The 57671-nt window shown below is 43.9% G+C and carries 51 protein-coding genes, 1 tRNA gene and 1 riboswitch (1 of these 53 running past the window's edge); of the genes, 12 read left to right on the forward strand and 40 right to left on the reverse strand.

Annotated elements, in window-relative coordinates; genetic code table 11:
* Nucleotides 1–311: 311 nt before the first annotated feature.
* Nucleotides 312–1622 carry a nucleobase:cation symporter-2 family protein gene (locus tag AB1K83_RS00005; protein WP_413056099.1) on the reverse strand — a complete coding sequence of 437 codons (1311 nt, stop codon included), beginning with the start codon at nt 1620–1622 and terminating at the stop codon, nt 312–314.
* Entirely contained in the window at nt 1619–2206 is a 588-nt protein-coding gene (locus AB1K83_RS00010; RefSeq protein ID WP_413056100.1) for a xanthine phosphoribosyltransferase, read from the reverse strand. Before AB1K83_RS00010 ends, AB1K83_RS00005 begins: the two co-directional genes overlap by 4 nt.
* Before the next feature lie 333 nt (nt 2207–2539).
* Nucleotides 2540–2641, reverse strand: a riboswitch (purine riboswitch).
* Between the two features lie 231 nt (nt 2642–2872).
* Here AB1K83_RS00010 and AB1K83_RS00015 point away from each other — a divergent pair.
* Entirely contained in the window at nt 2873–4045 is a 1173-nt protein-coding gene (locus tag AB1K83_RS00015; protein ID WP_413056589.1) for a CynX/NimT family MFS transporter, read from the forward strand.
* A 45-nt stretch (nt 4046–4090) separates the two neighbouring features.
* On the opposite strand, the gene AB1K83_RS00020 is transcribed toward AB1K83_RS00015, so the two are convergent.
* The 6 genes from AB1K83_RS00020 to AB1K83_RS00045 all read right to left on the reverse strand — a co-directional run bounded on the left by AB1K83_RS00020 (nt 4091) and on the right by AB1K83_RS00045 (nt 11481).
* On the reverse strand, nt 4091–4861 hold the full coding sequence (locus AB1K83_RS00020) for an exodeoxyribonuclease III (RefSeq protein WP_413056101.1): 771 nt from the start codon (nt 4859–4861) through the stop codon (nt 4091–4093).
* 96 nt (nt 4862–4957) lie between these two features.
* Nucleotides 4958–6082, reverse strand: coding sequence for an NAD(P)/FAD-dependent oxidoreductase (locus AB1K83_RS00025; RefSeq protein ID WP_413056102.1), 1125 nt, complete (start codon nt 6080–6082; stop codon nt 4958–4960).
* A 16-nt stretch (nt 6083–6098) separates the two neighbouring features.
* Nucleotides 6099–8228, reverse strand: a complete 2130-nt coding sequence (locus AB1K83_RS00030; protein ID WP_413056103.1) for an EAL domain-containing protein — start codon at nt 8226–8228, stop codon at nt 6099–6101.
* A 374-nt stretch (nt 8229–8602) separates the two neighbouring features.
* The gene (locus AB1K83_RS00035; protein ID WP_413056104.1) at nt 8603–9400 is read right to left on the reverse strand and encodes an ABC transporter ATP-binding protein; all 798 of its coding nucleotides are present in this window, start codon (nt 9398–9400) and stop codon (nt 8603–8605) included.
* A complete protein-coding gene (locus AB1K83_RS00040) occupies nt 9375–10427 on the reverse strand; it encodes an ABC transporter permease (protein WP_413056105.1) in 1053 nt (350 codons plus the stop codon). The genes AB1K83_RS00035 and AB1K83_RS00040 overlap by 26 nt, the downstream gene beginning before the upstream one ends.
* Nucleotides 10428–10449: 22 nt before the next feature.
* Complete coding sequence (locus AB1K83_RS00045; protein WP_413056106.1) at nt 10450–11481, reverse strand: ABC transporter substrate-binding protein; 1032 nt, start codon at nt 11479–11481, stop codon at nt 10450–10452.
* 392 nt (nt 11482–11873) lie between these two features.
* Between AB1K83_RS00045 and AB1K83_RS00050 the strand changes: the two genes are divergently transcribed.
* A complete protein-coding gene (locus AB1K83_RS00050) occupies nt 11874–12968 on the forward strand; it encodes a branched-chain amino acid aminotransferase (protein WP_413056107.1) in 1095 nt (364 codons plus the stop codon).
* Nucleotides 12969–13126: 158 nt separating this feature from the next.
* Here the strand turns inward: AB1K83_RS00050 and AB1K83_RS00055 are convergent, their stop codons facing one another.
* The 4 genes from AB1K83_RS00055 to AB1K83_RS00070 form a co-directional block, all read right to left on the reverse strand.
* The gene (locus tag AB1K83_RS00055) at nt 13127–13270 is read right to left on the reverse strand and encodes an aspartyl-phosphate phosphatase Spo0E family protein (RefSeq protein ID WP_413056590.1); all 144 of its coding nucleotides are present in this window, start codon (nt 13268–13270) and stop codon (nt 13127–13129) included.
* A 229-nt stretch (nt 13271–13499) separates the two neighbouring features.
* On the reverse strand, nt 13500–14027 hold the full coding sequence (locus AB1K83_RS00060; RefSeq protein WP_413056108.1) for a YhcN/YlaJ family sporulation lipoprotein: 528 nt from the start codon (nt 14025–14027) through the stop codon (nt 13500–13502).
* Between the two features lie 302 nt (nt 14028–14329).
* Complete coding sequence (locus tag AB1K83_RS00065; protein WP_413056109.1) at nt 14330–15010, reverse strand: RluA family pseudouridine synthase; 681 nt, start codon at nt 15008–15010, stop codon at nt 14330–14332.
* 147 nt (nt 15011–15157) lie between these two features.
* Nucleotides 15158–15625 carry an S-ribosylhomocysteine lyase gene (locus AB1K83_RS00070; protein ID WP_413056110.1) on the reverse strand — a complete coding sequence of 156 codons (468 nt, stop codon included), beginning with the start codon at nt 15623–15625 and terminating at the stop codon, nt 15158–15160.
* Nucleotides 15626–15769: 144 nt separating this feature from the next.
* Here AB1K83_RS00070 and AB1K83_RS00075 point away from each other — a divergent pair.
* A tRNA-Ser gene (locus AB1K83_RS00075) sits at nt 15770–15860 on the forward strand.
* 51 nt (nt 15861–15911) lie between these two features.
* Here AB1K83_RS00075 and AB1K83_RS00080 read toward each other — a convergent pair.
* On the reverse strand, nt 15912–16451 hold the full coding sequence (locus AB1K83_RS00080) for a hydrolase (protein ID WP_413056111.1): 540 nt from the start codon (nt 16449–16451) through the stop codon (nt 15912–15914).
* A gap of 22 nt (nt 16452–16473) precedes the next feature.
* Nucleotides 16474–17940, reverse strand: coding sequence for a D-alanyl-D-alanine carboxypeptidase/D-alanyl-D-alanine-endopeptidase (gene dacB, locus AB1K83_RS00085; RefSeq protein ID WP_413056112.1), 1467 nt, complete (start codon nt 17938–17940; stop codon nt 16474–16476).
* A 137-nt stretch (nt 17941–18077) separates the two neighbouring features.
* Here dacB and AB1K83_RS00090 point away from each other — a divergent pair, with 137 nt between their 5' ends.
* Nucleotides 18078–19034, forward strand: coding sequence for a ketopantoate reductase family protein (locus tag AB1K83_RS00090; RefSeq protein ID WP_413056113.1), 957 nt, complete (start codon nt 18078–18080; stop codon nt 19032–19034).
* A gap of 62 nt (nt 19035–19096) precedes the next feature.
* On the opposite strand, the gene AB1K83_RS00095 is transcribed toward AB1K83_RS00090, so the two are convergent.
* Together AB1K83_RS00095 and AB1K83_RS00100 are read right to left on the reverse strand one after the other, a co-directional pair.
* Entirely contained in the window at nt 19097–20635 is a 1539-nt protein-coding gene (locus tag AB1K83_RS00095) for a class I adenylate-forming enzyme family protein (RefSeq protein WP_413056114.1), read from the reverse strand.
* Nucleotides 20636–20731: 96 nt separating this feature from the next.
* Complete coding sequence (locus tag AB1K83_RS00100; protein WP_413056115.1) at nt 20732–21178, reverse strand: YusW family protein; 447 nt, start codon at nt 21176–21178, stop codon at nt 20732–20734.
* 151 nt (nt 21179–21329) lie between these two features.
* Between AB1K83_RS00100 and AB1K83_RS00105 the strand changes: the two genes are divergently transcribed.
* Nucleotides 21330–22094, forward strand: a complete 765-nt coding sequence (locus AB1K83_RS00105; RefSeq protein ID WP_413056116.1) for an NRDE family protein — start codon at nt 21330–21332, stop codon at nt 22092–22094.
* Nucleotides 22095–22135: 41 nt separating this feature from the next.
* On the opposite strand, the gene glpK is transcribed toward AB1K83_RS00105, so the two are convergent.
* The 5 genes from glpK to AB1K83_RS00130 form a co-directional block, all read right to left on the reverse strand.
* Nucleotides 22136–23626, reverse strand: a complete 1491-nt coding sequence (gene glpK, locus AB1K83_RS00110; protein WP_413056117.1) for a glycerol kinase GlpK — start codon at nt 23624–23626, stop codon at nt 22136–22138.
* Nucleotides 23627–23647: 21 nt separating this feature from the next.
* On the reverse strand, nt 23648–24832 hold the full coding sequence (locus tag AB1K83_RS00115; RefSeq protein WP_413056118.1) for a CaiB/BaiF CoA transferase family protein: 1185 nt from the start codon (nt 24830–24832) through the stop codon (nt 23648–23650).
* Between the two features lie 142 nt (nt 24833–24974).
* Nucleotides 24975–26063: a class III poly(R)-hydroxyalkanoic acid synthase subunit PhaC gene (gene phaC, locus AB1K83_RS00120; RefSeq protein ID WP_413056119.1), complete on the reverse strand. Its 1089-nt coding sequence runs from the start codon at nt 26061–26063 to the stop codon at nt 24975–24977.
* 78 nt (nt 26064–26141) lie between these two features.
* Nucleotides 26142–26924 (reverse strand): 3-oxoacyl-[acyl-carrier-protein] reductase, encoded by a 783-nt coding sequence (fabG, locus tag AB1K83_RS00125; RefSeq protein ID WP_413056120.1) that lies wholly within the window; start codon nt 26922–26924, stop codon nt 26142–26144.
* 73 nt (nt 26925–26997) lie between these two features.
* Nucleotides 26998–27453 (reverse strand): polyhydroxyalkanoate biosynthesis repressor PhaR, encoded by a 456-nt coding sequence (locus tag AB1K83_RS00130; protein ID WP_413056121.1) that lies wholly within the window; start codon nt 27451–27453, stop codon nt 26998–27000.
* 670 nt (nt 27454–28123) lie between these two features.
* Here AB1K83_RS00130 and phaQ point away from each other — a divergent pair.
* The 3 genes from phaQ (at nt 28124) to AB1K83_RS00145 (ending at nt 29588) form a co-directional block, all read left to right on the forward strand.
* Complete coding sequence (gene phaQ / locus AB1K83_RS00135) at nt 28124–28537, forward strand: poly-beta-hydroxybutyrate-responsive repressor (RefSeq protein WP_413056122.1); 414 nt, start codon at nt 28124–28126, stop codon at nt 28535–28537.
* A 76-nt stretch (nt 28538–28613) separates the two neighbouring features.
* On the forward strand, nt 28614–29120 hold the full coding sequence (locus AB1K83_RS00140; RefSeq protein ID WP_413056123.1) for a hypothetical protein: 507 nt from the start codon (nt 28614–28616) through the stop codon (nt 29118–29120).
* Nucleotides 29121–29183: 63 nt separating this feature from the next.
* The gene (locus tag AB1K83_RS00145) at nt 29184–29588 is read left to right on the forward strand and encodes a MaoC family dehydratase (RefSeq protein ID WP_413056124.1); all 405 of its coding nucleotides are present in this window, start codon (nt 29184–29186) and stop codon (nt 29586–29588) included.
* Between the two features lie 259 nt (nt 29589–29847).
* On the opposite strand, the gene asd is transcribed toward AB1K83_RS00145, so the two are convergent.
* Complete coding sequence (gene asd / locus AB1K83_RS00150) at nt 29848–30627, reverse strand: archaetidylserine decarboxylase (protein WP_413056125.1); 780 nt, start codon at nt 30625–30627, stop codon at nt 29848–29850.
* 51 nt (nt 30628–30678) lie between these two features.
* Here asd and pssA point away from each other — a divergent pair, with 51 nt between their 5' ends.
* Nucleotides 30679–31218, forward strand: a complete 540-nt coding sequence (pssA, locus tag AB1K83_RS00155) for a CDP-diacylglycerol--serine O-phosphatidyltransferase (RefSeq protein WP_413056126.1) — start codon at nt 30679–30681, stop codon at nt 31216–31218.
* Between the two features lie 249 nt (nt 31219–31467).
* Here pssA and AB1K83_RS00160 read toward each other — a convergent pair whose 3' ends face one another.
* The 13 genes from AB1K83_RS00160 to AB1K83_RS00220 all read right to left on the reverse strand — a co-directional run bounded on the left by AB1K83_RS00160 (nt 31468) and on the right by AB1K83_RS00220 (nt 48078).
* Nucleotides 31468–32445, reverse strand: a complete 978-nt coding sequence (locus AB1K83_RS00160) for an electron transfer flavoprotein subunit alpha/FixB family protein (protein WP_413056127.1) — start codon at nt 32443–32445, stop codon at nt 31468–31470.
* A gap of 71 nt (nt 32446–32516) precedes the next feature.
* Nucleotides 32517–33290 (reverse strand): electron transfer flavoprotein subunit beta/FixA family protein, encoded by a 774-nt coding sequence (locus tag AB1K83_RS00165; RefSeq protein WP_413056128.1) that lies wholly within the window; start codon nt 33288–33290, stop codon nt 32517–32519.
* A 69-nt stretch (nt 33291–33359) separates the two neighbouring features.
* Nucleotides 33360–34553, reverse strand: coding sequence for a thiolase family protein (locus AB1K83_RS00170; RefSeq protein WP_413056129.1), 1194 nt, complete (start codon nt 34551–34553; stop codon nt 33360–33362).
* 137 nt (nt 34554–34690) lie between these two features.
* Nucleotides 34691–35533: a 3-hydroxyacyl-CoA dehydrogenase NAD-binding domain-containing protein gene (locus tag AB1K83_RS00175; RefSeq protein ID WP_413056130.1), complete on the reverse strand. Its 843-nt coding sequence runs from the start codon at nt 35531–35533 to the stop codon at nt 34691–34693.
* Complete coding sequence (locus AB1K83_RS00180; RefSeq protein WP_413056131.1) at nt 35533–37656, reverse strand: acetate--CoA ligase family protein; 2124 nt, start codon at nt 37654–37656, stop codon at nt 35533–35535. The genes AB1K83_RS00175 and AB1K83_RS00180 overlap by 1 nt, the downstream gene beginning before the upstream one ends.
* A complete protein-coding gene (locus AB1K83_RS00185; RefSeq protein ID WP_413056132.1) occupies nt 37622–38824 on the reverse strand; it encodes an acyl-CoA dehydrogenase family protein in 1203 nt (400 codons plus the stop codon). The genes AB1K83_RS00180 and AB1K83_RS00185 overlap by 35 nt, the downstream gene beginning before the upstream one ends.
* 367 nt (nt 38825–39191) lie before the next feature.
* Complete coding sequence (locus AB1K83_RS00190; protein WP_413056133.1) at nt 39192–40553, reverse strand: MmgE/PrpD family protein; 1362 nt, start codon at nt 40551–40553, stop codon at nt 39192–39194.
* A gap of 15 nt (nt 40554–40568) precedes the next feature.
* Nucleotides 40569–41711, reverse strand: a complete 1143-nt coding sequence (locus AB1K83_RS00195; protein WP_413056134.1) for an MFS transporter — start codon at nt 41709–41711, stop codon at nt 40569–40571.
* A 109-nt stretch (nt 41712–41820) separates the two neighbouring features.
* Entirely contained in the window at nt 41821–43749 is a 1929-nt protein-coding gene (locus AB1K83_RS00200; protein WP_413056135.1) for a TRAP transporter permease, read from the reverse strand.
* A gap of 46 nt (nt 43750–43795) precedes the next feature.
* Nucleotides 43796–44770, reverse strand: a complete 975-nt coding sequence (locus AB1K83_RS00205) for a TAXI family TRAP transporter solute-binding subunit (RefSeq protein ID WP_413056136.1) — start codon at nt 44768–44770, stop codon at nt 43796–43798.
* Nucleotides 44771–44825: 55 nt separating this feature from the next.
* The gene (locus tag AB1K83_RS00210) at nt 44826–45569 is read right to left on the reverse strand and encodes an enoyl-CoA hydratase/isomerase family protein (RefSeq protein ID WP_413056137.1); all 744 of its coding nucleotides are present in this window, start codon (nt 45567–45569) and stop codon (nt 44826–44828) included.
* Between the two features lie 169 nt (nt 45570–45738).
* Nucleotides 45739–46131, reverse strand: a complete 393-nt coding sequence (locus AB1K83_RS00215) for a PaaI family thioesterase (protein WP_413056138.1) — start codon at nt 46129–46131, stop codon at nt 45739–45741.
* Nucleotides 46132–46188: 57 nt separating this feature from the next.
* Complete coding sequence (locus tag AB1K83_RS00220; RefSeq protein ID WP_413056139.1) at nt 46189–48078, reverse strand: sigma 54-interacting transcriptional regulator; 1890 nt, start codon at nt 48076–48078, stop codon at nt 46189–46191.
* 528 nt (nt 48079–48606) lie between these two features.
* Between AB1K83_RS00220 and rpoN the strand changes: the two genes are divergently transcribed.
* The gene (gene rpoN / locus AB1K83_RS00225) at nt 48607–49956 is read left to right on the forward strand and encodes an RNA polymerase factor sigma-54 (protein WP_413056140.1); all 1350 of its coding nucleotides are present in this window, start codon (nt 48607–48609) and stop codon (nt 49954–49956) included.
* An 86-nt stretch (nt 49957–50042) separates the two neighbouring features.
* Here the strand turns inward: rpoN and AB1K83_RS00230 are convergent, their stop codons facing one another.
* The 4 genes from AB1K83_RS00230 to AB1K83_RS00245 are packed head-to-tail and all read right to left on the reverse strand — an operon-like array spanning nt 50043 to nt 55904.
* Nucleotides 50043–50675, reverse strand: coding sequence for a hypothetical protein (locus AB1K83_RS00230; protein ID WP_413056141.1), 633 nt, complete (start codon nt 50673–50675; stop codon nt 50043–50045).
* 4 nt (nt 50676–50679) lie between these two features.
* A complete protein-coding gene (locus AB1K83_RS00235; protein ID WP_413056142.1) occupies nt 50680–51120 on the reverse strand; it encodes a hypothetical protein in 441 nt (146 codons plus the stop codon).
* Nucleotides 51121–51125: 5 nt separating this feature from the next.
* Nucleotides 51126–54749 carry an AAA family ATPase gene (locus AB1K83_RS00240; protein ID WP_413056143.1) on the reverse strand — a complete coding sequence of 1208 codons (3624 nt, stop codon included), beginning with the start codon at nt 54747–54749 and terminating at the stop codon, nt 51126–51128.
* A gap of 15 nt (nt 54750–54764) precedes the next feature.
* Nucleotides 54765–55904 carry a DUF4236 domain-containing protein gene (locus AB1K83_RS00245; protein ID WP_413056144.1) on the reverse strand — a complete coding sequence of 380 codons (1140 nt, stop codon included), beginning with the start codon at nt 55902–55904 and terminating at the stop codon, nt 54765–54767.
* Between the two features lie 135 nt (nt 55905–56039).
* Between AB1K83_RS00245 and AB1K83_RS00250 the strand changes: the two genes are divergently transcribed.
* Nucleotides 56040–56510 (forward strand): general stress protein, encoded by a 471-nt coding sequence (locus AB1K83_RS00250; RefSeq protein WP_413056145.1) that lies wholly within the window; start codon nt 56040–56042, stop codon nt 56508–56510.
* A 168-nt stretch (nt 56511–56678) separates the two neighbouring features.
* The gene (locus AB1K83_RS00255) at nt 56679–56855 is read left to right on the forward strand and encodes a hypothetical protein (RefSeq protein ID WP_413056146.1); all 177 of its coding nucleotides are present in this window, start codon (nt 56679–56681) and stop codon (nt 56853–56855) included.
* A 40-nt stretch (nt 56856–56895) separates the two neighbouring features.
* Here the strand turns inward: AB1K83_RS00255 and AB1K83_RS00260 are convergent, their stop codons facing one another.
* Nucleotides 56896–57671 carry the 3' portion of a 4-hydroxyphenylacetate 3-hydroxylase family protein gene (locus AB1K83_RS00260; protein ID WP_413056147.1) on the reverse strand. It continues 721 nt past the right edge of the window, so the window shows 776 of its 1497 coding nt (coding positions 722–1497); its start codon lies beyond the right edge, outside the window; it ends in the stop codon at nt 56896–56898.

Here is a 57671-nt window from a genome sequence, read left to right on the forward strand (position 1 = left end):
TGCAGGCTTCCAAAAGAATAAACTTATCTTATCTGATCCACGTCTTCTTATGAAGGTGTGGATCTTTTGACGCTTACGATCATATCTCCTCGCAACCGATCATAACTCTCGAAGACCGCCCATATCTCCTAGCAACCGATCATAACTCTCGAGGACCGCTCATTTCTCCTCGGAAACGCCTATAACTCTCGGGATCCGCTCATATCTCCTCTTAAACGCCCATAATCGAAAACTCAATCCTCCAGCCAACACCTCGTTATCTACACAAAAAAGACCGAGCCGGGAATTTCCCCGGCTCGGCGCTTACTTCGTTATGCTTCCTGCTTAGCCAATAGAACTGCTGCTTCATTCTCTTTCCGCTCTTTTCTCTTCTTGGAAGGCATCATATTGAACATGATATTAAGCGTGATAGCAGCAGTACTTCCTGCCACAATCCCGTTGCTTGTCAAAATTTGAACACTTTCTGGAAGCCTGGCAAAAAGCTCGGGTACGACTGAAACTCCCAGGCCTAGCCCGACCGAACATGCAACGATCATCGCATTTTCTTGAGAATCCACGACTACTTTACTCAACATCTTAATGCCTTGCGAAATGACCATCCCGAACATCGCCACCATCGCACCACCCAAAACCGCATTCGGAATGATGATGGCCAACGCGGCAATTTTCGGCATGAAACCGAGCAAGATAAGCATTCCCGCTGTGATCGCAATGACTCGACGCGATTTAACGCCCGACATTTGAACTAAACCAACGTTCTGAGAAAAGGTCGTGTACGGGAATGCGCTGAAAATCCCGCCGATTACCGATGCTAGACCTTCCGCCCGGTATCCTCTCTCCAAATCTTTCTGCTTCAAATCTTTTTTACAAATATCCCCTAAAGCAAAATACACACCCGTTGATTCAACAAGCGAGACCATCGCAACTAACGTCATGGTCAGTATAGGGAGAAGATGGAATGTGGGAGTTGCGATGTAAAACGGCTGGATCATATGGAATACCGCCGCCTCTTTCACCGGAGCAAAGTTGACAACATTCATGAAGACTGCTGCAACCGTACCAGCCACCATTCCAAGCAAAATGGAGATTGATCGTAGAAACCCTTTGGAAAAGCGATAAATTAAAATAATCGTAAGGAGTGTCCCGAACGACAATGCCATATTTTTCGCTGATCCAAAATCCGGAGCTCCCATGCCACCGCCCATATTGTTAAGCGCGACCGGGATTAACGTCACTCCGATGATAGTCACAACGGAGCCGGTGACAACCGGCGGAAAAAAACGGACTAGGCTACCAAAAAAGCGGCTGATAATAACAATAATTAGACCGGACGCTATGATGGCGCCGTAGATGGCGGAAATCCCAAACTTGTCACCAATTGAAATCATCGGTCCGACCGCAGTGAATGTACAGCCGAGGACGACCGGCAAACCAATTCCGACAAAACGATTCGTCACGATCTGAAGGAATGTCGCCACACCACACATCAAGATGTCGATGGACACAAGATACGTCAATTGTTTCGCGTCCAGCCCGATAGCCCCCCCTACAATAAGCGGGACGAGTACGGCACCTGCGTACATCGCTAGAAGATGCTGGACTCCTAAAATTGTCGATTTCACCGGGATGCTACCTCCTCAGCAAATGTCGCTTGTCCAACTTCAAGTGAGGTTAAAATGGCCAACGACTCCACCCGGATCCCCCGCTCGCGGATGATCGAACCACCTGACTGGAATCCTTTCTCGATCACAATCCCCACACCTGCCAATTGGGCCCCGGCCTGTTCCACAATGTCCAGTAACCCAAGAACTGCCTGGCCATTCGCTAAAAAGTCATCAATTAAAAGCACCGTATCCTCACTCGTCAAGTAATCTTTGGATACCGATATTTCATTCGTCTCTTTTTTTGTAAATGAATGGACACTTGCCGTGTACAAATGATCCACCAATGTCAGGGATTTGCGCTTTCTGGCAAAGATGACCGGCACGCCGAGTTCAAGCCCCGCCATGACGGATGGTGCAATTCCCGATGATTCGATTGTCACAATCTTGGTGATTCCTGCCTCTTTGAAACGCTCTGCGAATTCCTTGCCGATTTCCTGCATAAGCACGGGATCAATTTGGTGATTTAAAAACGAATCGACTTTCAGCACTTCTTCCGACAACACCTTGCCATCTTGTCGAATTTTGTCTTTCAACAACTTCACTTTGAAGTCCTCCCTATATGTCAAAATCAATTGCGCCTCGGCGTAATTGCGTCCAGATTTTGAATCGAGCTTGAGGCCTGCGTGATGCAGGTCATGCAGTCGTTGCGACAGGACGTCGCGCTTTTAGACTGCCTTCCTCTTAACTCCTTTCAAAATCTGTGACATCCGCCGGAGGCTTTAACTTCATTCAGCTGGGGTATGAACCCCAGCTGAATGAAGTTAAAAAAAGCCCGATTGATACTGTTCCAATTCATACCCATGAGTGGAACAACATCATCCGAGCTTGTAAATCAGATGAAAAGAAAAGAACGTTCCTCATACTGGAGGACGATCTTCCCTTTTGTTGCTTCTCATAGTCGATCCGTTTACGGCAGATCGGTAGAAACTTGCGAGCCCTATTCCCGCGATTATATGAGGTCATATTATTAAAGAAAGAATAATGGTTTTAGTATAGCATGTGTTTTTCATATTTCAACAGCTGTCGAAATATAAAAAGATTCTATATATTCCAATTCGACAGGATTAAAGTCTAACAAATACCTTATTTACATGTTTTATGCTATGGTTGAAAATCATAGGCTTCTTCGGAGGGTATATTCATTGAAACAAGACACTGCAATTCATTCTACTAGAAAGTTAAGTTTTCCAAGCCATCTGTGGCTCTTAATGATTGGTATCGTCTGCATCGCATCCACACTCCGATCTCCATTGACTTCGGTTGGCCCTATTATTGAGCAGATTCGGGAAGGGACCGGCATTTCCAACTTGTTGGCAGGGTTCTTGACGACTATTCCGTTACTTGCTTTTGCCATCATCTCGCCATTTGTCCCTAAAATTTCAAGGCGGTTCGGCTTGGAAAAGGCCTTATTTTTTTCTCTTTGTTTATTATTATCCGGAACAATTATTCGCTCTCTCGGGACTACATCTCTATTATTAATAGGAACATTCCTCATCGGAATCGCAATTGCATTCGGAAATGTGCTATTGCCGAGTCTATTAAAACTTAGCTTTCCATTGCATGTCGGATTAATGACCGGAATCTATTCGATGTCGATGAACATTTCTGCAACGCTCGCTTCAGGGGTAGCCGTCCCGATCGCAACCGAAACAAGGTTCGGATGGCAAGGAGCATTGGGCGTGTGGGGTATTTTAGCTTTCATCGCGGTGCTCGTTTGGCTTCCACAACTGCGACACAACCAAAACAGGGCTATGCCGACAACGAAAAAAACAATGAGCAAAGACACGCCACTTTGGCGATCGCCGATTGCTTGGAGTGTCACCTTTTTTATGGGTCTCCAATCGTTACTATTCTATACTACTTCCGCTTGGATGCCGGAAGTATTGAAGTCGGATGGATTAAGCGCATATCGGGCAGGGTGGATGTTATCACTTCTCCAATTCGCCCAATTGCCGATGACGTTCATCATTCCCATCCTAGCGGATAAAATGAAAAACCAAAGAGTCATCGTACTTGGTGTCGTGACATTGTATGTACTCGGATATGGAGGGGTATTGGTAGGCGGATCTGCATTCACTCCCCTTTGGATGATTCTGATCGGAGTTGCGGGAGGGGCGTCATTTGGACTGGCGATGATGTTTTTTACCCTGCGTACCCATACTCCGCAACAAGCGGCAGAATTATCCGGGATGGCGCAATCGCTCGGTTATGCGCTGGCAGCTGTCGGACCGGTATTATTCGGATCCCTGCATGACGTGACGGGAGCCTGGATCTTGCCGATGACCACGTTATTTATCTTCATCTTCCTGTTATTAATAAGCGGATTGAATGCGGGAAAAGATGAATTTGCTTTTCCGTCACCCGGTCAAATTAAGAGCTGAATAAAAAGGGCTTTCGGTCACTTACGATCGGAAGCCCTTTTTCATTCAGTTTTCGGTATATTCGACATCTAGTTCCAATACGATCGGGCAATGGTCGCTCCCCATGATATGTGAATGGATATCTGCGGATTTCAAAAAAGGCGTAAGCCGCGAGGAGGCCAGGAAATAATCGATCCGCCAACCGATATTGCGCTCCCTAACCTTATTCATATAGGACCACCAAGTATAAGCATCCGCCAGGTCTGGGTTGAAATGCCGGAATGTATCAATAAACCCTTCCGACAAAAGTAACGTCATCTTTTCCCGTTCTTCATGAGTGAATCCCGAGTTGCCGATATTGGATTTTACATTTCGTATATCGATTTCTTGATGGGCTACATTCAGATCTCCACATAAAATAACCGGCTTGACGCCATCCAACTGTTTTAAATAAATACGCATCTGTTCTTCCCACTCCAACCGGTAAGGAAGTCGCGCCAAGTCCCGTTGCGCGTTCGGAGCGTAAACATTCACCAAATAAAATCCTGGAAATTCAAGCGTCAAAATTCTACCTTCGGGCTCCTCTACCATTTCTCCGACTCCATATGTAACAGACAGCGGCTTTTCTTTCGTAAAGACAGCTGTTCCAGAGTACCCCTTTTTTACTGCATAATTCCAATATTGATGGTAGCTATCGAGCTGCAAGTCGATTTGACCTTCCTGTAATTTCGTCTCTTGTACGCAGAAGATATCTGCATCCATTTCTTTGAAATAATCCAGGAACCCTTTTCGTACACACGCCCGCAACCCATTAACATTCCATGAAACCAACTTCATCTATATTTGACTCCTTTACATGCAAACAAGCATATATCCTACTGCTTTCATGAGTGGATCGGAATGCTGTTTCCAAAGACTTTCATATCCGCCACCTCATGATATGATCGCTTGCGATACATCATATAAATCCAGATCGATGTCCAATGAACCCGATCCTTCCGTAACCAGTTTAGCCATTTGCCAGCCTAAAAACGGGCCAACCGTCAATCCGGAAGCCCCAAGGCCATTTGCCAAAAACAGCCCTTCCACTCCAGGCACTTCACCGATGATCGGTAGAAAACCAGGGGTGAACGGACGATAGCCGACACGTGCCTCGGCAAATTCCCCGTCGTTTAGCCCCGGTGCCACCGACAATGCTTTATGTAATATCTCCGCTAATCCGCCAGCGGTCACCCGCAAGTCGAACTCCTTATCATCCTCATGTGTCGCCCCCATGACGATCCGTCCTCCCTCAAACGCGAGGATGTATTGGTCATTGGGCGGCATGACGACAGGCCAATCGCTTGTCTCAACATCTTCCAATTGCAAATGGATAATTTGCGCTTTCTGGCCTTTCACTTGCAGGTGAATTCCAATTGGTTCCAGTAATTCCGAGGCCCACGCGCCAGCCGTAATGATAATCGTATCAGCAAATATCTCCTCATCCCTGATGCGGATTCCAACTATACGATCTCCATCCAAAAGCAACTGTGCAGATCCTTCTCGGACCAACGCTCCATTCTTTTTGGCCGCCCGTATAAGCGCATTCCGCAATTCACGTCCATTTACTCGCGCTGCGCCACTTATATAGACAGAGCTATAGTCCGGTCCCACCGGCGGGAAAAGGTCCGATGTTGCAGTTTTTGATATTTGGCAGATTTCCCCCACTTCAGGAGCATCTTCTCGCCGCTTCCGGGCCCGCTCCTCCATTTTCGCCAACTTTCCTTCATCCATATGAAGACTGACGGCCCCGACCCGTTTATATCCGGTCTCCGCCTCGCCAACCTCTTCCAATTGTTGGATTAACGATGAATAATAGGAAGCTCCGCTTTTCGCGAGGGAATACCATGCTTTATTGCGACGTTGGGAGAGCCAAGGACAGATGATTCCAGCTGCTGCATCCGTCCCTTGGCCCGCGTCCTGCCGATCCACAAGCAGTACCTCCTCCCCCGCTTTCGCTAAATGGAACGCGGTGGAAGCTCCTAAAATCCCTCCACCAATCACGATAAATTTTTTCAATGCCAACACTCCAGTTTTAAGTCATTCCACCCTTGAAGAGTTTGCGAAGTTCTGAATCGGATAATGGCTTGCTGAATAAAAACTCTTGACCGCAATGACATCCGATGGTCAATAGCTCAGCCGCTTGCTCATCAGTCTCGATCCCTTCCGCAATCACTTCCATATCAAGCGTCTCTGCAATTGTCAGAATCGCTTTTACAATTGCTTTGCTATCTTTATCTTTGTCAATTCCGTCAATAAATAGTTTATCAATTTTTAACGTATCCACCGGCAATTCCTTCAGGTAACTAAAAGAGCTATAGCCTTTTCCAAAGTCATCAATCGAAATACGGACGCCGAGTTCCCGCACCTTTTGCAAGATGGCCGAAGCATCATGAACGTCCATGAAGGCACTTTCAGTCACTTCAATTTCAAGAGCCTGGGCATCCAGACCGGTTTCCTTTAATATCGAATCAACCATATTGACAAAATGCAATTCAAACAATTGCTTGACAGACACATTGATGGAAATTCGTTTAATCGGCAGCCCTGCCTGGAGCCATTCCTTCATTTGCTGGCACGCTTTTTTCATGACCCATTCGCCGAGACGGACAATCATCCCCGTCTCTTCTGCTAAAGGGATGAATTTCGCCGGGGAAATGATGCCGAGATCGGGATGTTCCCAGCGCAACAAGGCCTCAACGCCGATCCATTCCATTCGGGAAAAATTAACTTTCGGTTGGAATTGCAGAAAAAACTGACCTTCATCGATTGCTCTTTGCATCTCACTTTCCAATTGTGCCCGTTCGTTTGATTTTTCTTTCATTTCCGGAGTGAAGGGGGCATATCCGCCACGCCTGCTATCTTTCACCGAATCGAGTGCAGTAGCTGCCTGCGATAAAAGGGAGCTGAAATCATTCGAATGATTCGGATGGGAAATGGTATAGCCGATGCTGCAAGAAACGGTAAGGCAATGATTCATGAGCTGCATTGGTTCTTGAAAGCTTTCTTGTATCCTTTCTGCGATTTGGACGACAAAAGAATCATCCAGAATAGCGGGAAGAAGAATCGTAAACTCATCTCCCCCTAGACGGGCGACGAAATCATTTTCCCGAAGAGTTGCCTTGATGCGGTCAGCCGCTTTTTGCAACAGCAAATCTCCTGTTTCATGTCCCCACGAATCATTAATCATTTTAAAGCGATCTAAATCTACAATCATAACGGCGACGCGAAGGCCTTTCCGATCCGATTTCTCCAATTCTTCCAAAAGCCTCTCCAGGAATAGCCAACGATTTGGTAGTTTAGTCAACGAGTCGTAGTAGGCAAGCCGGTGGATCAATTCATCCTCTCTTTTCCTCTCTGTAATATCCCTAGCAATGAACGCAAATTGGGATACCCTGCCATCTTTGTCGTGGATCGGATTGATGGTTGTCTCAAAGTGGAGAGTGGAGCCCTTCATCGGTTGAATACGAAACTCTGTTTTGGAAATCAATTTATAATGATCGGTAATTTCATTCATTTCTTGTTGAAGCATCAACCAATCTTCTTCGTGCACCCAATCTTTTAGCTCCGTCCTCATCATGGATTCCGAGTCGAAGCCGAACAAGGTTTCAACAGAGGGAGATAAATATTCAAATCGGCCATTACGATTGAAAATACCGATTAAATCCGAAACGTTTTCCGCAACTAGAAAAAAACGTTCCTCATTCTCCCTTAATCTTTGTTCCGCTTCGACTCGTCTCGTAATATCATTGCGGATCGAAACATATTGAAACGGTAAACCGTCTTCGTCCAAAAAAGGGATGATGGTCGTATCGACCCAATAATACGATCCATCTTTTGCACGATTCCTGATCTCGCCTCGCCATACACTTCCCGACCCGATCACTTTCCACAGCTCCTTGAAAAACTTCGGCGGATGATAATCGGAATTGACGATACGATGCGTCGCCCCGATTAATTCAGACCGAGTATAGCCGGAGATTTTGCAGAATGTATTGTTGACATACTGGATCACTCCACTTTTATCGGTGACAGCGACGATCGAGGATTGGTCCAATGCTTTTTTCATGTTCTCCACATCTCCCGTCATGGGAAACGCATGTTCACTTTGCTTTCGATCCATTTCTTGGAGTTCAGAAGTATTGCCGGTCTGATCATACATCATCTCGTATCAGCTCCCGATCTGTTCATCCGATAGCGTTCCCTCGCTCCGGTGATTTTATATCTGTTTTAAGGGTGTTTCCAATTCTCCAACAATCCAATAAATCTTCTAACAACACTATAAATATTTATGTATGTATCTCGGCTGCTTGTGAATGGTTCTGTTTCAGGGTTCATTATGATATAGGCTAATATACTCAAGCTTTATAAATGAAAAACCGACCAATAATTATTGGTCGGTTGCACCTTCCGCTCTCAACCAATCATAGTTCCAATGCAGGATAATCGCGTGCTTTTTCGGCTGCAATATTGTACCCTAATTGTACTAGTTTTTGGTTACTTTGGAAAGGTGGAAGTTCATATTCCGGAAGATTTCGGTCATACCGATAAGAGAGCTGCGTCACTCGTCAATTTCTCACCGCGAATCCGCTGGAATTCAGCCATTAGCTTTTCGATGGACAGTTGTTTCTTCTCTTCTTCCCCTACTTGCAAGATGATTTGTCCCTTATCCATCATAATGAGGCGGTTCCCGAGATCGAGTGCTTGCTGCATATTATGAGTGACCATCAACGTTGTCAGATTATCCTTATCAACAAGACGTTTTGTCAGTTCCGTAATTAGCGCTGCACGAGCCGGGTCCAAGGCTGCCGTGTGCTCATCCAACAACAAGATGGAAGGTTGAGTGAAAGTGGCCATAAGTAAGGACAATGCTTGGCGCTCCCCGCCAGACAGAAGTCCGACTTTGGCATTTAACCGGTTCTCTAAATTTAAGTGAAGCGTTTCCAAAGATTCCCGGAAAAATTCGCGGCGCTTTTTATCGACTCCGCCGCGCAGTCTTCTTTTCTTATTTCGGGAATAGGCCATGGCGAGATTTTCTTCAATTGTCATAGTCGGAGCAGTTCCCGCCATCGGATCTTGGAAAACGCGGCCAATCATCGTGGAGCGTTTATATTCCGGTAATTTCGTTACGTCCTTACCGGCAATTTCAATTGTGCCGAAGTCCGGTGTCAATGCACCGGAAACCATGTTCATCATCGTGGATTTACCTGCGCCGTTACTGCCGATGACAGTGACAAAATCTCCCGGCTCCATATGGAGGTTGATTTCATCCAACGCAATCTTTTCGTCCGGCGTCGATTCGTTGAAGATCTTATTGATGTGTTTTAATTTCAGCAACGCCATTCGCCTCCATTTTCAAACCGTCATTCTTTTCAAGCAAACGTTCTGCACGGCGTTTCGACTTCCTGCTTTTTTCCCGGCGCTTTTCAAAGTATTGTGGGAAGATCAACGCACAGATGACAATGACAGCCGTTATCAGCTTCATGTCTCCTGTATCCAACAGGTCAATACGAAGTGCCAGACCAAGGACGATTCGGTAAATAATCGCTCCTGCTATAACCGCCAATGTCGTCCGCATGATCGTTTTCGTTCCAAAGATCGCTTCTCCAATAATGACGGATGCCAGACCGATGATAATCATCCCGATCCCCATACCTATATCAGAAAATTTTGAATACTGGGCAATCAAAGCTCCCGAAAACGCGACAAGTGCATTGGAAAAACCGAGACCGATAATTACCAGTGTATCGGTGTTCGCTGAGAAACTGCGGATCATCTTTTTGTTATCCCCTGTCGCGCGGATGGCAAGACCGACTTCCGTTTTTAGGAACCAGTCTACACAGAATTTGATGATCAGCGTGATAAAGATCATGACAAACAATGTACCCCATGTTGAAGGGAGGAATTTGACTCCAAGCATACCGAAAAAATTATTGATCGCCTGATCGATTCCTAGTGAACCCCAAAAAGATTGGAATTTACTGAACATTGTATCAGCGTTGAATAAGGGGATGTTTGGACGGCCGACAGATGTATCCGACGTCATCCCCATAATCCGTAAGTTGATCGAATACAATGCGATCATCATTAATATCCCTGATAAGAGCGCATTGATTTTTCCTTTAGTGTGCAATAATCCTGTAATACACCCTGCTGCAAATCCGATGACCAATGCTACACCCGTTGCGAGCAACGGATGATATCCGAAGAATATCATCGTCGCTGCAACTGCGGCACCTGTTACGAAACTACCATCAACAGTCAAATCTGGGAAGTCAAGTACACGAAATGATAAATAGACGCCTAACGCCATGATCGCATAGATGATTCCTTGCTCAACTGAGCCAAATACAGCTGAAAACATGCAATATCATCTCCTAACTAAATTATTCGGCAAACTCTGCGTTCCACTCGTCTTTGATGTCTACGCCAAGCGTTTCAGCCGTCTCTTTGTTCATGATCAATTTCAAGTTTTGCGGGATTTGGACTGGCATATCAGCTGGAGTGCTTTCGCCTTTCAGAATCTTGACCGCCATTTGCCCTGCTTCATATCCAATATCATAATATTCAAAACCATATGCTCCTAGTCCGCCACGTTTCACCGAGTCAAATTCTCCAACCATCATTGGAAGCTTGTTTTCATTCGCCACGGAGACAACGGATTCAAGTGCGGAAACAACCGTATTATCAGTAATGATATAAAGCGAATCCACTTTTCCAAGTAATGATTCTGTCGCTTGTTTGACGTCTGCAGAAGTTGCCACAGATGCTTCCACTACTGTCATATCCATATCTTTCAAGATTTCTTTTACTGCATCGACTTGGGATCGGGAGTTTTGTTCACCCGAGTTGAATACCATACCTACATTTTTAGCACCAAGTTCTTCTTTCAAGAATTTCATTGTTGTCGGAATAGCTTCGGGATGGTTATCAATCGTTCCCGTGACATTGCCTCCCGGGCTTTCCATTGATTGGACCAATTCCGCACTGACCGCGTCTGTTACAGATGTGAAGATAATCGGAATATCAGATGTGGCTCCTGCTACCGCCTGCGCACTAGGCGTTGAGTTGGCAAAAATCAAATCAACGCCGGAACTTACCAGGTTATTAGCGATTGTCGTATTGGCACTGTTGTCGTTTTGAGCATTTTGGATATCATATTCGACATCCAGCCCAGCGTCTTCCAAAGCTTTCCTAAATCCGTCAAAAGCAGCATTCAAAGATGGGTGTTCGACAATTTGCGTGACCCCAACTTTGTACTTAGTCGCTTCTTCAGATTGTGCAGCGTTTTCTGGCTCTTTGTTATCGTCATTGGATGGTGCTGGCGACTCACTCGTACTTCCATCCTTTCCACATGCCGCCAAAACAAGCAGCAGAGCAAATAATAGAATTGCATACTTTTTCCAAGCTTTTCTCATAAAAAATTTCCCCCTTTAATAAAATAGAATGTACTTCGATTTGTGACACTTTTCTTACAATGTTAAACGTTATGCTACACTGCGAAAGGCCGGAAGTCAATAGGATTTCTTCAGTTTAATTGCGGAATAATGCGAAAACACTATTTTAATTCCAAAGATTTTAGAGATTCTTTTTATCAAAAATGTAAGCGTTATCATTTATAAATTATATATTTTATATGAAAATTAAAAAAAGATTTTTTCTTCATTTTTTCATTTTGAATTATGCTAGGTCATAAGTCTTCATTTTGGAAAGGAATAAATATTTTTTTCTTTCATTATTTAGAAAATAGCAGTATAATCGTTCCAAGCGATATTTTTTTATTAAGACGAGGAAAGAGGTTTCGATCACGATGAGTAAACTACCAATTCTGATCAGAAAAAGTGAGACGTTAAAAGAGAAGCCAGATCCAAATAATTTACTTTTTGGCCGAATTTTTACGGATCACATGTTTATTGCAGATTATACCGAGGGATTGGGGTGGCATGATCATAGAATCGTTCCTTATGAACCGATCACACTTGATCCGGCGGCAATCGTTTTCCATTATGGACAAACGGTTTTTGAGGGATTGAAAGCTTTCGCTTCAAAAGAAGGGACGATCCGCCTTTTCCGCCCGGAGGAAAACATGAAACGGTTGAACCGTTCCAATGAACGGATGTGCATACCGCAAATTAATGAAGAGCTCGCACTTGATGCTTTAAATCAATTACTAGAATTAGATAAAGATTGGATACCGACAGCAGAAGGGACTTCCCTTTATATCCGTCCATTCATCATCGCGACCGAATCTCATCTAGGCGTTTCAAGTGCAAAAGAATATAAATTCATGATTATCCTATCGCCGGTAGGTTCCTACTATAAAGAAGGCATCCACCCCGTCAAGATCCTAGTTGAAAATAATTTTGTCCGTGCTGTAGCTGGCGGAACAGGAAATGCCAAAACAGCAGGCAACTATGCTTCCGCACTGAAAGCGCAAGAAGTAGCCGATCGAGAAGGCTATTCTCAAGTATTGTGGCTCGACGGTTTAGAGAAAAAGTATATTGAAGAAGTAGGCAGCATGAACATCTTCTTTAAAATTAATGGTGAGGTTGTCACTCCAGCATTGAACGGAAGCATTTTGGAAGGGATCACCCGGAAGTCCATTTTGGAACTGCTTCGTTATTGGGAAATGCCTGTCACGGAGCGGAAAATCTCCATTGCGGAAATCCAGGAAGCCCATGCGAACGGCCAATTGGAAGAAGTGTTCGGAACAGGTACTGCAGCAGTCATTTCTCCTGTTGGTGAATTGAATTGGAATGGACACAAAATGGTAGTCGGAAATGGAGAAACTGGCCCAATATCCAAAAAGCTATATGAAACACTAACGGGTATTCAGACAGGTAAAATTGAAGATCCTTTTGACTGGGTTGTCAAATTGGAAAAGTCGTTAACTCCGCAAGCCTAAGTATTTTTCAAGAAAAAAGCGTCCAGAACCTAGACGCGTACATGTCTGCTTAGAAGGTTATTCACATGCTAAGATAAGCGACAAGTAAAAAGACATCACCCTCAAGTCCGGGTGATGTCTTTTTACATTCGCTCTATTAAATGAACATTCTGGAGTTGTCACATACGAATAAGCTGATAGCGGTTAAGCATTGCATCTAACTCCTGACTACACTGTACAACGGAAGGATGGGTAAACCCGAAATCTCTTGCTTTCTTGTACATCACTTTTCGTTGCCTGTTGATCATGAGAGATAGATCCATTTTTTCGCATAACGTCTTTTCCACGACTCTTCCTCCATTTGATATACTCAAACCCTTCCATATCATATAACAGAACGTTTGAAATAATTGTCGGAATATGCCACTTTTTTCATTTGTCACCGATTTGTCATAAACTCCAACTCAATCTTGTTCTACTTGAGGGTTTATTGAACAAATACCCCATATATCCACCAATAAAACCATGTATTTACAATAATTTTTATTTGTATTACTGGGCATTTGGGAACACACGTTGTACCACTTCCGTAAATTCCTCGAAAAGCCCCTCCACTGGTTGTCCTTCATTAATTTTGGCGCCATATTCATTTAGCCGTTCGACGAAATCTGGATTGACGGATACGTAAACATTTTCGATATCCCGATCTACTTCCCGCACTGTGGCAGCGATTCGGCTTTCCAGTTCAGACGTCAAATCCGTAGCGGATTGATCTGTCAAGACGGCGGCCACATAAGCGTTTTGATCCGTGACAAGGACGGTCGCATTGTCAACTTCTTTCATGTCGGACACACGGGCCGCCGCTTCGTCCGCAACTTCCAAACGAGATTGATTGTCATGTCCATTATGATTTGTCGAATCTCCTTGAGCATGTTCGCCTGTCCCCACCTCATTATTCTCTTGAGTTTGAGTTGTATTGGTCGCCTGACTACTCGAAGCGTCATTATTTTTCTTCATCCCACAACCTATCAGAGACAAGACCATCAGAAATGCAATTGTTAGTTGTATCCATTTTTTCATGTGAATCCTCCTTTCCTTCCTAGGGTAACCAAAAATTTCTTTGTTTATTTATGTATAAGAATAAAAAACAGCTCACACAACCAAAAAGTTGTGTGAGCTACTTAATTACATCATCAACCCCCAAGTGATCTGAAGAGCGATGAGGATCAGGACTCCAAAGAATACAGCCCATTCCGTCTTGTCTGGTTGTTCCGGTCGGCTATCCCAAGTCTTTTTTTTCATAAGATACACCCTTTCCATAAAAGAACATCAAGTACTTACATAATTCCCTTATGGGGTCGTACTTAAACGGCGCTGGCCATTCAGCGTTTCGCGTCGAACAGATCCCATGGATGCACTTCGGGCGGCAACGACTCAATCGTTATTTCCTCTTTTTTCGTTGGATGGGTTAACCGGAGAGAATTCGCCCATAGTGCAATTTGTTGGCCTGGTCGGTTGACCGAAGCCCCGTATTTTTGGTCACCGTAGAGCGGGCAGCCGATTGCTGCCAGTTGCACTCTGATCTGATGGGGTCTGCCGGTATGAAGATTGACTGACAACAAGCTCAAGTCATTTGAACTTGCGATGACTTCATAATCCAGCACCGCTTTTTTGGCGTCTTTCTGATTGGCATCCACGACGGAGACTTTATTTTGACGCGCATCTTTCACGACGTAGTGCACTAGCTTATCCTTTTTAATCGATGGAGTCCCTCGTACCACTGCCAAATAAGTGCGACCAATCTCTTGTCTGCGCAACTCATCCGCTAATCGGGAAGCCGCTTTCGAGGTTTTCGCAAATACCATCACGCCTCCCACAGGACGGTCTAGCCGATGAACAAGTCCCAAATAGACATTACCGGGTTTATCATAGCGAACTTTTATATCTTCTTTTAAAAGCGTCAGCAAATCTCGATCTCCTGTCCGATCTTCCTGTACAGGGACGTTGACAGGCTTTTCGACAATCAGCAAATGATTGTCCTCATACAAAATGGGTATATTCAATAGAAATCTCTTCCCTTTCATCAGTTCGTAAATCGATTGTATCGCAGAAAGAAACCCCGTGCTAGTAACAAAAAGCGTAGAGTATCGAAAAAAAGAGCAATCGCGGATTCGATGTATCGAATCTGCGATTGCTCCCTACCGGATTCCTTATTCAGCAAAGACTTCTTTCCATTCATTACGTTTTGCGAGCAATTCTTCAGCTAATTCTTTCGCGCCTTCCAGACTGTGGCTCGCCGCCCAACCGCATTGGATTTCATTGCAGGCCGGGACCTCATCTGCTTGAATGACGTCACGCAATGTTTTCTCAAGTGCTCCCAAGATGTTGTCATAGTTATCATCATTGATGACAGATAGATAGAAACCGGTTTGGCAACCCATCGGACTTAAGTCAACGACATGGTCATGGTGATTCCGGATTTTTTCCGCCATAAGATGTTCCAATGAATGGAGAGCCGGCATTTTCATATGTTCTTTATTCGGCTGCTTTAAGCGGATATCGTATTTATGGATTTCGTCGCCGTTGTTTCCTTTAATGACACCAGCAAGTCGTACATAAGGCGCCTTCACTTTCGTATGGTCCAAATTGAAGCTTTCTACATTCATTTTTTCAACCATGCTAGTTTGCACTCCCTTTTTCAAAATATTCTTAGAAGCAATCCCTTTCATTTTACCAGACTTTCGACTTTTATGCGGCTTGTCGCATGAAATTGACCGTTGACGAACCTGAATTTCGGATGGTATACTACTTTTTGTAAAAATGGAGACGTACCCAAGAGGCTGAAGGGGGCTGACTCGAAATCAGCTAGGGCGTGCAAGCGCCGCGGGGGTTCAAATCCTCTCGTCTCCGCCATTATAATCGAATTTGAAAAGTCGCCCTATTAAGTGGACGACTTTTTTGTTTTTATTTCACGACGGTCAGCAGTTCCTTGAATTGCTCCCCTTCTGCTACTTGCATCAATTCGAACAAGGCCATCTCGACACTCGTTAAAAGGATTCCTTTGGACTGCATCTTTTCCAACGCAATTTCCTTGTTGGCCCGTGTCCGTGACGAAACAGCGTCTGCCACGACTTGCACTTCATACCCGGCTTCCTTCAATCCCATTGCCGTCTGGTACGTACAAATATGGGCTTCAATACCGGCGATCAACAGTTGGTGGCGACCCGTTTCCCCGACCGTTTGAAGAAACCCGGGTGTCAGGCAAGCATTGAAGGTCATCTTCTGAATGGGTCTCATCCCGGTCAGGTGACGGGAAATTTGTTCGTCTGTCGGCCCAAGTCCTTCCGGATATTGTTCCAGCCAAATGATCGGGATTTCAAGTAATTGCAACCCGCGGACCAACTTTTCCAAGTTCTCCAGGAAAGCTTCACTGTTATCCACTGTCTTCGCCAATTTCCCTTGCACATCCACCAAAACAAAAGCCGTTTGCCCTATCTTCAACATTCCCATTCCCCTCCCTAGCCTACTATTTAGTATTTACGATTGCGGTCGCCATCCGATCTATTACCGGGATTGTGCTTGTTTTCTGGCCTTCCGTCAGGATACTGAAAATCAACGTTTCGCCCCCCTTTGTTTCCGCGTAGCCGGATAAGGCGTTGACATTGGTTAAACTGCCTGTCTTCGCGATGACATTCCCTCTTGCGGGAGCCGCCTTCATCCGATTACGCAAAGTGCCTCCTATGAAACGCTCATTCGCCCCTGCTACCGGCAATGCCTGTACGAAGGAGCGGTACCAAGGTTTTGAACGAACTTGATATAGAAGTTCGGATAATTGGGCAGCGGATACTTTATTTGACGAGGATAATCCAGAAGCATCTTCCAAATGCCATTGCTTGCGGTCCAGGCCACTTGATTCTACAAAATCATGCATCACTTGCAATCCTGCATCCCAACTACCTTCCCCGAACACTTCTTTGCCCATCGTTTTTGCTAACATTTCAGCATGAGTGTTATTGCTCAACTTCATAAAGGGAACTATGAGATCTTTCAACGGCATGGAAGTCCGATGGGTTAGCAAACGAGCCGAATCCGGAGTATTACCACGCACATTGGATGAGTTCGAAAAACGGATACCTCGGTCAGTCAACGATTGCTTGAATTCATGAAGAGTATAGGCCGTCGGATTGGAAACAGCGACCCATTCCTTTTTTCCAGTTGACCCGATGGGGGCATTTCCTGTGATGAAAATGGTGTTTGTTCCGTGTTTCCGATAAATGCGCAATGTATTTGAATTGCCTTTCGCCACTGTTTTGGATTGGTTGACGATAGTGACGAATTTGGTTGCAGGCGTCAATGTAATTTTCGCTGCACGCCCGCGAGTTGTGGGTTTGGCTTCGATGATGATGGAGCCGGCGTCATAATCCCGGTCAGGTGATAAAGTCAAAGCGGACACTTGCGCCGCAAAGGAGTAGGTCTCCTGATTTTTCTTCACACTTGGTGAAAGGCGGACCGTGTCAAAAAAGGTATCATCTCCTACTAGATTTCCTTCAATCCGTTTGACGCCCTGATTTGCTAAACGGGTGGCAAATATATCGAGATCCTTTTTCATCAATGTCGGATCCCCCTGGCCACGTAAGTAAACGTTACCGCGAAGAACCCCATTGGCAACGGTTCCATCGGTGAGCACTTCGGTCCTGAACTGATAACCCTCTCCCAACGTCTCCAATGCTGCGGCCGCAGTAAGGAGTTTTTGATTGGACGCTGGCGCGATGCCTCGATCGGCATTATATTGATACACCATCTCCCCGTTAGAAGCCTTTCGAACAACGATGCTGCTTGTCGAATTTTTCAATCGGGAATCCGTTAACAGTTGGTTCATTGATCTTTCCAGTTCTCCGTACTGAGCAGCCGCTTCGACAGTCGGCGGAAAGATTTGTGACAATACCAGTAGGAATAGAGACAAAATAGCAATGGTGAATGAACGTTGACTCAAGCTTGTTCCTCCTTCGATGTTTAGCTATTAGTCTAACACGGTTGATTGCCCATTTAAATAGAATTTGAGTTTTACAAATTAACTGATGATTATGTTATCCTAATTGTGTGACTTTCTTATGACTGGAGATGGAACAGATGACGAGAACAATTCAATCCGTGGCAATGATAGGCCTCGGCGCAATTGGAGCGGCATATGGCAGCAGACTACATAAAATAGTAGGTAACCGACTTACAGTAATTGCAAATGAAGAACGGATCGAACGTTATTCCAAAACAGGCATCGATGTGGAAGGCCAAACAGTTCATTTCCACTACATCACACCCGAAGCAGAGGCAGTTCCAGTTGACCTGATAATCATCGCAGTCAAAAACGCCGAATTGCAGGAAGCAATCCATGATATGAAACATCATGTCGGCCCCGAAACGATTTTCCTCCCTCTTCTGAACGGCATTTCCAGTGAAGAAGAGATTGCTGTAGTATATCCCGACAATCCGATTCTTTATAGCATGTGCGTCGGAATCGATGCCATCCGTTCGGGACATCAAGTACGATTTTCCAGCATCGGGAAAATTTGTTTCGGCGAAAAGGATAAGTCGATATCGGACAACGTGAAAGCCGTCATGGAATTATTTGACCAAGCCGAAATCCCCTACGATGTTCCGGAAGATATATGGCGGACACTTTGGTGGAAGTTCATGTTCAATGTCGGCATCAATCAAACCTCAGCTGTCTTGCGTGCTCCATATCAAGTGTTCCAAACTGTACCGGCTGCCCATCAATGGATGGAAGCGGCGATGTATGAAGTTGTGGCGCTCTCCGAAAAAGCGGGAGTTCATTTGACAGAAGCGGATATCCACTCTTTCCGCCCGATATTAGCGAAATTGGCGCCTGAAGGGAAAACATCCATGCTGCAAGATGTGGATGCAGGCCGGAAAACGGAAGTGGAGTATTTCGCCGGAAAGGTATGCGAGCTTGGGAGGAAGTATGGCGTGCCGACACCGATCAATGATCAACTGCTTCAGATCATTCCAATTATCGAAGCGATTTCGGATGCTGAATTAGAGACGCTGAAAGAACAAGTTACCGTTTAGTATAGAACCCGTTGAAATGAACAAAAGCCGCAGCTCCGTAACCGGACTGCGGCTGTTATTGTTTAGATTTTAGTCTTTTCATCTTCCCAATATTGCTCCCGCAAACTCGTCTTCAGTATTTTACCGGAAGGATTGCGTGGTAGTTCTGGTAGGAAGCTGACCGTTTTCGGTTTTTTATACCCCGCCATTTTCCCTTCACAGAAATCGATGACCGCTTTTTCCGTCATCGTCGCCCCATCACGCAGAACGACAATTGCTTTGACCGCCTCTCCCCATACAGGATGGGGAATTCCGATGACCGCTGCTTCCAGGATGTCGGGATGCGTATAGAGCACTTCCTCGATATCCCGCGGATAAATATTGACCCCGCCACTAATGAGCATGTCCTTCTTCCGGTCTACAATATAATAGAAACCTTCCTCATCCTGTAGCGCCATATCCCCAACGGAAAAATACCCTTGGTAGAACGAAGCCGCGGTGTCCTCGGGATTCTTATAATATTCATCTAACAAATACGGTCCTTTAAAATAGAGCTCGCCAATTTGTCCTTGATTTACCGGCTCTTTATTGTCATCAAGAATTAAACAATCTACGAGAGGGAACGGATGGCCGACACTCCGCTCTTTATTTTCAATATCTTTCGGTTTGATGTTCAAAGTGATGGCGGACTCCGTGGATCCGTAGAATTCATGGAGATCGACACCCGGGAAAAATGCCAAGATGTCTTCTTTCGATTTTGTCGCGAGTGGCGACCCGGCCGAAATGAGGACACGGACGGAAGATAGGTCATATTTCGCCTTCACTTCCTCTTTGACATTGGTGATGAAACTGTACATTGTCGGTGCCAGGAATGCGTTCGTAATACGATACTTCTCGATATCCGCAAGTACCTGTTCCACTTCAAATGTTTCATGGATGACTAACGTCCCTCCGACGATGATCTGCATCACGAGGAAAATCCAAGGTGCTGCATGATAGATTGGGCCCGCAACCAGATGGACATCCGACTCGTCGATTTTATATTCATAAGCTGCCGCCATTCCGGTCAAAATCCGGGACCTTTGCGAAATGACGACGCCTTTAGGTTTTCCAGTCGTCCCCGATGTATATCCGATATAGAATGTATCGGCCTCATCCACTTCCACATCAGGTTCTTCCGCAGATGCAGACTGAAGGAACATTTCATAATCAAATCTTTCTCCGTTAGACGTTCCACCGACGACGATGACGGTGTCAAGCTCCCCGACGGAACGGATGGAGTCCAGCTCACTCTCGTATTCAGCCGTCAAAATGATACCCCTGCTGTCCGAGTTTTGCAGGATATAATCAATTTCACGGCCGACTAAACGATAGTTCATCGGCACAATGATGACCCCGATTTTGGACAAGCCGACAATTATGTCGACATAGGCGGCATTGTTTTTCATCAAGACCGCCACTTTATCCCCTTTTTGATAACCGCGTGACCGGAACGCATTCGCAAGCCGATTTGCTCTTTCATTCAATTGCTTAAATGAAGACGTTTTGTTCTGAAAGATTACAGCTGGTTTACCCCCATATTTCAACGCGTTTTGCTTCATCATGTTTCCAACTGTCAACATTCTTGTTCCCTCCCTATTTACAAATCTCTCTTTTATCCTATCAAAATAATCCGTAAATAGGTAATTATTTATTAATTCCGGGAGCTAACCATTTGATCATTTGGAGAACATCAAATCTTTCTGATCATGCCCTTTAAACTTGATCTTGAGGCTCGCTTTCTCATAATCCGAAATTTCAAAGGCCTCGGTAGCCTGTTTAATCAAATCCATATCTTCGGTTTCCGGATCTACGGACATGCCTGAAAAAATCTCGTCCAGCTTTTTCAACGCTTTATTGCCACGTAGATAAGTATCTTCGACTTTATTCAAATAATTCGCCTCAGTATGAACGCGGCCTTCTTTATACATTGCCTGGATGGCCTCCTTCTTGTCTTTCGTATCTACAGAAAAATCAAACTCAGTAAATCCATATAAGCTGCCGACAGGCTCTTCCGAAATATCCTCTCCATCAGGACCTTTTGTGACAATGTTTTTATTCTGGCAAGCGGCGAGCATACATACGATCATGATGAGCAGTGCAATCCTATAACCCTTCTTTTGCAAATAAATCATCCTCTCCATCAACGGCGTCAAGTATGATTAATTTGACCGAACTCGCCTACGTTTATACGTTTAGTGACAGGGAACGGAATTTGTGTCCTTTGCTTCATTATTGGGACATTGTATACTTTGGATAAGGAGAGGTGACTAGGTTATGTGTCTGATCAATTTTCATTTTCAGGATCATCCGATCTATCATTTAATTGTGGCAGCAAACCGGGACGAATTTTACGAGCGGCCGACTGCTCCGGCCCATTTTTGGGAAGATAAGCCGAATCTGTTGGCAGGCCGGGATTTATCGCAACATGGCACATGGCTCGGCGTAACAAAAGATGGGCGATTTGCCGCTCTGACCAACTTCCGGGATGTCAATCAGAAGACAAACGATGTCCGTTCGCGTGGGGAGATTGTAACTGACTTTCTCGATTCCGATGTGACAGCATCTGAATTCTTGCAGGCGTTACAGCAGAAACGGGAGGAGTATGCAGGGTTCAATGTGATTGTCGGTACGCCGGATGAATTGCTGTACTACTCGAACATCCAAAATGAAGTGGCGACGATTTCTCCGGGAACACACGGGTTGAGTAACCATTTCCTTGATACTCCATGGCCCAAAGTCGTTAGAGGGAAAGCGGGCGTCCAGGAAGTGGCTACTCAAAACTGTGCCATCCAGCCGGACATTCTATTCGACGTGCTGGCCAACGCCGAGCCGTTCCCGGATGAACAACTTCCCAATACAGGAGTCGGTGAGGAGTTGGAACGGGTCCTATCCTCCCTCTTCATTCAGTCGGAGGGATACGGTACCCGCTCCTCAACGGTCTTGCTCGTAGATCATGAAAACAACGTCACCTTCGTGGAACGAACCTATCAAGACGGACATTTTATAGAAGACCGCACGTTTACATTTCAAATCGGTTGAATGAAAAAATCAGCCCTCCTCACACACGAGGAGAGCTGATTTTATTTAAACGCCATGGTTGCTTGGATCGCTTTTTTCCATCCTTCGTATAATGAATCGCGCTCGACAACAGGCATCTTCGGTAGGAATTGCTTGTCCAGATTTAAACGCTCCGCAATTTCGGAGCGGTCGCGCCAGAAGCCGACCGCGAGACCAGCCAAGGAAGCGGCTCCGAGTGCCGTCGTTTCATTGACCACGGTCCGCTCTACTGGGACATCCAATAAATCCGCTTGGAACTGCATAAGGAAATCATTGGCGACCACCCCGCCGTCCACCCGCAGCGTTTTCAATGAAATGCCCGAATCCGCTTCCATCGCATCGAGCACATCTTTTGTTTGATAGGCTAGAGATTCCAAGGTCGCACGGATAAAATGCTCTTTTTTCGTCCCGCGCGTCAAACCGAAAGCGGCACCCCGGACCTCACTATCCCAATATGGAGTGCCCAATCCGACGAAAGCCGGGACAACATACACACCTTCCGTCGATTCCACTCGGGTCGCATAGGCTTCGCTCTCCGCGGAATTACGAAACATCCGCAGTCCGTCACGCAGCCATTGGATGGCCGAACCCGCTACGAATATGCTTCCTTCCAATGCGTATTCCACTTTACCGCCGAAACCCCATGCGATAGTCGTCAATAAACCGTGTTCGGATTCCACTGCTTGTTCCCCTGTATTCATCAACATGAAACATCCGGTTCCATACGTATTTTTCACCATACCCCGTTCAAAACAAGCTTGCCCGAACAAAGCAGCTTGCTGATCCCCTGCAATGCCCGCTATCGGGACGGCATGGCCGAAGAAGTGACGCTCCTCCGTATGTGCATAAATTTCGGATGAAGGGCGGACTTCAGGCAACATCAACTTCGGCACCCCTAAAATCTCCAACAACTCTTCATCCCATTCAAGCTTGTGGATGTTATACATCAATGTCCGGGAGGCATTTGAATAATCAGTCACATGGGCTTTCCCACCGGATAGTTTCCATACGATCCACGTATCGATCGTTCCGAACAGTAAATCACCTTTCTCCGCCTTTTCCTTTGCCCCTTCCACATGATCCAAAATCCATTTCACTTTTGTTCCGGAGAAGTAGGGATCTAGCAGCAAACCGGTTTTCTTCCGGAACGTCTCATTATGTCCTTGTTCCCGCAACTCATCACAGATCTCCGCGGTCTGGCGGGATTGCCAAACGATTGCATGGTAGATTGGTTTGCCGGTATGCTTGTCCCAAACAACAGTCGTTTCGCGTTGGTTCGTAATTCCGATTCCGGCAATCTGGTCAGATGAAATGTTTTTTTCCGATAACACGCCTGCAATGACCGATAAAATGGAACTCCAGATTTCGTCGGCATTATGCTCAACCCAACCGGATTGGGGAAAATACTGATTGAATTCCCGTTGTGCCGTATGGACGATATCCCCTTTTTCATCAAATAAAATCGCTCGGGAGCTCGTTGTCCCCTGATCGAGCGCCATCATATATTGCTTCATTCAGCACCCCTCTTTCGACCATTAACTAAAGACCCCTTTTTCCTTCCATTCCCCTATCCGCTCGGCAGTAAATCCCCGGGCAAGCAAAATGTCCTCAGTATGCTCCCCTAATCCCGCTCCTACATGGGAATAAACAGGATGCGCCGTTGAGAATTTAATCGGCGAGGCGATTTGCCGCTGAGTCGTCCCGTCCGACTTCGGTACTTCGACGACCATTTGGCGTGCTTGAATTTGTGGATGTTCGGCCGCTTCCGCGAAAGACAAGACGGGTTCCACGCATCCGTCAAAATCTTCATTAAAGACACCCAGCCACTCCTCAAAACTTTTCGATAGGAAGATGTCTTTAACCTTTTGCTTGAACGATTGCTGATCTAACGTATCCTCACTAAGCGCCCTTTGGAATAAATCCGGAATCTCCAGCGCCTCGCATAATAGCTTCAGGAATTGGGGTTCCAAACTTCCTACCGAGAAGAAACGGCCATCCGCCGTCTCATAATAATCGTAGAAAATACCACCATTCAGCATCAATTCTTCCGGTTTCGGCTCCACTTCCTTCACCAAATATCCAGGTCCATACATCGCATTAAATGAAAACGCGGTGTCAGTCATACTGACATCAATATGCTGTCCTTCCCCGGTTTTCTCACGGTGAAGAGCGGCTGCCAAAATACCGATCACGGAATGAAGGGATCCCCCTGCAATATCTGCAATTTGAATGCCCATCGTCGGTGGCACCCCCTCCTTCCGTCGAGAATAATCCATGACGCCGGAAAGGGCCAAGAAATTATTATCATGGCCGGGACGGTTGCGGAAAGGTCCCGTCTGTCCATAGCCGGTCAACGAACAATAGATCAACCCGTGATTGATTTTTTTCAAATCTTCATACCCTAAGCCGAGCCGTTCCATCACCCCTGGTCGGAATTGCTCTATGATAATATCATACTCTTGCAACAAGGAATGAATGATTTCCTTCGACTCCTCCAGTTTCAGATTCAACGTCATCGATTTCTTCGATCGATTCAAATGGCCATGTGTCGCAGATAAGCCATCTTCGTCGAGCGGCGGCATACTGCGGACCAAGTCCTGACGTGTAGCCGATTCAATTCGGATCACATCCGCCCCCAGATCGGCCAACATCATCGTCGCATACGGTCCTGGCAACAATGTAGAAAAATCCAATATTTTCAAACCAGCCAACAAACTCATTATGTACCCTCTCCCATTCCCCTATATAAATGTTATTCACAATCTTTTGAGTAGATTGCATATCTACTCCAATTCTAGATAAGTAAATGGTTTCCCTTTTTATTTAACAAAAAACCACCCGAAAATGGGTGGTTTCATAAGCTTACTGCGAATTCTTCACAAGCCACTTATCAATCAACGGATACGTCCCATTGACTGCACGGCGTCCGGTCACGACTGAGACATGGCCGGTTTCCATGAGGTGGAACTCTTTGTTTTTACTGGATACTTTATCGTTTAAAGGCTCCACTTGGTTCGGAGTCGCGATGTTGTCGTACTTTCCAGCGATGTTCAACAGGTTTGCTTTAATATCGGATAATTCCACTTTACGACCTCTGACATAAAGCTCGTCATTGATCAGTTTATTCTCCTGATAGAACTCTCCGATCCACTGACGATACGCTTCGCCCGGAAACGGGATTCCGTCATGCAGCCATTTCTGCATGAGCATCCAATTGCTGACGAAGTTTTCATTGTCCGCCCGATCGGCCAAACTGATGTATGGGCCGTAGAAATTTGCAATCGGGTTCAATAGTTTATTTCCAAAGTCAATCATATCATGCGGCACCATTCCTAGTGTATCGACCACTTTATCCAAGTTGAAGTAGCGTTTATCCAACCAATTGGTATAAAGTCCAGCGTCGCTAAAATCGAATGGACTTGTCATTAATACCAAGTTGCGGATCGGCAACTCCGGATGTAAAGCGGTGAAAATAGCCGTCATCGTGCCACCCATGCAGTATCCGAACATCGTAATTTCTTTTGCTGCCGATGTTTGCAATACTTTTTTAACAGCTCTAGGGATGTAATCCAAAATGAAATCATCCAATTTCATGTGGCGGTCTTCGTACCCTGGTGTCCCCCAGTCCAACAGGTATACATCATGCCCTTGGTTTGTAAGATGTTCAATCAGACTATTCCCAGGCGACAAATCCAGAATATACGGCTTGTTGATTAATGCATAGACCATCAATACTGGAATTTTATTCGTTTTTGGGACAGTCGGTTGATATCGGTAAAGCTTCGCTTTGTTTTTTGTCCAGATGACTTCCTTCGGTGTTTGCCCCACTTTCGGTTCTGGTTCCTTCGTAAGAACCTCCGTCATCCGCTTAAAACGCGTATAGCTCTTCCGAACATCTTCCGGCATGGCATCCATCCAGTTTTCTACTTCTTTTACGTTGGAATAAATCATTGTTATCCTCCTCCACAATTCCAATGACTTCCCCACTTGGGAAGTCAACTCTTCTCTATTCTCGCGAAATAGATGAACTTACATATATAATCCGCCGTTTACATTAATGGCCTGGCCTGTAATGTATTCGGCTTGCGCAAGGAACAGAACTGCTTCTGCCACTTCCTTCGTGGTTCCCAAACGTTTCATCGGCACTTTGGAAACGATACTTTCCAAAACGTTTTCCGGCATGGCCCCCACCATTTCCGTTTCAATGAACCCCGGGCAAATCGCATTGACAGTAATTCCGCTTCGGGCTGTTTCCAAAGCAAGCGACTTTGTGAATCCGAGCATACCCGCTTTGGAAGTTGAATAATTCGTCTGGCCAAAACCGCCCGCTTGGCCGATGATGGAACTGATATTGATGATACGGCCATACTTCTGTTCCAACATATGGTCGATGACTGCCGAAGTCGTATGGTAGACGCTATTCAGATTGACGTCGATGACTTCATTCCAATCTTCTGTGGATAGTTTGCGGAATGTCCGGTCACGTGTAATGCCGGCATTGTTTACAAGGATATCAATCTTTCCAAAACGATCTTTTACTGCCTGGATGAAGTTTTGGACATCTTCCGATTTAGATACATCCGATTGGAAAGCAAACGAAGTTCCACCTTGTGCCTCAATTTCTTTCACAACGCTCTCCGCTTTTTCAAAACCGGATACAAAATTGATCGCCACTATTGCACCATTGCGTGCCAGCTCTTTCGCAATCGCAGCCCCAATTCCACGTGACCCCCCTGTCACGATGGCAACTTGGCCTGCTAACGGCTTTCCAAATTCGGTGATCTCTGTAATTTCCAATGCGTTCAATGTCATCCTTCAACACTTCCATTCTCTGTAATATACGATACATGCAGCTTCGCAAAAGGACTGACCTTTCGATAAATTCTTATTTCTTTAGTTGTGTTTCCGCAACAGGAGAAGCAGATGATGCCGACTGTTGCTTATTTCCCTTTTCCACTGCCTCAATGATGAGATCCAATTTTTTCTCGAGATTGGCAACCGATCTTCGTAATTGGACAATTTCTTTCGTGGCATCCAATTTGGCAATCTCCTCATCGAATCGATCATCCAAATGGTCTACTTTTTCCTCAAGATTGATGATCAACGAGGCCACATCGGCGAGCTCTCCCCGAGTTGGCATATTCGCCTGCTTCAAATAAGATTCCGTCATTTTTTTAGCCAATTCTTGAAATTGTAAATAATAATTTAGTGTTTCACCCATTCCCTCCGAGAAGGATTCTTTATTCAGCGTTTGCTGAATAGTTTCGTTCCAATTGGCTTCCGTTTGTTCATACATTGTTTTCCACATCGCGAATGGATCAAATTGTAATGTCTGTGACAAACATCTCATCTCCTTTAAAATTCACAGTTTCAGAGAATAGTGGGGCATCTCCTACCCAAAGTATAGGGGGATGTTCCAATTTAAGTCAACGAACGATAATGGACAAAAAACCACATTTTTCTACAAAATAACAAAAAAGGATGTCGAATAATAATTAAGGAAATACTATAATTTACTAGTAAAAGCCAATGAATTACAGTTTTTTATATGAAAACAAATAATATTTATTAGACTTTTCAATCAATTTTTCGTTGATATTTCTTTATTTATTCGACAAAAAACTTTGAACAATTTGTGAAGTTCATTGGATTGTCAATATTCTATACAGTGAAAAATGGTTTTTCAGCTACTCATCGCCGCCTCGTTTTCTATTTGAGAATGGACTCGAACGGATCTACCTATATATGTCCATACAACTGACGTATAACTCCCTGTCCCATCCCGTCGTCGTGACGGGACGAGCTACTATCCAAAACGTCATCGATTGGGAGACCTTGGAACAGTAAAGGGTAGAATGCCTGGATATGTACTGCCCTCCTTACACAGATGGGCAGTTTTTTTACTTGATCAGACCACACCCGATTTGGAAGATTTTATCTTTTTCTTGACATTCTGAACACTTAGGTGTAAATTACACATATAGATATTCTGTAAGGAGAGTGGCGTAGCAATGGAAAATTCATCTGACTCTAACAAAAATGAAAGACAACCGAATTTGGGATCGCCTAAAAACTTTCTCATCCCATTGATGCTTCTTCATTTACGAGATTGGAATACGCATGGCTATGAATTGATGCAAAAAATTTCCCAGTTTGGGTTTAACTCTGTAGACCAAGGCAATTTTTATCGGATTCTTCGCCAGTTAGAGAAAGATGACATGGTGACATCTGAATGGGATACCGAATCGGGAGGCCCTGCAAAGCGAATCTATTCAATTACAAAAGCAGGCGAACAATATTTGGAACTATGGGCAAGTTCATTGGGTCATTACCAAAAAATGTTGGATCAATTTTTCAGCTTATACAACCCGTTTTTTTCCCCTTACACTTCCCGAACAGATGAACAGAACGAGGAAGATGAGTGAGCACGGCAACAATGCAGTACGTTGCATTCATATAAAGATCCATCGGTAAATGGATAAGACCAATAAGGAGGAATTAATGATGACGAAAGCAAAAGAAGTGAAACAGCCGGCGAACGAAGTCGATTTGATCTGGGAAAGTTGGTTGAACGGCTTCAAAACGATTCAAAACCTTCAACAGGACATTTCGGATAAATCGTTCAAAGTGTTTGAAAATCAAAAGGAACTGCTGAATTCGACACGCACTACACTCACTCAATTGGAAGCAGAAGCAAGCAAGATTTCAGAAGAATGGAAATCCAGCCTTCAGAAAACGATTAAAGAATCGGATAAAGAGCGTTACCTTCCACTCGCTTCCACATGGTTGAACCAGCTCGACGAAATCAATAGCACAGTGCAGTCTTTGTCCTGGACACCGAGCAAAGTGATGTTGGACCTGTTCTCGCAATCCCAGAGCCAACTTGAATCTAACGTGAAGAACGTGCTTGATCAGCAACAGAAAGGCAATGCGGAGCTTTTGAAATCTGTCGAAAAACTGACAGACCAACTGAAAGAGACGCATAAAAGGCTGCTAGCTGCAATTTGAACGAGCTTCAGATTTGTGTCAACCAACCAAAATACTGTTACTCAATCGAAAGGACTTTTATCAGTGCCTACGTATGATGAAATTAGAATTGGCGATCGGGCCAGTTTCACGAAAACTATTTCGGAATATGACATCTACCAGTTTGCCGGGGTAACAGGCGATTTCAATCCGGTCCATGTGGACGCCGAATATGCAAAAACTTCGATTTTCAAAGAACGGATTGCACATGGGATTTTAACTGCGGGATTCATTTCCAATGTATTGGCCATGCAGCTTCCCGGAAGAGATACCATTTATTTATCGCAAAACCTAGCCTTCTTGGCCCCAGTAAAAATCGGGGATACCGTCACGGCGGAAGTCGAAGTATTGGAAAAAAAAGACTCCAAGCGAATCATCCGTCTCCGGACTGTTGTCAAAAACCAGCGGGATGAGCTGGTGATTGAAGGAGAAGCTGTCGTAATGAAATGATGGAAACAGCGTTTGCAGGGAAAACGAATCCATATCATTTAATTTCACACATGAGAAAAGCCCCTTTGAAAATAAATTTCAAAGGGACTTTTTGTCGTACAATGGATACTTAGTATGAAAAATTCCGATTCAAGGGAATGTACTGTCATTTTTCAATTTGCAGAATATATTAGTATCGTTATATAATGTAATGGAGATGGAAAAGCTTTCCGGATTTCCTGATAGCATGAGTATTGCAATCCTATCTCTCTTGGAAAGCTTAGAACCACATGCCGATTGACTCTCCCACCTTAACTTCTGCCCTATTTTGTATGAGCGGTTGAAAATTAGGCCGATGCGCTAGGAATAAGATGACGGTCGAGCCAAATGAAAAATGCCCAAAATCCTGTCCTTTTACGGCAATTCTGGAGGCGTTTTGGATTTGAACGCTGTTGACGTTCAATGCTCCCACTTTAACAATCGCCAGTTTTCCAAATTTCGTTTTCAATTCAGAAATCAATCGATAATTCGAAGCAAAAGGGGTATCTCCATATCGCAAGCCCAAGTCATTCACCGGATAGGAAACATTGCCTAGTGCATACCGGGAAACAATTTTTCCATCTAACGGATAGTGGAAATGATGGTAATGGCTTGGCGACAAGTAAAGAATATAATAGAAGCCATTTTCGTAGGGCTTGGACAATTTTGCATCTCCAAAGATTTCAGCTAACCGATAAGTGTGGTTCTTTATGTAAAATTCTTGGCCGTTCGTAATGGTTCCCATCCCATTGACAATTCCGTCCACTGGCGATACTAAGCTATTCGGCGATTCATCGATTACCCGGCATCCTTGTTTCAATTCCCGCGTGAAGAACGATTGCAGGGAATCATATGTATGGATGGGCCGCGCCATTTCCTGTTCATTGATTTGATAGTAACGGGAAAATGGACGGATAAGCGGACGGCTTATACTTGATCTAGTGAATGTCTTTAAGAGAGAAGATGATAAGGGATGTCCCGTTAATTCAACAAAGGCTTTAAAAAGTTTTCTTTTGGTCATTCTGTGGGTTACCTCGTTTTTCTATTATTTTACACTATAAGGAGGAATCATATGTTTTTACAGAAAGCATGGGATCTGTATTATACAAAAATGAAGATGCAATTGGCGAATGCCATTACATTGACCAATCTCAGCTTCGGAATTATAGCTATTATACTAATTGTAAACGATCTTAGCCACAAGAGCCTCGTCTTCATCTTCCTAGCTGCATTATTTGACCGCTTTGACGGAATGGCGGCAAGGCATTTCCATGCGGAATCCCAATTCGGCAAGGAACTTGATTCGTTATGTGATCTCGTATCCTTCGGGATTGCCCCCGCCCTTCTAATCTATAATCTAGCATTTTCTGCAACTTTATGGGTCGGCATAGCGGTAACCATTTTCTATATTTTAGCAGGCGCGGTCCGGCTCGCCCGTTTTAATGTGAAAGAATTTGACGGTGTATTTTGCGGCTTGCCGATCACTGCGGCGGGTGTCCTCTTGACATTGAGCTATTTTATCTATCCATATGTCCAGGACGGCGTGTTAATTCTATTCATGTTGCTATTATCATTTTTGATGATCAGCAATGTGCGAATTGCAAAAGTTTGAAGAACCGATTAGGGTCGAATGTAGAAGGTCTATTATGGCCTTCTTTTTTTGTTGAAGTTCCCATAAAAAATACCCTTTTAGGTAAAAAATGAAGTCCGGCATTTCATTCCTAAAAGAGTAATATTCTATAGGTATTTATTATAAGGTTCTTGAGAAAGTCTCTATTTGAGAGGGTGACTGTTACCTACCTTAAAACATTGTAGCGATTAAACGTAAGTCTGAAATTGTAGGAGTAATTTAACGCATCCATTAAATAGAAATCGGTACTTTCTCCATTTCCTCGATCATCATTGGAATGACTTCAAAGAGGTCGCCGACAATTCCATAGTCCGCCACTTTGAAGATGTTCGCTTCCGGATCTTTGTTGATCGCCACGATGATTTTGGAGTTCGACATTCCCGCCATATGTTGGATAGCCCCTGAAATTCCTGCCGCTATGTACAGATCAGGTGTAACCACTTTCCCGGTTTGGCCGATTTGCAATGAATAATCACAGTAGTCCGCGTCACATGCACCACGGGATGCACCGACCGCACCGCCTAGCAAGTTCGCCAACTTCTGCAATGGCTCGAAGCCTTCCGCGCTTTTCACGCCACGGCCTCCCGCCACGACCACTTTTGCTTCCGACAGGTCCACGCCTTCCGTCGCTTTGCGGACAACTTCTGCAATGACCGAGCGAAGATTCGCCACATCGACGGAGAGGGAAGAAACTTCGCCTGTACGGCTTGCATCATGATTCAGTGGTGCGATGTTGTTTGGACGGATTGTCACGAAGAGAAGACCTTCTTTGTTCTTCACTTTTTCAAACGCCTTGCCGGAATAGATCGGACGGATGAAATGGGCGCTATCCCCTTCTCCTTCAATCGCTGTCACATCGGAAATCAAGCCGGATTCCAATTTGCTCGCGATTTTTGGCGATAGGTCTTTACCAAGTGCCGTGTGGCCAAAGACGATCGCATCTGGTTTTTCCTGTTCAAAGACAGCTAGGAACGCTTGTCCGTACCCGTCGGATGTATATTGCTTCAGGTGTGGATGCTCCACCGTGATAACACGATTGGCACCATAATGGACCATTTCTTCTGCTAGTGATTGGACGGCATCGCCGAATAGAACACCGACGACTTCCCCGCCACCGGAGATTGTTTTCGCGGCTGCAATCGCCTCGAACGATACATTACGTAAAGCTCCTTCTCGAGCTTCCCCAAGTACTACTACTTTTTTAGACATATTGAGTCCCTCCTAATAGATACGATTTTCGTGCTGATTTACATTAATTAAGCAAGTGGCAGACCGCTTACTCAGATCACTTTCGCTTCTGTGCGCAGCAAGGAGATCAATTCTTGCACTTGGTCGGCAACGTCGCCTTCCAATACGCGGCCCGCCGCCTTTTGTGGAGGAAGGAAGATTTCAACCGTTTCCGTTTTCGCTTCCACATCATCTTCGTCGATATCGAGATCATCGAGCTCCAATTCTTCCAGCGGTTTCTTCTTCGCCTTCATGATGCCTGGCAAGGAAGGATAACGTGGCTCATTCAAACCTTGTTGCGCTGTCACGAGCAGTGGCAAGGACGTTTCGATCGTTTCCGAATCCCCCTCTACGTCGCGAACGATTTTGACGGATGTGCCATCGACATTCAGTTCTGTGATCGTCGTCACGTAATTGATGCCAAGCAATTCTGCCACACGTGGACCGACTTGGCCGGACCCGCCATCAATGGCTACGTTCCCCGCGAGGATGATATCTGCGTCTTTGTCTTTCAAATACTCTGCAAGGATTTTCGCAACCGTATATTCATCCATTTCATCCAGATCATCTTCCGTGTTGATGAGAACCGCTTTGTCTGCTCCCATCGCCAATGCCGTGCGCAGTTGTTTTTCCGCCTCTTCGTCCCCGATTGTGACAACTGTCACTTCCCCTTCATGGGCATCCCGAAGCTGGATCGCTTCCTCGATGGCATACTCGTCATATGGGTTGATGATGAATTCAGCTCCATCTTCCGCAATCTTGCCGTTTGTAACCGCTATCTTTTCCTCCGTGTCAAATGTCCGTTTTACTAATACATAAATGTTCATAAAGAACCCTCCCATGTTGATAGCATAATTGTATAGGAACCAAGGTCTTATTCCTTGGTTCCCGGCTCATTACCTATATTGCATGTTTTCTACGATTGTTGTAATTCCCTGCCCTCCTGCAATACACAAGGTGACTAGACCGAACTTTACATTGCGACGTTCCATCTCAGATAGCAATTTGGTCATTAAAATAGCTCCTGATGCCCCGATCGGATGTCCAAGTGCAATGGCGCCTCCATTGACGTTGACTTTATCAATATCAAGGTGCAGTTCTTTTATGACAGCTAATGCTTGTGCTGAGAATGCTTCGTTCAATTCAATCAAATCGATATCGTCAATAGACAATCCACATTGCCGAAGCGCTTTTTTTGTGGATTCTACTGGACCGATCCCCATAATTTCGGGGGATACGCCGCTCGCTGCTTGCGCAAGAATCTTAGCTTTCGGCGTAAGTCCATGTTTTTCCAGCTTTTCTCCTGACATGAGCAGCACGGCAGCCGCTCCGTCATTCCGCCCACTCGCATTGCCCGCTGTGACCGAACCGCCTTCTTTGAATACGGGCTTTAGCTTTGCCAATTGTTCAAGCGTCGTTTGTCTCGGATGTTCATCCACTTGGAATGTTACTGTTTCTTTTCGTTTTTTTATTTCAAACGGGATGATTTCATTTATAAAATAACCGTCCTCGATTGCTTTCGTCGCTAGTTGCTGACTGCGCAGAGCAAACGCATCTTGCTCTGCGCGTGAGATTCCGTAGTGTTCGGCCAAGTTTTCAGCCGTATACCCCATTGTTAGATTTCCATACACTTCGATCGGTTGTGAACACGGTTGACTTTCGGTATTTGGATCGAGGAGCAGTCCGTTGCCGGCTCCGTATCCAAATCGGGCATTTCGCATATAATAAGGAGCAGTGCTCATACTCTCTGCACCGCCTGCAATGATGACATCCGCCAATCCAAGGCGAATTTGCTGATCCGCATTATGGATAGCCTGTAAACCAGATCCGCACTGGCGGTGCACCGTATAACCCGGTATGCTGACAGGCAAATCCGCACGCAATGTGGCAAGTCTTGCTAAGTTGGAAGTGTCTGCACTCTGTTTCGCCTGCCCCAAAATAACTTCATCTATTGCTACTTCCACGTCAGTTCGCTTTAGGACTCCGCGGATGACTGTCTCTGCTAAATGATCGACAGGAACATCTTGCAAAGCTCCGCCTAATTTTCCGATTGACGTTCTGACTGATTCCACTATAAAAGTATTACGCATTACCATTTCTCCCCTGGATAATTAAAAGTTTACCCCTTTATTTTCATATAGCTTTATTTCCTCGATGCAATGGAAAACCCTGGCAAGATAAGCAGAACTAATGTTTTCTTAACCTATAAATTTTCAACCCTACATTACTAATAATTATAAAAACCTCTTCCGGTTTTCTTACCTAAGCGTCCAGCCTTCACATACTTAACAAGCAATGGGCATGGTCTATATTTTTCACCGAGGGTTTGGTATAAATATTCCATATTTCGTAATCTAGTATCGAGACCTACTAAATCAGCAAGTTCCAAGGGGCCCATCGGATGATTCAAACCCATCTTCATCGCTTTATCAATATCTTTTGGGGAGGCAACGCCTTCCATCAACATGTTCATCGCTTCGTTTCCGATTAGGCAATTCATTCTGGATGTTACAAAGCCTGGAAACTCATTCACTTCGATGTACTCTTTGTTCAAGGAAGAACAAATACGTTTGATAAAATCAACTGTTTCATCAGATGTTTCTAAACCTCTTATTAGTTCAACCATTTTCATTTTATGGACAGGATTAAAGAAGTGCATGGCTATCACTTTATCCGGACGTTTTGTTTGAGCACCGATTTCACTTGGACTAATCGTTGAAGTATTGGTCGATAATACGGTATCAGGCTTGCAAAGAAGGTCCAATTTTTTAAATAAATCAATTTTCAAATCAACTCTTTCAAGGATCGCTTCTATAATCAAGTCGGCATTCATAACGGCAGATGGTAATTCTTTTTCATATACCAAGTTACCTTTGGCTTGTTGATATTTGTTTTCCGATATATACCCATTTCGAAGACTATTCATTAATAAATCTTCAATCTCTCTCTTCGCATCAGTTAAAGTCTGTTCCTGAAGATCATTTAAAGAAACTTGATGACCTGAAATTGCGCAAGAGTAAGCAATTCCTCTTCCCATGACACCGGCGCCCACGACAGTTATTTGAGCCATTAGTGTTTCTCCCTACAAGACAATTCACTATACTTTACCAAATAGTTCATAATATTGACTGCTTTTTCAGGAGTGGCGTAAACAGGCAATTTTCCTTCTGCATAGATTTGCATCGCTTGCGGAGCGATTGCATTAGCGCCTAGACGGCCAACGACGATCGGTTTATCGCTCCGTTCATAAGTATCTAAAATAGCTTGAGCAATAATGGAAGCGCCTGGATCGGCATTCGTTGTTAACATGACAAGGACACCACTGATGTCTGCATCATTCGCAAGCGTGCTCACAACTTCTTTGAACATTTGAGGCTTTGCAATAATTTCCGCCGTCACGTCAATCGGGTTTTGGGAAGATCCAAAAGGAGGGATTAGATTTTGAATCTTCGACATCGTGTTGATGGATAGCTCCGGCACCTCCATTCCATTTGCTGAACAGAGGTCGGCAATTACACTACAAGCACCACCTGAAGCTGTAATGACTCCGATTTTATTTCCGTTTGGCAATGGCTGTACATCAAGTGCAATGGCTGTGTCCAGCAAATCTTCAATATGCTCCACCCTAAGAACGCCATATTTATTAAAAGCAGACATGTAAACTGCGTCGTCTCCTGCCATGCTACCTGTATGTGACTGAACTGCTCTTTTTCCCACATCGGATTTTCCTGTTTTAAAAACAATGACAGGTTTTTCTTTCTCTTTGGCCTTGGTCACTGCTTTTTTAAATGCTTCCGCATCTTGAAGACCTTCCATAAAGACTGTAATTACATTCGTTAATTCATCTTCTGCAAGGACTTCGATAAAATCTGAACTATCGAGGTCTGCTTCATTCGCAATACTGATCCATCTACTGAAGCCGATCCCTTCTTCCCAAGCTCGGCTTAATAGCGCACTACCCATTGCGCCACTCTGGGAAATAAAACCGATATTTCCGGACACTTTTACTTTGGATTCCAAAGCAGCTCCAAAAGCTGTATAAATTTGTTTGGATGGACTCGCAATTCCGATTGAATTCGGTCCAAGCAGACGAATATCCCCTTCTTTTGCGATAGCGAGTATTTCTTCCTGAAGCCGTTCTCCCTCTTCCCCGATTTCAGCGAAACCGGAGGAGTAGATGATTGCCGCTTTGATTCCTTTGACAATACATGATTTTAAAACATCAGGAACGAATGGAGCAGCTACTATAATACAAGCAAGGTCAATATCGGCTGGAACATCTTTCAAATCTGGATATGCTTTATACCCTTTTATCTCCGATGCCTTTGGGTTGATAGGATACAATTCTCCAGGGTATTTATTTTCTACAAGATAGCGGAACAATCTTCCACCATTCTTTTTCTCATCCTGAGAAGCACCAATAACTGCAATCGATTTTGGATTCAGCATTTTATCCACATTTGTAAGGGAACGTCGCTTCCCTTTTTCATTCAAAGCGCATCCCATCGCTATCCGTACATCACAAATCGTTGCTTTTCCTTGAGTAAAAATGACGGGATTTAAGTCCAATTCATCGATATGCGGGTGCAATTGAATAAGAGCGTTCAGCCTCATACAGATTTGCTTAAGGAGGTCTAGATTAATGCCCGGCTCGCCACGATAGCCTTTCAAAATCGGATAACTTTTTAATTCCCTAACCATTTCTTCGATTTCTAATTCAGTTACAGGCATCATCCGCAACGCATAGTCCTGAATCACTTCCACAAGCGTTCCACCTGCTCCGATCACAAGTTGATGGCCGAAAATAGGATCTTTTTTAATTCCTATTATAAGTTCAATCCCTTTGGCAGCCATCTTCTGTACAAACACCCCGGACAGGACAGCATTTGCATTGTAACTGCGTGCATTTGCCGAAATAACTGCATATTCCCTTTTTAAATCAATTTCATTCTTAATATTTAATCGAACGACGCCTGCTTCGGATTTATGGATAATGTCTTTGGACATGCCTTTAAGGACGATTGGATAACCGATTTCATTTGCAATTTTCATCGCTTCCCGCTCATTAGTCGCAAATCCCGATTCAGCCACCGGTAAATCCAAGTCGCGGAGCATCTGTGTACCTTCGTATTCCATTAAAAAATAGGGTGTTTTCTCCTCAGTTTCCTTGTGTAACAAACTGCTTTGATTCATCCTTTGCACTCCTCTCCCCTTGTTTTGCTCTTTGGCTGAAACGCATTTCGAATACATCTTCAGCGATTTTATTTTTCAACATTTCAGGAGTTCCGCCTGCGATCATCCAGCCTCTAACTCTTCTAAAGATATATTCCAAAGGATAGTCCGTGGAATAGCCATAGCCACCGAAAATTTGTACCGCCTCATGGGCAACCTCGAAAGCCGAAACGTTTATATAGGCTTTAGCAATGGATGTCTCCAGTGGACTCGGTGCTCCTTTATCCGCATTTGTGGCCGCGCGATACAAAAGTAATCGACCCGCGTCCAGCTTCATTTTCATTTCAGCCACTTTCCACTGAATTCCTTGAAATTCCGCCAGTGACTTTCCAAACTGTTTTCGTTCTTTGGCATGCTCCACAGCTAGGTCAAAAGCCGCCTGTGCAAGAGCTAGGGAACGCGCCGTGTTACCCATGCGTTCAATATTGAACATTGTGAATAACTTACGGAACCCGTCCTCAGGTATCAAAATATTTTCCACTGGAACTTCACAATCTTCGAAATAAAGAGCGCAATGCTCTTCCCCTGACATATGTGTTTCTGTTTTACCTAAAATGAATCCCGGTGAATCCCTCTCTACCAAGATGGCTCCAGACGATTTTACACCTTCACCAAAACGGACCCATACGACATAATAGCTATTGTGAGGTCCGTGTGTATTAAACACTTTCGATCCATTGATAATGACTTTATCTCCTTCAATTCTAGCTTTCGTTTCAAGATCTGTAGTAGCAGAGCCAGCATTCGGTTCTGACATGGCAACAGAAATTAATTTTTTGCCGGCTAAAATATCGGGCAACACTCCATCTTTCAGTTCTTTCGATCCAAATGCAGCTAACTGGCGGATGGCACCGAAGTTTCCTACCTGGAACATATCAGCTGTACTTGGACAGACTTTCGCGATTTCTTCCATTACAATAATGGCATCAATAAGGGACATTCCCTGACCACCATCTTCTTCAGGAATCGTCATTCCCATTAACCCTTGTTCTGATAAAATCCTTGCATTTTCCCATGGCACCTCTTTATTTTGAATCCATGTGTACGCTTTAGGTCCAAACTTCTCTTTCGCTAAATTCTTTGCCCACTTTTTTAGATCTTCCTGTTCTGGTGTTAGATTGAAATCCATATCGACATCTCCCTTTACATTATTAATAGATAAGCATCAATTATGGCTCGGCATTTACCGCCAGGAACTTAACTTGATTCAGCAATCCTATAAGACCCATAAATTACATTTCTAGTTTTCACTCCATTCCTTTTAAAAATTGCTGAATAAAGTTTACTAATCGATAGCTTCACTTACTTATATGCAATAACTGTGCCAACTCTTTAAAAGTGTTTATTAATATCTGTTTTATTACCCTTTTGATACTTTTGATTAATTTTCATTAGAAAAATCATATGAGTGTTGATCATTTTCTTTTGCATGAATTATAACGAAAAAACAAGAGCGTTCAGCAATTGAACGCTCTTGTTTAAATCTAAACCATCTGTTAAATTTCGTATAAAAAATCTAAATCATTTTGAAAAGACTTCATGTTTTCTATAAATTTTTCCGCTTTCTCTTCTCCTATAATGGGTGCGCAATTATCATAGAACTTTGCTTCAATTTGCCTGTCAGACAACGGTCTGGTAGGCTCACCCAACGGATTATCCAATACTTCTTTAATCGTTCTTCCATCATCCATAATAATCTCTACTTTGGCTGCCCTTTTTTGAGGGTAATTCTTATCTGCTTCTTCGTCCACATAAATTTCAATCTTATCACATAATTCCCAGACCTGTTCTCCTGCGTTTTCTGGTTTAAAATGATTCACTTGAAGAGAATTATTTAATAAAGCCACTGCAATTGAATAGGGTAAACTCATCTGTGCATCAAGTAAATTAGTGCAATGTTTATGCCCATGCAGAGCAGCAATTTGATTAACTCCTACCTTAATCTTTTGAATTGTTGAAAGATCTAGCATTCCTCTTTCTTTAATATTCATAATACAATCGATAGCTACATGTAAATGCCGGCAGCAAGGATACGGTTTAAAGTAAATATTCATAATTTCTAATGGTGCATCTAAGCTTTTACATAATATTTCTGGATTGATTTGATTATCGGCGAAGGTCATAAAAATACCATTTTCTGTCTCGAACACTGTTTCGGGTCCCGTCAAACCAGCTATTGCAAGTTCTGCGGCTTTGATGCCGTCTTGGGCCGCTTGTCCAGGATGGATCCTCTTTACTTCGGAACCCGACCCCAAGAAAGCAAAAGTTCCACCGCAAAGACTGCCTGCTATTCCGAAAGCATTGCGAATTTGTCTAATATCAGAATCATATAGATAGCTGACAGCAGCCGCAGCCCCAAATATGCCTGCGACTGGCGTATTGTGAAAGCCTTTCTTTCGAGAAACCGGATGTATCGCAGCTGCAATTCTTAAACCGATCTCATATCCGACTACAATCGCTTTGATAATTTTTGAAGGGTCTGCCTTAATTGTTTCAGAAACAGCAAAAACAGCAGGAAGTACAACTGAACCGGGATGTGTCGATCCAACTGTATGGCCATCATCAAAATCCAATGCATGGGCACTCGTTCCATTTATAAAAGCTGCATTCGTTTTAGATAATTTAATAGACGAACCAATGACGTTTGTCTTTCCTTCTCCTTCATTTTCAATTAAATAGTTCAATATAGTTTGGCTCGTTGCGCTAGTAGAACCAGTGATAGCCGCACAATAATAATCAATGATCACTCTTTTGACTTGGGTCAATTCTTGTAATGATAACTCTCTATCATGAAATTCAAAAACAAATGAAGCCAACTCTTCTGTGTAGCCCTTTTTTAATAACTGATTAGTACTCATAACTCAGACTCCTTCTCAAATTTTCTTTACTTTGGATATATTATTCGCTATAAAAGCTCCACCCATTAACAGGAATGAATTTAACAAAAAGATCGGACCTAACCCAATAAAATTACTAATTCCCGCAAAAGCAAATGGCACGATTGTTTGCGCTAACCGATTGGAAGCCAAACGCACTCCAAGCACTTCTCCCGATCGTCCATCTGGTGAAAAAGTATACGCAAGAATAATCGTTAATGGTTGAGTTACACCCAACCCCGTTCCTAATATGAAGGCAAAAATAAAAATTGCAGCAAATTCATGCAAAAACGGGATTATTCCATAACCAAAAGCGCCAATGAGCATAAAGATCCATAAAATCGTTGTAACTCCAAAATTGTTCACCAGACGAGGCATGAATATCCGGACCAGCGCGTTCGCACTCGCTTGCGCCGCCAAAGCCCAACCAATTTGAGAGAAACTTAAACCTAATGATTGTGCGAGTAATGGGAAGTAAACATAAAAAATATCAAGTGCCGACAGAACAATCATACTAACCAATAAAGAAGATTTTAGACCGGAGATTTGGATTAATTCTTTAAAACTGCTGTTCTGTTTATGCTTATCACTATCTGCGACAATATCTTTCCCAGATACATAATAAGATAAAATGAGAGAAACTAACGGAACAAATGCTAATAACAAATAGGTCATTTGAAAACCAAAGTGTTCCGTCGCATACCCTCCCATTAATGGACCTAGCAACATGCCGGTTGATGAAAATAAACTAAACGATCCTATCGAACTATTTATACTTCCTCCTTCCGATGACTTGGCAACCCCATTTTGAATAGACAAGATCGCTAACAACTGAGAAATCCCTAAGAGTAATTGAGAGATATACAGGACGTGTATTAAAGGAAAGAGATAAGGCAAACATAAGGAAAAAAAGATTCCAACAGATCCTATCGCCAAAGGCATGCGTTCACCATAACGATCGATATAACGCCCTGCGAAAATAGCCAGTAGTAAAGGTAAAAAAGAAAAGCAGGCGGTAATCATCCCAATTTCAATAATTGAAGCCCCTAATTGTTTGGCAAACAAAGATGTCATCGGACGAGCGGCAAAAACCGGGATCAGTATAAATATGACCGCTGCCAAAAAAGGATTTAATCTCATTATCAACAACTCCACAACAATGGCTACTCACCATCTAATAGACTAGTAAGAGAACCATAGACAATTGCATTATTTACCATGCAGTAATCTATGGCTCTCTTACATTCTTTTATATGAGCGTGTTTTCAGTCTCCGCCTTATTTGTAGGGGCGACGGAACTTGAATCAAATAATTCTTCTTGTACAGATTTCCTATTTTTAAAGAAGGTGACACCCAGCAGGAAGGCTAATAAAATTAAGCCTATCAAATCTGTCAATAAGTTAGCAGAAATCAAGAAAACGGCTGTTGTGAAGAACAAAGCACGCTCTATGATATTTAATTTGCCCTTTAACCAGCCTGTTAAAGATGTTGCCAAGACAAACACCCCGACAATTCCCATGAGCAATGCCCAAAGAATGCTTGTTACTTCACCTTGCGCTAATAATTCTGGTCCATAAATGAACATATACGGAATCAAGAAAGCGACAAGGCCGATTTTGGCTGATCTGACGGATGTCTTTAAAGGGTCACTACCGGAAATCCCAGCTGCTGTATAAGAAGCTAAGGCGACAGGCGGGGTTATCGGTGCTAAACAAGAGAAATAAAAGACAAACATGTGAGCTGCCAGCACAGGAACCCCAAGTTTTATTAAAGCAGGAGCCGTCAATACACCGAGTAAAATATACGCTGCAGTCGGAGGAAGCCCCATTCCCATAATGACACATGCTATCATCGTGACAATCAAAGTCAAAAATAATGAGGATTGTCCCAAGTTAACCATCAACGTAGTAAGCGTAACTCCAATACCTGTCAAATTAATGACACCGACTACAATTCCGGCTGTTGCACATGCAACTGTAGTAAGAATCATGCCTTTAGCGCCGTCCATAAGGGCATTCGATAGGAATTTCCAATCGACAGTTTTAAAATAAAAAACAATATACGAACAAACTAGAGCTACAATGGACCAGAAAGCAGAAAGCATGGGAGACACTTGGATAAACACGAGTAAATAAACGAGTGTACCGAGGCCAATATAAAGATGGAACCCTTTTGAAAATGTTTCTTTAAATTTCGGTAACAATTCTTTTGGCAAGCCTTTCAGATTATCTTTCGCAGCTTGGAGATCAACATAGAAATACAAAGATAAGTAATATAATATGGCTGGGATCGCAGCAGCTATAATGATTTTCGAATATGGTATACCTGTCATTTCAGCCATTACGAACGCGCCCGCCCCCATAATCGGAGGCATGATAGATCCCCCAGTCGAAGCGACAGCCTCAATAGATGCCGCGTCTTCTGATTTATATCCTATTTTCTTCATAAGTGGTATTGTAAATTGGCCCGTAGATGCCACATTGGCAACAGGACTACCAGACACTGTCCCCATCAATGCACTGGAAACTACCGCCACTTTCGCAGGGCCACCCCGGTATCTTCCCCCAAAAATGTAAGCAAGATCTATAAATACTTTTCCCGCACCCGTCGCATTTAGGAAAGCTCCAAAAATTACAAACAAAGCAACAAAAGTGGCAGCAATGCCTAATGTCGTTCCCCATAACCCTTCTGTTGACATATAAACGAGTGAAATAAATCGGTTCGTTGACATATTCGATGATTGAAATATTCCTGGAAAAAAACCACCGAAATAGGAATAGAAAATAAAGAAAGCTCCAATCATAGACAAGATCCAACCTGCAACTCGTCTAGTTGCTTCCAGAACCAAAATAATTGTCACAACACCGAAAAATATATCAAAAGCGTTTGGATTTCCGACTCTGAAAAGAAGTTCTTTATAGGTAGAGAAAATATAAACTCCCGAACCGATCGACAAAAGAATAGCTGCAAAGTCCATCCATCTCCACCTTAAGGACGTATGGATCGGATACATTAAAAAGACTAGAATGAGAACCAAATTTAAATGGAAACTTCTTTGGAGCATGGGGGTAAGTACTCCAAATCCTCCAGTATATAATTGGAACACTGACAAAGCGATCGCAATCGAAAAAATACACTTTTTGATTATCCCGCTTCGTTTAACAATTTCTTTCTCCATTTATTTCACTCCCTTAAAAAATAAAAAGGGGAAAACCCTTTTTCTTTTAATTGTTTAATACCCCTTGCTCTTCATAATATTTAGCAGCACCTGAATGCAATTCAATCGTGTTGATTGGTGCTGTTTCTAATGTGACTCCCTTCATTGACTCGTGGGCCGCATGAATATCACCAATATTTTCAAAAAACTGTTTTACAAATTCATATACTACTTCATCATCCACATCAGCATGGACAACGATTTGTGTATTGACAGCAAGCGTTTTCTTTTCATTTTCGATACCACTATACGTATTGGCTGGAATGGTTTCTGCATAAATAGCAGAATTTGATTGGTTAACCTTTGCTGCTTCTTCTTCTGAAATATCAATTAAGTCGATATCCCGTACACTTGCCAATTCCTGAACCGCTGGAACCGGCACACCTGCCCAGATGAATGCGGCATCAATTTGCCCATCCTTCATACCTTCTACCGCTTCTGCAAAGGATAAATATTGCTGCTTAACTCCTGTATCATAAGGAAGCCCCAACACTTCCAATACCTCTTTACTTTTCACTTCCGATCCACTTCCCGGGGCACCGACTGCAACTTTTTTGCCTTGTAAATCTTGGATTGTTGAGATACCAGAATCCTTTAAGACGACCAAAGAAAGTGGTTGAGAATACATACTAAAAACACCTCTCAGCGTTTCCTTTCTTGACTCTCCTTCGAACTCGCCTGTACCTTCGTAAGCACCAACCGCACTATCTCCTCCAACTAGAGCAAATTCAACTTCTTTATTGTCGAGCAGTCGAATATTCTCAACAGATCCTCCTGAAGCCTGATTCGTAACATTCAATGATTCGCTATTGTTGTTTAGCACTTGTGTAATTGCTGCTCCAATGGCGTAAAAGGAACCACTTGTCCCAGCAGTCGTCAATGTATAATTTGTCTTAGCGTTACCATTGGCACCCGCATTTCCACATGCAGCTAATAAGAGCACAATGATCAATACTGATAATAAAGTTAAATGTTTTTTCAATTGATATTCCTCCCTTTTAATGTAAGCGCAAACATTTCAGAGTATTGAAACCTACTTATTTTGATTTTGATAAAAACACCTTCACACTTCGAGTATGTTGTTCCGTTCCCCGTAATATCGTTTGCATCGTATTTTCTCGAGCAATGACCTCGTTCAAATTTGCAGTGCTTCTTGAATTAATAATTTCCTTTGACGCAATGTACGCATCAAATGGCCCCTTCGATAATTCCTCTGCCATTTCAAACGCTCTTTTTAACAATTCGCCTTGTGGGACTTTTTGATTTACAAAACCTAGTTGGACGGCTTCGTCAACAGAAATTGTTTTCCCGGACCACATCCACTCTTTCGCTCTCCATTCGCCGATAATATTCGGTAAGTGATAGTGCAAGCCAAGATCTGGGATTAGGCCAACATTTTTAAAAGATAGTACAAACTTAGTCGATTCTTCTGCAACGATTAAATCTGCAGCCAATGCTATACTCATACCGGCCCCAGCCGCATATCCATGTAAAGTGCATATAACGATCTTGGGCATTTCTCTAATTTTCCGAATGATTTTTCCGGATATCTCCATCCCATCTTTGATTTTGAGAGGATCATAGGTATCACCCATCGCCTTAATATCTCCCCCAGCACAAAAAGCTCGTCCATTGCCTGCAAGGAGAATTATTTTAATATCACTTCTTTTTTCGACTTCTTCCAATGTTAGAAGAAGCTTCTCTTTTAAACTTTGACTCAATGCGTTCAATGTCTCTGGTTCATTTAAATAAACGGTTGCAATTTCATTTTTCACTACCATTACGACACTATTCCCAAGAGTAACGCCCCCTACTTAAAATGCTATATTTCATTAACATACTTGCAAGATTCATGCCACCATAGAAATATAGTAAACATGTTAAGTTAAAATCTTTTCCGTTAATTTTTAAAACGTTTTCCATAATAAATGTTTATTTTCCGAACAGTTCCTAATTGAGCATATACGTAACCAGCCCGACTGCCACTTCTTGTCCTGTATCGTTTTCAATGACAGCTTCTCCAACCGCCAGAGACTTGCCTTTTTTAAGAATTTTTCCTTTTGCCACTAGTTTTTCTCCATTGGCTGGACGCAAGTAATTCAATTTCATTTCAACTGTTACCCCAGCTTTTCCGTTTTCCAAGGTGGATCTTAGGGCTGCCCCTACCGCCGCATCGATCATACTGGCAATCACGCCGCCATGGACATTATTACGACTTTGCGTCACCTCGTAAATGATTGGCAATTCTAATATGGACTGACCACATTTCAGTTCAACTTCCTTCAATCCGATATGTTCCCAATAGGGGTTATACTTCATCTTATTTTCGCTTGTCGTTTCCAACTGGCATTCCTCCTTTATTCTTTAAAAGAAGTAATGCAATTAACGTGCCAAAACGCATCAAGAATTTATTTTTTTCCATAGGGTTGTCCGGCTAATTCCCATCTTTTCGGCAACAAGCGTACGATTATCATCATAACGTTCCATCATCTGCTCGATAATTTGTTTTTCGATTTCATCCATCGTTCCGGGTTTCACAATAAAAGCATCTGATACTGGAAACAGATCATTACTTACCTCTGTTTCTCTTAAAATATCTCGGATAAAGTCTTTTTCCACGGCGGGTGTTAATTTTCTAATCAAGAGTCTCTCAATTACATTTTCAAGTTGCCTTACATTACCGGGCCATTCATATGTTAAGAAAAAGTCCTGCAACTCTCTTGAAAAGCCTTCAAAAGTTTTCGTTGAATTCCCACGCATTAAAAAATGGTTTACGACTGTTGGAATATCTTCTGCACGTTGATAGAGTGGTGGAATTTCCAAGTGCAAAATACTTAATCTAAAGTATAAATCTAACCTAAATTTTTCTTGTTGTACCAAATCCCAAAGTTTCCGATTAGTCGCAGCAATGATCCGGATATCGACCGGAGTGACACGATCGTCCCCAATACGCATAACTTCCTTTTCTTGAAGTACTCGTAATAAACGTGTCTGGATATGCGGTGGTATTTCTCCTATTTCGTCCAAAAAAATTGTTCCATGATGCGCTAACTCAAATACCCCTTGGCGACCGCCCTTATTTGCACCCGTAAAAGCACCCTCCGCATAGCCGAATAGTTCACTTTCTAATAAGTTCTCAGGTAATGCCGCGCAGTTTACAGCCACAAAGGGACCTTTCTTTCTTTTGCTCGCATTATGAATGCTCTGTGCAATCAATTCCTTTCCAGTTCCGCTTTCACCTATAATCAAAATTGTAGAATCAGTTGCCGCATATTCCCGCGCCAAATGAATGACCTTTTTCATTTTCTGGCTATTATGAGAGATATCTTCAAATTGATAGCGGGCCAATAATCCCTTGGAATGTAAATCCCTGCGAATTTTAGTTTCTAGTTTCTGAATTTTACTTACTTCCCGATATGTAATAATCGTCCCGATTCTTTTGTTATCTAATTCAACTGGCTCATATGTAATATTGATACTTCCCTCTGTAAAATTACCTTTGCCATTGTAAAGCTTTCTATTGCTTAGTAATTTCCTCAACCTTTCATTTTCAATTTTGTCCACTTTATTACCAATTACCATGTCCTTTTGTATATGAAAAATTTTTTCAACAGCTGTATTACAGGATTCAATTTTTAGATTTTCGTTTAGAAATAGGATCCCTTCTTCTGACAAGTTAATGAGTGCATTCAGCCTTTTTGTTTCCTTTTTAATGATAATACGATCATCAGCCACTTTTTTAGCTAATAACAAAGTCCGCTTAATTGACCTCTCGCTTATTGTCAAATACATACTCTTCATACCATATTCCTTTGCTAGGTTTGCAGCGCGACGTCCCCCACCAACGACAACATCCATTCCCAGCTCTTTAGCTTTTTTAACTTGTAAAACCATCTCTTCGGAAGTCTTATACGGTAGAATTGTTACGTCGAAACCAATAAATTTTATTATCTCATCATAATTAACCAAAAAACCTTCCTCCGGGTAAGCAATAAAACATATTTTTTCTCCATATTTTTTTGCTTCTATGAATGCTTTCACAAAATCAAAATAATCTGTATCGCTATAAACCAAGGGCAACTCCACTAATTTACTAATTTCATTTGCAGTTCCTGCTCTGCTGACTATAACTTCAAATCCCCCTTCCTCCGTTAAGGCTTTTACTTCTTGAGCTGCTTCTCTTAATACACCTTCTACAACCCTTACTGAAAAGTCCAATTGGTCAGACACTTGTTTAATCATGGCGGCCATTTCCGGGTATCCTGCTGTCATAATAATGTTAGGTCTCATATCTTTTCCCTCCCAATTTCTGTATTGTTTTTAAACGGCATGTTCAATAATTTAACAATTACAATAACTGTATAGCAACAATATTTATATTTCAATGAATTTTCTACCATTGGTGTATAAAAAATCTTGGACTATAGACAAAAAAGATTGGAAATCAAACCGATTTCCAATCCTTATTCACTCTCTATTGAGTATGATTCGAGAAAATACCAGTTTTCGCCTTTTTGTCAGTCAGTTAGACTTTACCCCAGCGTATGCTAACTGTTCGCTTTCGTTAGTTTAGTTCTTTGTCATCCTATCTATCATCTCTTCGTGTTTTTTCCACAACCTGGATATTAGATTAAAGAGCACTCCCAATGTAAGAGAAGCACTCAAAAGACTCATTGACTGTCTGTTTCACTTTGTGTTAAATTGATAATCATAATTTACTGTATTATTTGCAAACTCGATATGGCTTAATAAAGCATAGATGATACAGCGATCCGCTTTCTTTTGAAAGCGGTTCCATTTCGAAAGGTGGAGAAACCAATGCAGATGAATGTTGGATTAGTACAAAAACAAACGACCAATTTAATCATGACAACCGAGCTCAGAACTGCTATTTCCCTTTTACAGTACTCTGTGTTGGAGTTATCGGATTTTATTCAAGATAAAGCGCTTAGCAACCCATTAATTGATATGGAATCTACCGTTACGAAAGAATCCATTTTGGAAAGTTCTTTTTTTCGGGACCGGCATCTCACTTCCGCCTCACAAAATGGTGACTTTTCTCCGATTGATCACCTGAATTTTGAAAGGAAGTCTTTACATGATCATCTGCTGTATCAGATGCGGTTGCAAACCTATCCAAAAGCATTGGAAACATATTTAGTCCACATTATTTTTTCACTAAATGAAAATGGATATGTAATGGTACCTATGGAAGAACTATGCGCGGAAATGAATCTTTCTCTTGAAGAGGGCAATCAGCTTCTTCGTATGATTCAAGAGTTGGAACCGGCAGGAATCGGGGCGCGTTCGTTGCAAGAGTGTATTCTATTACAATTGCAAAAATTGTCGAAACAGCACCATTTGGCAGAAACAATCGTCTCTGAATATTTCGTTGAGTATTCTGAACGGAAATGGGATGGTATTGCCAAGAAACTAAAAGTGACAATGCAGGAAATCCAACAACTTCATGATGTTATCCAAACTTTGGATCCTCGCCCGGGTGCAAAATTCAATAGTGAAATTACGAATTTTATCGTACCAGAAGTCTATATCATGCAAGACCACGACGGATTATCGGTCATGTTGAATGATGATTGTATTCCTAAAGTGAGCTTGAATCGCAGCTACATGGACCTATTGAATGACAAAAGTTCAGAAGACTACTCCTACATAAAAGAGAAATATGATGAAGCGAAGCAGATCCAACAAAGCCTCACGCAACGACATTCTACGTTATATAAAGTGGCCGTTGCCATTGTTGACCATCAAAAAGACTTTTTTTACGAAGGCTTGAAATCGTTAAAACCGATGACTTTAAAACAAATTGCTGAAGAAATCGACGTGCATGAGTCTACCATCAGCCGGGTTACAACGAATAAATATATGGAAACCCCGCTCGGGATATTTGAATTGAAATTCTTTTTTACATCGGGCGTCGGGGCTACCAACGAGCAACAGGAAGTCTCGTCTTCCTATTTAAAAGAATTGATTCAACGGTTGATCGATGAGGAGGATAAATTAAAGCCCCTCTCCGACCAAGATTTAGTCTCGCTCATTGAAGAACAAGAAAAGGTCTCCCCTTCCCGAAGGGTCATCGCCAAATACCGGAACGAATTACGAATTCCCTCCTCTTCCAAGCGAAAGCGTTTTAGTGAAGTACATTGCTGAAAAATTTACAAGTGATCCATAATAAAAGGCACTTGGTTACTAAACAAGGAGTGACCTTGTTTTTAAACAACCAAGTGCCTTTCTCATTACCGCTGTAATGTATACGTATTAAATTCACCTTCCGGGGCACTATTGAAATAACTCGTTCCGTTCACTTCATAGCGGACGGCATACGTGATGCCTCCCCCGCCGTCGCGGATTCCTTTCACCTGAATCGAACCGACGGCGGGCACGGTCATCACTTTCGGTTTATGCTTGATCATGAACGGCTCGGAAGTCGGGGTGCCATCCACGAGCACTTGCACGTAATCCCCGTCTTCCGCCGCATAATCCCAGATCCACAGTTTCGCTTGGTCGCCCCCATGCGTATGCTGGATCGTGTAGTCTTGCTCGCCAATATTTTCATCCGACCTCAATAGTATAGTGCCTGCCGAAACGCCCGTGGATACTTTAGTTTCCAAGGCGTTTTTGGCGGCTTCGGAATTATCCGGTGTGGAGGAATCCGAGAAAACCATCAACCCAAATCCAATGGCCAGGGCCATGAGTCCAAACAGGATCAACGGACGATCATTCCGCTTCCGAATCTGTTTGTCCTCCGTTTCCGGGGCGCCCCATTCACCGTCTTCCCAGTGCTGCCTGCGATCGGTTTTTCTTTTCGGGTTTGATGATCCCATCGCTTCTTCTAATTTACTTCGTAAGTCTTTATTCTTTTCCGACAATGTTCTACCTCATTTCCACTGATGTCACTGGCCTTTTTCGGAAATAAATACTCATTGCCAGCCTCGCTCCGATGATGAATACGATCATGAAAATCGTGAAGATCGTATGACGCGTTGAGCTTGAGACTTCATATCCCGTATTCAAGATCATCAATGCCACATTCGCTATGATCAGGTTGATGAAAAAGATGGTGACGAACGGATATAACCAAGGCAGCGCTCGGTACATCCGCCTGAATGCTGGCACTAGCATGGAAATCCCGATGAACAGCCCACAAAAGCCGACCAATGCCTCAGATGCCTGTGGTCCCGCAAAGCCGGAGGAGCGGATGGCCCCGACATCCGATACAAACAGAAGTGGCGTGATGACCAAGGTCAGCAATACGAGGGACATCGGAAATAGAAAATACATGGTTGCCGCCAAGGCGGCCAATTGACGTTTCATCAGCTTTACACCCTTTCCAGATCTGTCGCTTGGATTGTCATCAATTCTTCCCGGGTCAATTGCGGATCAGTGCTCAAGCGGATCGCTTGGTTATTGATCGCCCGTTCATAAAGATTCCGGACGTAACGGCCATTACCGAAATGAGGTTCCTTTGAGACTTCAGATAAGATTATCGCCAGCTTTTCTGTTGCCAAGTCGTCGAGCACATATCCCCTGCCCTTGAAAAATTGATCGGAAATACGAAGCAGTTGCTCCGTCGAATAATCAGGGAACTCGATAATATTCGGAAACCGGGATTTCAAGCCCGGATTGACCGCTAAAAACTGATCCATATTGTCGCTGTATCCCGCAAGAATTACGACAAGTCGCTCGCGATGGTCATCCATCATCTTCACTAATGTATCGATCGCCTCTTTACCGAAGTCATTCGTGCCACCTTGCGCCAAGGCATACGCCTCGTCAATAAACAGCACTCCGTCCATGGCAGATTGGACCACTTCCCTCGTCTTCATTGCCGTCTGGCCGACATATCCAGCCACAAGATCAGCGCGGTCTGTTTCGATGAGCTTATTGGTCCGGATCACGCCGATTTTATAGAGGACTTGTGCAACGGTCCGGGCTACCATTGTTTTCCCGGTTCCCGGATTCCCCTTGAAAATCATGTGCATCGTCTGAGAATCATCGACAATCATCCCGAGTTTCTTCCGTTCCTTCTGCATCCGTAGACGGGCGTTCAAACTGCGAATATAATCTTTTACCTCATCCAATCCAACGATTGTCGCCAATTGTGTCTCCAAATCAAAATCGTCATTCACCTTTTGCATTGGTGTAATATCTTGCGGGATGATCATTTGCATTTCTTCCGCAGGGACATCCGTCGTTGCGATTCGGGCAGACTGGTTTCTCGTTATTTTTTCCACGTAGTTCCGGACCATTCGACCATTTCCGGAGTCCGCTGTCGCCTGCTTATGCAGCAACCCAATTTGTTCTTCCAGCAATTGCTGGGCATCTGCCGCCAAACGGAAACTTTTCGACGCAATGATCTTTTGGGCGATGCGGAACAGCTCTTCCGCATTGTAATCCGGAAACTCGATTTGGAGCGGGAATCTGGAAGCAAGCCCGGAATTCGATTTCATGAAATCCTTCATTTCCTTTTCGTAACCTGCCAAGATGACGACAAGCTCTCCTCGATAATCCTCGATCAATTTCACTAGCGTATTGATCGCTTCCTTGCCGAAACTGTCCCCCTCCGAAGCCAATGAATATGCTTCGTCGATGAAAAGGACGCCTCCGAGTGCCGACCGGAACACTTCCTCTGTCTTCTTCGCTGTCTGGCCGACATATGAGGCCACCAGACCGCCTCGGTCCACTTCCACTAAGTGACCGGATTTTAACATGCCCATCTCTTTGAACATTTGTGCCACTACCCGTGCGATCGTTGTTTTGCCAGTGCCTGGGTTGCCGCTGAAAATCATATTTAGCGATTGGGTCGTATCCACCTGCAAGCCGGCTGCCCGCCTTTTCTCCTCGGCAATTAACAACTTATGCTGTAAACGGACAAACTCTTTCACATGGGATAGGCCGATGATTTGCGCAAGAGATGCTTCCAAATCGAAATGTCCGGTTTCATCGAACTGGAAATCTTCATAGCGCAATTCATCTAAGTCGGCAGTTGGATCTTCATTCAACCGTTTGGATTGATTCAAAATTGCGCTTTCCACAATGTTCCGGACTAGGCGACCATTGCCGCTGTCATTTCGGCCTTTAATCTGGCTTTTATCGAATAGTTTGATGAGCGCTTCCTGGCAGTTTTCAGCAATTTGATATCCTTTGCCACGTGCCGTAAGTAGGGCAATTTCCCATAGTTCTTCTGATGTATAATCTTCAAAATGAATAAAATTCGGAAAACGCGATTTCAAGCCAGGATTCACTTTCATGAATTCTTCCATTTCATCACCGTATCCCGCTAGTACGACAATCAGATCATTGCGGTGATCTTCCATTCCTTTGACGAGCGTGTCGATCGCTTCCAGTCCGAACAGGTCGTTCTTATCCCGGCAAAGCGCGTAAGCTTCATCGATGAACAGCACGCCGCCCAATGCGGAGTTGATGGCGTCCTGTGTCAAGCGTGCTGTCTGGCCGACATATTGGCCAACGAGATCCGCGCGTGTCACTTCCCGCAATTGGCCGGTGGACAGAACGCCGATCGCCTTCATATATTTCGCCACAATTCTCGCAATTGTCGTTTTGCCGGTTCCTGGATTCCCTGTAAAAACCATGTGCATCGCAATAGATGACGATTGGATTCCTGCCATAGACCGGCGTTGCTGCACTTTCAAGTGATCTTCCAATTGGAGGACATATTCTTTCACAGCATCAATCCCGACAATCGAATCCAATTCCCGTTTCACTTCTTCGATGCCTGCATCCATCTTTTTCGGCAACAACTTCGAGAGCTGGTGGGTCTCACCGTTGATGAACGCCGTATAGCCCATTTCCGATTTCGCTAGACGCACCGTTTCATCCAAATCCTCCGGGTTCCGCAATTTATACTCGGCAAGTGGCCGGAACAGTTGTTCATCGACAAAAGTCTGTAATCCGTTGACACCCGTCGAAGTTCTGAATTGCTGGCTCGTCTCGTGGAGAACCCGTTCATCCCAATCGATGAGGATGGACAGCTGCTCGAGGCACCTCTGCTTCAATTTTTCCAGGATGCGGCGGGTCAGCTCCTGTATATCCTGTTCCGAGAACGGGGAAGTTTGCGTGATGTCGCCGACCGCTCCCATGAACTTGGAGCCGAACACCTCGAACACATCCTTCTCCCCTTTTTCAGATGTGAAGATGAAAAACTTGCCGTTCGCACTTAATTCACTAATAGAATTTTGAACGAGCATTCCGGTCGCTTCCACCAACGCATTGTTTTGGAAAATATACCTCGAGCGCAATCCGAACGTTCCTGTCATCGACAGCGTTGAAATGACGTCGATGACACTGGAATTGCTTTTCTCGAAGTTCTCAAATAGAATGGCATCCGATTGACCGTATAAGCATTTATACAGGTCTGATAAAAATAAAGGGAACTCTGAAACTGTCGTGTACGAAGCGAGGTCGAGCTTCATAACCGTTTCACTATTCGCCAGCCGGTGCTCCTTCAAATAATACATCGTCCGGTAGATGCTGCTTTTCCGTCCGGTTGCTCTATTTCCCAAGACGAACAACACATTTTTCGGCTTCTCCCCGTCAAAGCCGGTGATAAATGGCCGCTTGAAGGCGATCATTAGCTGATCGAGAAATTCTTCCTGCCCGACAATGTCACGACCAAGATGGGTTCGAATTTCTTTGAAAATACCTGGGATATCGGCAGTGCTCCATTTCGTCTTATCTTTGTATTGATAAGCGGCCGTACTGCTCTGCGACTGTTTCGGCATTTTCATCGTTTTGTTTCCAGCAGGTGAAACTAGCGTCGGACTCATCACACTTTGACCGTCGCCCGTCATCATCTGCTGCTCCATTTGTGAAGATGTTTGGATCCGATTTTTCTTCGCCCGGAGTCCTTTCTCTTTATAAACTTGAAAAATTTGATATTCAGGAAGAAGGAACTTGATGATTTCTATTAACTTCATTCGCATTGAATGCCGCCTCTCCTACCATTCTGTAATTCTCTCCACTTCCCGGAATCCGGAAGTTTTCATATGTTTCATGTTGCAACGGAAATTCTCCAGCGCATCGGAAGGATCAATCCGGTCAAAGTTAAGGCGATTCATACCTTCCCGGTCCAATAAAGCCGAGCAAATCGTCACTTCCTCCATATGGCCACTCGCAGTATTTATCCGTTCATCCACCGCATGGATGATGACGCGATTGACCGGCAAAATGGCCAGAAGGTCTCGTGCAATCCGAATGATACAGCTGCATACATAATCTTGAAGCAGGTCATAATACATCGTTTTTGTCATCTGTTTTTGCGACAGTTTCCCGGTTTTAGTCAAAGAGACAACGTAATCGGGAACGACTGTAGACGATTTTACTTTGAACTCGACTTCCATCACACCCGGATCATCGGTGCCGACTTCAAATCCACTGCCATAGTCGAGTAAATCATCAAAAGGCTTCAATTCATCCATCACTTCAAAATAGGCGTCCAGTTCACCTTCCAGGACACGCCTTGCCAAATCGTTCAGTTCCCGCCACTCTTCATAAGCCGCTGCATCCCGCTTTTCGGCCTCTACAATCTGCTCTTTCAGTTGCGAACGTTTTTTATCGTCCGCCGACTTGAGCAGCTTCTGGAAAAAACCAGGTACGTAGCTCTCATATTTCTCCCGGGCCTGCATCGTTTCCGGGCCGGGCTGTGGAGGCACGAAGGGAGGCGCAATGTCCAAGATCGCTGCCCAATCAATGACGGCTTCGCTTTCCTTATGGACGGAAATGATTTGCTCCCGCAAGGCTTCATACTCTTCCACAATTTGTGTATTTCCATCTATTTCACGCTGCTTTTGCAGCTGGCGTTCAATGGCAGAGTTGGAGGTGGTCCGCTTCTTCTTGCCGGATGACGTCTTCACATAGGAAATACCAGAACCCGGAATGCCGATCGTGCTCGTGCGTCTGCCACTAGAATGAATACTATGGCGCAGCCCACGTGTACCGATGCTAACCCCTACTCCTGTCTTACTAACCGTCATACGGACCCCTTTCGTAATGGTAAAACTTTTCCGCATCCGAAGTGCCAATCCGATCACCCCATCTTTAGCTATATTTCCTTCTATTATAATAGCTAACTTCATCATTTGTAAGGAAAGGTTCCTGCTAAGGCATTGTCATCTATTTGTAATACGGGCGAGCAAGCGAATATGTTTCAGATTAAGAGGGTGGGGTATTTTCTAGAGTAGTTACACCTAGAAAATTTCAGGAGGCGATAGGAAATGGTACAACGACATGTAGTAGGTTACTATGATACAGAAACGGAAGCAATAGCGGCGATTGAAGACTTGAAAAGGCAAGGATACAGTTCGGATGAAATATCGGTCGTCAGCAAGCATGGTGATCATATCGATCATATTGCAGATGAAACCGGAACGCATGCAGCAGATGGCGCAGCGACGGGTGCGGCGACGGGTGGCGTGCTTGGAGGTCTAGGCGGGGTTCTCGCTGGACTCGGTGCATTGGCCATCCCGGGAATCGGGCCTATCATCGCTGCAGGGCCGATTGTGGCCGGAATCACCGGAGCTGCAGCAGGAGCCGGCGTCGGTGGATTGGCAGGGGCTTTGATCGGGATGGGCATCCCTGAAGAAGAAGCACATCGGTATAATGATTACTTCGACGAAGGGAAAATCCTAATATTAGTCGATGGAGAATATCGGCGCCCGACTGATATAGATGGTCCACTACTTTAATAAAAAATAGATCAAGAGCCGCCCACTTACCGAGTGGACGGCTTTTGACCATGGGTAGATGAGCTAGTTAATAGGGTATGAATCGTTGGAAGAGACATTCGAATTTATTGATTAAGACGGATTAATGTTATACTGATGAAACTACCCATAAAAGGAGTAAAAGCGGCCATGCAGTATAATAAAACGAAGATGGAACAGCTTGTGAAAAACGAGCCCGAACTACATAAGCGGCTCAAACAAGTGATGAAAGAAATGGAGCTTGAGAAAAGTTTCGCCTTAAAAGCGTTGTATCATTCCGAAGTGAAAGACGGCGGGAAATATCAGAAATCTTATCAAGATTTATAAGGAAAAACCAGGAAACGAGCCGTTTCCTGGTTTTATTTATTCAATCCACACAAACCTCGTCATTCACGCAGGTGACGCATTCTTTGCACGTTCCTTCTAGTTTGGCGAAGCATTTCAATTTATGTTGAATATGTGCTTTTTGCGTTTCGAAGTCATAATTCCGAACCGCGGACATCCGCATCGCTTCCGGCGATCCACCTCCGTGCAAGCTGATGACGGAATAGAACCCTCCTTCTTTTGAGGCGGTCAAGTCTTCCAAGAAGCGAGCCATCGTAATTCTCTCATCTGCCGTCGTTCCATGCTTGCCGCCTAAATAGTGGCGAATCAATTCACCTGATTCAGGAACCGCCAGATCTTCCGGCGTCGGTGCTGTGACGACGATCGCCCCGCTGATTTCATGAGCGATCCGGAAAATATCATAGACTTGTTCCGCTAGCATTAATTTCCCAATATTGGAATGGACGGCATCGGGCACAAAATTTCCACCAGCTGTCTGTTTTCCATAAACCGAAGCCGTGACGCCCGTTGCGTAAAAGCCTTCCGTAATCCGTATCAATTCACTCATGCTTCGTTGAATATGAGACACTTCGGTATGCGGCAGTCCATTATACTCAGCCATCAACGCGGATGCACCAATGATCATATCACCAAGACCCGCACGGGCACCGATACAGGAATGGCGATGATGATTGGCGAATGCCTCGGCCAAATCCCCCGCAAACTCCCATTCTCCACAAAGAAAGACCCGACTCCACGGAATGAAGACATTGTCGAAAATGACCATTGCCGTCGATTGGCCAAAGTTCGAACTGAAAG

Source organism: Sporosarcina sp. 179-K 3D1 HS (genome assembly GCF_047228905.1).
Classification (GTDB): Bacteria; Bacillota; Bacilli; order Bacillales_A; family Planococcaceae; genus Sporosarcina.

Bases quoted from the DNA above. Each gene is read 5' to 3' on its own strand.
- AB1K83_RS00060 (WP_413056108.1), bottom strand. From the start codon at position 14,027: ATGAAAAAATGGATACAACTAACAATTGCATTTCTGATGGTCTTGTCT.
- glpK (WP_413056117.1), bottom strand. From the start codon at position 23,626: ATGAAGCAATATATGATGGCGCTCGATCAGGGGACAACGAGCTCCCGA.
- phaQ (WP_413056122.1), top strand. From the start codon at position 28,124: ATGGAAAATTCATCTGACTCTAACAAAAATGAAAGACAACCGAATTTG.
- AB1K83_RS00185 (WP_413056132.1), bottom strand. From the start codon at position 38,824: ATGGATTTCAATCTAACACCAGAACAGGAAGATCTAAAAAAGTGGGCA.
- fabG (WP_413056120.1), bottom strand. From the start codon at position 26,924: ATGACATTGAACGCATTGGAAATTACAGAGATCACCGAATTTGGAAAG.
- AB1K83_RS00095 (WP_413056114.1), bottom strand. From the start codon at position 20,635: ATGTTGACAGTTGGAAACATGATGAAGCAAAACGCGTTGAAATATGGG.
- asd (WP_413056125.1), bottom strand. From the start codon at position 30,627: ATGACCAAAAGAAAACTTTTTAAAGCCTTTGTTGAATTAACGGGACAT.
- AB1K83_RS00250 (WP_413056145.1), top strand. From the start codon at position 56,040: ATGGTACAACGACATGTAGTAGGTTACTATGATACAGAAACGGAAGCA.
- AB1K83_RS00070 (WP_413056110.1), bottom strand. From the start codon at position 15,625: ATGGTTGAAAAAATGAATGTAGAAAGCTTCAATTTGGACCATACGAAA.
- AB1K83_RS00050 (WP_413056107.1), top strand. From the start codon at position 11,874: ATGAGTAAACTACCAATTCTGATCAGAAAAAGTGAGACGTTAAAAGAG.
- phaC (WP_413056119.1), bottom strand. From the start codon at position 26,063: ATGATTTATTCCAACGTAAAAGAAGTAGAAAACTGGATGGATGCCATG.
- AB1K83_RS00160 (WP_413056127.1), bottom strand. From the start codon at position 32,445: ATGTCTAAAAAAGTAGTAGTACTTGGGGAAGCTCGAGAAGGAGCTTTA.
- AB1K83_RS00080 (WP_413056111.1), bottom strand. From the start codon at position 16,451: ATGTTGAAGATAGGGCAAACGGCTTTTGTTTTGGTGGATGTGCAAGGG.
- pssA (WP_413056126.1), top strand. From the start codon at position 30,679: ATGTTTTTACAGAAAGCATGGGATCTGTATTATACAAAAATGAAGATG.
- AB1K83_RS00015 (WP_413056589.1), top strand. From the start codon at position 2,873: ATGATTGGTATCGTCTGCATCGCATCCACACTCCGATCTCCATTGACT.
- AB1K83_RS00030 (WP_413056103.1), bottom strand. From the start codon at position 8,228: ATGATGTATGATCAGACCGGCAATACTTCTGAACTCCAAGAAATGGAT.
- AB1K83_RS00220 (WP_413056139.1), bottom strand. From the start codon at position 48,078: ATGAGACCTAACATTATTATGACAGCAGGATACCCGGAAATGGCCGCC.
- AB1K83_RS00235 (WP_413056142.1), bottom strand. From the start codon at position 51,120: ATGAAACGTCAATTGGCCGCCTTGGCGGCAACCATGTATTTTCTATTT.
- AB1K83_RS00190 (WP_413056133.1), bottom strand. From the start codon at position 40,553: ATGAGTACTAATCAGTTATTAAAAAAGGGCTACACAGAAGAGTTGGCT.
- AB1K83_RS00175 (WP_413056130.1), bottom strand. From the start codon at position 35,533: ATGGCTCAAATAACTGTCGTGGGCGCCGGTGTCATGGGAAGAGGAATT.
- AB1K83_RS00020 (WP_413056101.1), bottom strand. From the start codon at position 4,861: ATGAAGTTGGTTTCATGGAATGTTAATGGGTTGCGGGCGTGTGTACGA.
- AB1K83_RS00165 (WP_413056128.1), bottom strand. From the start codon at position 33,290: ATGAACATTTATGTATTAGTAAAACGGACATTTGACACGGAGGAAAAG.
- AB1K83_RS00200 (WP_413056135.1), bottom strand. From the start codon at position 43,749: ATGGAGAAAGAAATTGTTAAACGAAGCGGGATAATCAAAAAGTGTATT.
- AB1K83_RS00040 (WP_413056105.1), bottom strand. From the start codon at position 10,427: ATGTTTTCAGCTGTATTTGGCTCAGTTGAGCAAGGAATCATCTATGCG.
- AB1K83_RS00210 (WP_413056137.1), bottom strand. From the start codon at position 45,569: ATGGTAGTGAAAAATGAAATTGCAACCGTTTATTTAAATGAACCAGAG.
- AB1K83_RS00255 (WP_413056146.1), top strand. From the start codon at position 56,679: ATGCAGTATAATAAAACGAAGATGGAACAGCTTGTGAAAAACGAGCCC.
- AB1K83_RS00045 (WP_413056106.1), bottom strand. From the start codon at position 11,481: ATGAGAAAAGCTTGGAAAAAGTATGCAATTCTATTATTTGCTCTGCTG.
- AB1K83_RS00180 (WP_413056131.1), bottom strand. From the start codon at position 37,656: ATGAATCAAAGCAGTTTGTTACACAAGGAAACTGAGGAGAAAACACCC.
- AB1K83_RS00105 (WP_413056116.1), top strand. From the start codon at position 21,330: ATGTGTCTGATCAATTTTCATTTTCAGGATCATCCGATCTATCATTTA.
- AB1K83_RS00090 (WP_413056113.1), top strand. From the start codon at position 18,078: ATGACGAGAACAATTCAATCCGTGGCAATGATAGGCCTCGGCGCAATT.
- AB1K83_RS00245 (WP_413056144.1), bottom strand. From the start codon at position 55,904: ATGATGAAGTTAGCTATTATAATAGAAGGAAATATAGCTAAAGATGGG.
- AB1K83_RS00170 (WP_413056129.1), bottom strand. From the start codon at position 34,553: ATGCGTAATACTTTTATAGTGGAATCAGTCAGAACGTCAATCGGAAAA.
- AB1K83_RS00055 (WP_413056590.1), bottom strand. From the start codon at position 13,270: ATGGATCTATCTCTCATGATCAACAGGCAACGAAAAGTGATGTACAAG.
- rpoN (WP_413056140.1), top strand. From the start codon at position 48,607: ATGCAGATGAATGTTGGATTAGTACAAAAACAAACGACCAATTTAATC.
- AB1K83_RS00115 (WP_413056118.1), bottom strand. From the start codon at position 24,832: ATGAGTTTGTTGGCTGGTTTGAAAATATTGGATTTTTCTACATTGTTG.
- AB1K83_RS00240 (WP_413056143.1), bottom strand. From the start codon at position 54,749: ATGCGAATGAAGTTAATAGAAATCATCAAGTTCCTTCTTCCTGAATAT.
- AB1K83_RS00140 (WP_413056123.1), top strand. From the start codon at position 28,614: ATGATGACGAAAGCAAAAGAAGTGAAACAGCCGGCGAACGAAGTCGAT.
- AB1K83_RS00195 (WP_413056134.1), bottom strand. From the start codon at position 41,711: ATGAGATTAAATCCTTTTTTGGCAGCGGTCATATTTATACTGATCCCG.